The sequence below is a fragment of the uncultured Desulfovibrio sp. genome (assembly GCF_944324505.1).
GTDB lineage: Bacteria > Desulfobacterota > Desulfovibrionia > Desulfovibrionales > Desulfovibrionaceae > Desulfovibrio.
Genome location: NZ_CALUWO010000003.1, coordinates 111,468 through 168,759 on the forward strand (window position 1 = coordinate 111,468; position 57,292 = coordinate 168,759).

Consider the following 57,292-nt stretch of genomic DNA (forward strand, 5'->3'; position numbering starts at 1 on the left):
CAGGGCCGCCCCAGGGCATCGGGCAGGATTTCCACCTGCTGGCAGGATATGCCCCGGCTGAATCCCGTTCCCAGCGCCTTGACGGCAGCCTCCTTGGCGGCAAAGCGGCCGGCCAGATAGGCGGCGGCTCCGGCCGCATCGGGCAGGCGGGCGGCCTCGGCCGGGGTAAGCAGGCGGGCCGCATAGCGCCGGCCGAAGCGCTGAAAACCCCGGGCCACCCGGTCAATGTCCACAATATCCGTTCCGAGGCCCGCGATCATCTTGTCTCCGTAAGCGTGAAGCACGGGGAAGCATTGCCCCCGGTGCATAAAATGGGTATAAGCAACACACGATATTTGACCTTATAGCAACACTGTCGTCAAGCCGCAGGGCAGACGTCTTTTTGTAAGGAGAGCCGATGAGACTGTGTATTGTGGGAACAGGCTATGTGGGCCTGGTGAGTGCGGCCTGTTTCGCCGAAATGGGCAATACGGTTGTCTGCGTAGACGTGAATCCTGCCGTGGTGGAAAAACTCAATGCGGGACAGGTGCATATTTTTGAACCCGGTCTGGAACCCATGGTGCAGCGCAGCCGCGCCGACGGGCGCCTGAGCTTTACCACCAGCCTTGCCGAAGGGCTTGCACAGGCTGAATGCGCCTTTATCTGCGTGGGGACGCCTCCCGGAGAGGACGGTTCGTGCGATCTGCATTATGTGGAACAGGTGGCCACGCAGATAGGCACCCACATGCAGCATGAGCTGGTCATTGTGGACAAGTCCACCGTGCCGGTGGGAACGGCAGACCGGGTGCGCACCCTGGTGGAGACGGCCCTGCGGGAGCGCGGGGTGGACATTCCCTTTGAGGTGGTTTCCAATCCGGAATTTCTCAAGGAAGGGGACGCCATTGCCGACTTCATGAAGCCGGACCGTGTGGTGCTGGGCACGCAGTCGGACAAGGCGGCCACCCTGATGCGCGAGCTGTATGCGCCCTTTGCCCGGACCCGCGACAAGCTCATCATCATGGGCGTGCGCAGCGCCGAAATGACCAAGTATGCCGCCAACTGCATGCTGGCCACCAAGATATCCTTCATCAACGAAATCGCCACCATCTGCGAGCAGGTGGGCGCGGATGTGCGCGATGTGCGCACCGGCATTGGTTCGGATTCGCGCATCGGCTACCAGTTCATCTACCCTGGGGTGGGCTATGGCGGCTCCTGCTTCCCCAAGGATGTGAAGGCCCTGATCCACACGGCGGAAGCTGCCGGCGTGGATCCCCTGCTGCTCAATGCGGTGGAGGCCGTCAATGCCCGCCAGAAGCTGCACATGGCCGAACGCATCAAGCGCTACTTTGCGCCCCAGGGCGGGGTGAAGGGCAAGACCCTGGCCCTCTGGGGGCTGGCCTTCAAGGCCAATACGGACGATATGCGCGAGGCGGCGGCCATCAATATCATCAATGCGCTGACGGCCGACGGCATGCGCATCCGGGCCTTTGACCCTGTGGCAGCGGAAAACGCCCGCCGTATCTTTGCCGGCAATGCCCTGGTGGAAGTGCTGGATGATCAGTATGCCGTATGCGAGGGGGCACAGGCCCTGCTGGTGGTGACGGAATGGAACCAGTTCCGCAATCCCGATTTCCAGCGGGTGCGCTCGCTGCTTACGGCGCCGCTGCTTTTTGATGGACGCAATCTGTACAGCCCGTCCGCCATGGCGGAGCGGGGCTTTGCCTATTTCTGCATCGGCCGCAGGAGCGATCCGGCCTAGGTCGCACGGCGGGCGGCCGTCCAGGTTGCCCGTGCCATGAGAAAAAACAGCAACAGGGCGGTTCTTCCTGCGGGAAAGGCCGCCCTGTCTGTTTTTCAGGGTCGGAGAAGCCCGGCGGCTTCGGCCTGAAAAGATACGCTGCTCAGGGAAAGAGGAGATTGTTGCCGCTACGGGAGGGCTTTCCGTCCAGGAGAGACGTGCCGTCCCGTTGCAGCGGCCCTGCGGGCCGCTTGGGGCCGGCAGGCGTTTGCCGGCATCCTGCACGGGACGAATGCGCAGGCGCTGACATGCGCCTGCTGCCAAAGCGTGCAGAAAAGGTCCCTAGCGGTCCACGGGCCAGAAGGTGGATTTCTTGCGGCCCTCGGCATCACAGGCCCAGCCCACGGCCCAGCCCAGCAGGGACATGGCAAAGCCCACGAAGAAGGGCGGGATGCGGGCGGCCTCGTCCCCCAGCAGCACGGAAAGTACCGGGGTAATGCGGCTGACCAGGGCATCGGGCGATGCCAGGGAATAAACAAAGGCCGAAAAGCCCTCGTGTCCCAGCAGATACCAGGCCAGGCAGGAGACAAAGCCCAGGGCGCAGCTCAGCCAGGCGGCCAGACTGCTGCGCTTGCCAAAGCGGACCAGCGCCACATAGGCCACCAGAACCGTGGCGCCCACGATACTCCAGCTGGTGGTGCAGAGCAGGGCAATGAGCTGCCCCTTGATCTGGGCGCAGCCGCCGCTCAGCAGCACGCAGAAGATGATGCCGGCCAGCCAGGCAGGGCGGGAGGCCTTGCGGCCCGGCAGGTCCTCGGCAATGGCCGATACGGCAATGTGGTAGATGGCCGTGGCCGTTGACAGGGAGGCGGAGGCAATGGCCAGCACGAATATTTGCAGCCCCACTTCCGGCAGCAGCTGCTTGACCAGCAGCGGCATGACTTCGTCGGGCGCAGGATTGCCGGGAAGAATGAGGCGTGCCAGCGAGGCCACAAAATAGGCGCCCCCCACCAGCACGGTCAGCACCAGCATGGCCAGGGGGGTGATGCGGTGTACCTGACGGGCCGAAGTCAGGGCAAAGTGCCGCTGAATCATCTGCGGCTGTGCCCAGACGGCAATGGACGTGACAATGACCAGCGAGATGATGAACCAGCCCTGCTGTCCGGCAGACAGGGCAAGAAAGCCGTTATTGGCCTTTTCCGTGGGGGGCAGGGCTTGCAGGCTGGCCATACCGGCGGTGGGGCCGCCCACCTGATGGAAGACGGCCATGACCAGCATGCAGATGCCCACCAGCATGATGAAGCCCTGCATGGCTTCGGTATAGAGCACGCCGCGCAGGCCGCCCACGTAGACGGCAAAGGCCACCAGCAGGGCCACCAGCCAGATGAGCACCCATACGGGCAGGGGCACGATCTGGGCCAGCAGCAGGGCTGCCCCCTTGATGACGGCCGAGGCATAGACGCCCAGAAAGACGGCAAAGAGCAGGGCCAGAAATTTGCCCAGAGCCGGCGAGCGATGGCCCCTGGCGATGAGCTGGGAGGGGGTGCGCGCATTGAGGTTGCGCTGGCAGAGGCGCGTGGGCCAGGCCAGAAAGCGGTAGACAATCCAAGTGCCAAGCCACACATTGCCGGAGGCCACCAGCAGCATTTGCAGACCATAGGTATAGGCCAGGCCGCCAAAGCCCACCAGCGCCACGGCGGAAATATAGGTGGCCACGTAGGCCAGCGCCTGAATGGCAAAGTTGATCCTGCCGGTGTGCATGGCGTCGTGTCCCTCGCCCTTGCGGGCCAGGTAGACGAACAGGGCAATGTAGCCGCCCCAGATGAGGATATTGATGAGCGTCTGCATCACTTGCCCCCCTGCCGTTTCAGGCGCAGCAGGCCCCACAGGGAGAAGAACAGGGAAAAGAGCAGGGAAGCGATGGCCAGCTGTACGGCAGCATCGGCCTGGAGAAACATATCCAGAAAATCGGGAGAGGGGGGCATGCTGGCTCCTTGAGCACGGGGAAGAGAACGCGGGGCAGTATGGGGCCGAAAAAAACGCCGGCGGCTGCCAGCGTTTTTCCAGCGGTTTGGGGAACGGAACTAGGCGCGGATGGCCCGGGCAACAAAGGCCAGGGTCTGTTCATAAAGGTCCGGCTGCGCATAGGGCGTGAGCACGCGCGTCCGGTTGGCACCCACCATGAGCGAAATGATGACCTGGGATGTGGTGGTGGGGTCGGCGCAGGTAACGCTGCCGTCTGCCAGGCCGCGTTGCAGCAGACCTGCCAGCTCGGAATGCACCTGGGAAAACATGGAATCCATGAGATCCCGGTCCGTCTTGGTCTTCATGTCGCTGTAGGGAGAACATCGCACCAGCACAAGCCAGTTGGAGTTCTTGTCCACGGAAAAATCCAGATAGGCCCGGCAGAAGCACATGACGGCCTCGAAGCCGTTGTGCGCCTCGGCGCTGGCGTTGCGCAACACCGCAAGAAAGCGCTCCAGGACATCCAGGCCGGAAGCCAGAAAGAGCTTTTCCTTGTTGCCATAATGGTGGGTCAGCAGGCCCAGCGCCACACCGGCATGATCGGAAATCTTCTTGAAGGTTGTTTCCACGTAACCGTATTCGCCAAAAAGTTCCTTGGCAGCCTGGAGCAGGGCCTCTTTTTTGTTTTTGCTAGCCATGACGAACGTCTCTGGGTTGAAATTGGGCGCACGAATGCCTGCGCTTTCACTATTTGGAAAAGGTGGACAGCAGCAAATGTCGTTGCCTGCCGCAGCAGCGCATGCCCGGTTGGGGAATGCGGGTTCATACTGACTGTGTATACAATCAATGCCGCGTCGTCAAGAAAGAAGCGGCAGCTTCCCGGGAGCGGTTCCGGGCATGCTGCCGCTGATTTCTATTGTGTGCGAGGGGGGTGTGCGGCCTCAGCTGCGGCGGCGGGAACGCCGGAAGGCGTTCTGGGCATAGTCGCCCAGTTCTTCCAGACGCCGGTCCACCAGTGCGTAGAGGCTGCCCGGGGTGAAGGTGGCGTTTTTCCGGCGCTTTCCTGCCGGCATGCCTGTCAGCAGGGTCAGGGCCTCCTCGATGTGACGCACGGGATAGATGGAGAACTGCCCCTTTTCCACGGCAGCGAGAACCTCGGGGGAAAGCATGAGGTGTACCACATTGTCGGCAGGGATGATGACGCCCTGGGTCCCCGTGAGGCCATGCCGGGCGCAGACCTTGAAAAAGCCCTCGATTTTCCGGGTGACTCCTCCTACGGCCATGATCTGGCCGGAGTGGCTCACGGCGCCGGTAAAGGCCAGGTCCAGACGCACGGGCACATCGGCCAGGGCAGAGAGCAGGGCCGTGAGTTCCGCGCCGGAGGCCGAATCCCCTTCGATGCCGGCATAGCTCTGCTCGAAATAGAGAGAGCCGGAGAGCACCAGCGGCTTTTTGCGGGCAAACATGTCCGTGAGAAAGCTCTTGAGGATCATCATGGCCTTGGTATGGATGGGACCACCCAGCTCGGCCTCGCGCTCCAGGTCGATGATGCCCTCGTGGCCCACGCCCACGGTGCAGGAAATGCGGTGCGGCAGGCCGAATTCAAAATCGCCGTGCATGGTGACGGACAGGCCGTTGACCTGGCCCACGGCAGCGCCGGAGGTGCGGACCTTGATCATTTCCCGGTCGTATTCCTCCATGAAGATTTCTTCCACCAGGTTGGCACGATAGGTGCGTGCGGCATAGGAACGCTCCAGGATGTCGGCCGTGACGCGTGGGGCATTTTCCATCTTGGCCAGAGCAGCGGCCTCTATCATCTGTTCGCGCAGCAGGGGAAACTTGAGCGAAAGGCGGCGCTGGTCCTCGCAGAGATGCGAGCCGAGGTCCACCAGCCAGGCCAGGGCGCTGCGGTCAAAGGGGGGCAGGTCATCCTCGCGGATGATGCGGGCAATGCTGGTCAGGTAAAAGCGGATGCCCGCGGCGGAACGCTCCATCATGTCGGACATCTGGGCCTTGATGCGGAACTGCTTGGCAAAGCGTTCGTCATTGTCCAGCAGGGTTTCGTACAGGATATCGTCACCCACCAGCACCACCTTGAGATTCAGGGGCATGGGCTGGGGGCGGATGCCCTTGGTGCGGATGGCCGAGTCGGGCATGTCGTTGCCGTCTTCCACCCGGGCCAGGCTGGAACGCAGGCTGCGCATGAGACCCTCCCAGGCATTGGGATGCTGCAGAATCTCTTCCACGCGCAGGATGAGAAAACCGCCATTGGCCCGTTGCAGGCTGCCGGATTTGACAAGGGTAAAATCCGTGACCAGAGCACCCATTTCGGATTCGCGTTCGATACAGCCCAGCAGATTGACCAGGGTGGGGTGATCCTCCACAATGATGGGGGCGCCATCTTCGTCGGCATTGTCCACGAAGAGGTTCACATCGTACCGGTAGAGGGTGTCCTCCTGGGGCGGTCCCTGCAGGGGCGCATGGCCGCTGTCGTTTCCCTGCTGGCCGGGGGGCGTGTCTCGCGGGAGGAAGGCATCCGTATTCTTGAGCATGTCCTCGCGCATGGCCTTGAGGTAGTCCTCCAGCCCTTCGCACTGGCAGGTCTTGAGCAGGCGCCGGCAGACCGGCTCCAGCTGGGCATCCAGCACCTGTTCCATGACGGTGCGTTCCAGGCGGCGTTCGTCATCGTGAAAGGACTCCTCCGCCCGGCTCAGTTCGCGCATGAAGCCGGCCATGGTCTGGATCAGGGTTTCGCCACGGCGCTTGAGCCGGGTGCGCACGCTGTTGTCCAGACTTTCGAATTCCTCGTCGCTCAGGCGCCTGCCCTTGACCAGCGGATACAGGGTCAGGCTGCCGCTTTCGTCCATGTCGAGATTGAAGCCCTTGTGCGCGGCCACGGTATTCATTTTGCCGAGCAGGGTGCTGCGGGCCTGCTGGAACTTGTCCATGATCTTGGCCCGCTGGCGCACAAAGGTATTGGCCTCGAAACGGCGCGGCAGCTCGCGGCAGATGGCGTCCACGGCATCGTTGAGGGCCTGCCGCAGCCTGCGTCCCTGCCCGGCGGGCAGGGAAAGCAGGAGCGGGCTGTCCTGATCGGCAAAATTGTTCACATAGACAAAATCTGGGGGCGTGGGGGCCTTGCGGGCCTGTGGCTCCAGATAGTTGAGCAGGGTATAGCTGCGCCCCAGGTTGCTCCCGCCGGCCACATAGATGTTGTAGCCCGGCACGGGAATGGCCAGCGCCAGGTCAAGCGCCTGCATGACGCGGGGCTGAAAGGCGTTGCGGCTGCCCGCACCGTTGCGCGGCTTGGGAATGGCGGTGCTGTCCTCCCACGGAATCTTCTGGGGATCCATGGTGGCGTGCAGGCGAGAGGCAGGAAGGGGCATGATGGGGGGCATGGGGCCTACCTTGTGCAGTAAAGACGGTCAAGAATTTCGCGGGCGCCGTTGTCAAGCAGCTTTTCGGCAAGGGCAAGGCCGGTGGCGCGGGCGCTGTCGGCCAGGCCTTCCAGCTGGGAACGGATGATGCAGCTGCCGTCCACCTCGCCCACCAGTCCGTCCAGCACAAAGCTGTTGGCGCCGGTCATGACGGCATGGGCGCCGATGGGCACCTGGCAGCCGCCGTCCAGCCCGGCCAGCAGGCCGCGCTCCGCCTCGACGCAGATGCGCGTCTCGCGATGCTCCATGCGGGAGAGCAGCTCCAGGGTGGCGCTGTCGTCAGCCCGGCATTCGATGCCCAGCGCCCCCTGTCCCACCGCGGGAACAAAGATGTCGGTGGAGAGGGATTCCATGTAGGTGGTGTGCAGATGCAGGCGGCGCATGCCGGCCGAAGCCAGGACGATGGCGTCGTAATCGCCATTTTCCAGCTTGCGCAGCCGGGTATCCACATTGCCGCGCAGGGATTCGATTTCCAGATCAGGGCGGCGGGCCAGCAGCTGGGCCTGACGGCGCAGGCTGCTGGTGCCCACGCAGGCCCCCGGAGGCAGATCGGCAAAGCAGGCGTAGCGGAAGGACAGGAAGCAGTCCGTGCAGATTTCCCGTTCCGGAACGCAGCCCAGCGTCAGGCCATCGGGCAGGGTCATGGGGACATCCTTGATGCTGTGCACGGCCAGGTCCGCACGGCCGTCCAGCAGGGCTTCCTCGATTTCCTTGACAAAAAGCCCCTTGCCCCCCACCTGCGCCAGCGGCACGTCCAGAATGATGTCGCCCTTGGTCTTGATGATGGTCAGATCGATGGCAAGCTCCGGCTCCAGAGCCATGAGGGTCTGTTTCACGTGTTCGGCCTGCCAGAGGGCCAGGCGGCTGCCGCGGGTGGCGATGGTCAGTTTCTTCATGCTGTTTCCCCTAGTGTCCGCAGCTTGCGCAGTTGCCGCCGGCGCAGCCGGCGCATCCGCCACCGGAACCGGCCCCGGTGCTGCCGCTGCCGGACGAGGAGGCATCGCTGCCGCAGCGGACGCAGCAGGACGACATGAGCTTGTGGGTCAGGCTGGAGCCGCAGTGGGGGCAGGCCGGGGTGCTGTCATCAAAAACCAGTTCTTCAAATTCCTTGCCGCATTTGTCGCAGCAGTATTCGTAGATGGGCATGAGTTCCTCACTTGCTGACGCCTGCGGGCACGGCCCGCAGCGCGTTGGGATTTTCAAAAAGGTAATGGTCCACCAGCCGGCAGAGCAGATGCCCGGCGGCCATGTGGACCTCAAGAACCAGCGGCGCTGCCGCATGGGGAACGGCCAGCAGCACATCGCAGCGGGGCAGCAGGGGATCGTTCCCCTCCTGCCGGGCTGTCATGGCCAGCACGTGCATGCCGCGCAGGCGGGCCGCCTCGGTGGCGTACAGCAGGCCGTCATTGTCGCCGGCCGTGCTGACGAGCAGCAGGATGTCTCCCGGTGTTCCCAGGGCATCCACCTGCCGGGCCAGCGCCTGCCGGCTGTCGCCTTCTCCCGGCAGGCCGGAAAGAAAGGCCGTATCCGCGTCCAGCAGCAGGGCCGGCAGGGCCGGGCGGTTGAGCTGAAAGCGGCCGATCAGCGCATGGGCCATGCGCCGGGCAATGATGCTTCCGTCGCCGCTGCCGCAGAGCAGCAGCCTGTTGCCCGCTGCCAGGCGCACGGCCATCAGATGGGCGGCGCGGCACAGCGGGACCGCCATATCGTGAAAGAAGCGCTCCCGCAGGCGCGCTCCCTCCTCGGCATGGCAGGCAATGAGCCGCAGGCTCTGATCGCTGGCAGTGGTCTCGGGGAGCATGGCCTTTTCTTGTACGGCAAAGACCGTTGCCTGACAAGTCGCAGGGCAGGGGCGCCGCAGGCTTGCAGTCACGATGGCCTTGTCGTAGGATGCAGCCTATGCACGAAGGGTCCTCCAAGCATATTCATCTCGTGGTCAAGGTCAGCAGCAGCGAGGCCGTTGCCCTTTCAGGGGAAATTTCGCAGTGGCTGCGCGACATGGGGCATACGGTTTCTGTCAGCCGTGCGGGAGAGAATTCTCCGGCCTATACGGATGCGGACCTTGCCCTGGTGGTGGTTCTTGGCGGGGACGGCACCATGCTGGGGGTGGCCCGCCGCCTGGTGGGCAGCCGCGTTCCTCTGCTGGGCATCAATTTTGGCCGCGTGGGCTTTCTGGCCGAGCTGCAACCGGATGACTGGAAGGCCGGCCTGGAATCCTGTCTTGCGGGCAGGATGCCCCTGCGTCCTGTTTCGGCCCTGCGCTGGCGTCTGGTGCGCGGCGGGCGCGAGGCCGACCGCGGCCATGCCATCAATGACGTGGTCCTGAGCCGTTCCTCCATGTCCCGTCTGGTCAGCCTGCGCATTGACGTGAATGATGAGCACATGTGCGATCTGCGCAGTGACGGGGTCATTCTGTCCACGGCCATCGGCAGTTCCGGCTACAGTGTTTCGGCCGGCGGACCGCTGCTGTATTCTTCGCTGCGTTCCATGGTCTTTACGCCCATCTGTCCCTTTCTCAACACCATTCCGCCCATGGTCTTTCCCGGTCGGACGCTTTTTTCCCTGGAGGTTCTGCCCAACAGCACGGAAAGTTACCTGACCGTGGACGGACAGGAGGGCATCCTGCTGGCCTACGGCGATACGGTGGAGGTGAGCAGCGTGGATGATGCCGTGCTTTTTGCCGGTGCGGAAGTGCCCTTTTTCGAGCGTCTGCGCACGCGCGGCTTTGTGACCAATTTTGCCACGGGCGGCCGTGCCCTCTAGGTTTCCGGCATGCGCATGCCTTTCTACGAGTGTGCCGCCCAGGTCAGACTGGGGCAGCATGCGGCCTTTGACGCATGGCTGTACAGTCTGCTCATGGACAATAATATTGCCTATCACATGAATCCCCAGCTCATTGCCAGTCCCGAGCAGCTGGGATTCATGGTCTGCCTTGCCGAGAACCAGGTCTATCTGCCCTGTTCCGATGCGCAGTTCCGTTGCCTGCAGGGGCGCGACATCCGCACGCTGCGTGCGCAGTATGCCGCCATCTGGCGACGGACGGCCCGCCTTGTGCGCGAAATCACCCCGCAGGAAGGGCGCAGCCTGCAACTGCGTTTTTGCAGCCGGCGTTTCCGGCAGGCCGTGCATCTGGGCACCATTCTGCCGACGCGCCTGCTCAAGCGCATGGTCAGTTCGGCTCTTTCCACGGATGACCCGTGGGCCGATCCGTGGAAACGGCGCCGGCAGGAAGCCAGCCGACGCCAGCGGGAACTGCTGGAATCCATGGTCATGCGCACGGCGCTGGACCGGCTGGCCGACGGAGGGGACGAACACCCCGCCGCCACGGACAGTCTGCACCAGGCCGGCCGCCGTCTGTCCGGCATTGCACTTGTGCGCCACCTCTGCCTGGCCCTTGCGGGCAGCCGCCTGGCCGCTGCTGAACCGGCTCCCGAAACGCGTGGGGCGGCCTGGCTGGTGGAGCTGTTTTCCCGTGCGGAGCGGGAACTGGCGCAGGCCAGAACCGTGCTGCAACGGGTGGCGGAGCAGGGGGGAACCCTGCTGCTGCTGTGTGACGAGGAGGGCGGGGCCGTTTTTGATCTGGCGCTGGCGCGTCTCTGCCTGCAACTGGGCATGCGCGTCATTTATGCCGCCAAGGCGGGTTTCTGCTTCATGGCGCCCACCCTGGACGACATGGAAGATGACCCCGAGCTGCGCGGCATGATCCATGCGGACGGCATCATCCGCGACAGCCAGCTGAGCAAGAATGCCCTGCTGCGCCAGCTGCGCAGCCACCGTCTGCTGGTGCTGGACGACGGCACCCGGGAGGCCCTTAACCTGCACCGCGTTTCCGTCAGCTTCTCCCGCGCCTGGAAGGAGGCTGACCTGGTGCTGGCCAAGGGAAAGGCCGCGGCGGACATTTTGATCAACGGCAGTTACGAATATACCCGTGACATTCTCTGCTGCTGGCATACGGAGGACGGTCTGCGCTGTGCCTTCCGGCCGCATGCCGCTTCGGTGCACAAGTTCAGCGAGCAGGATATTACGGAAAAGGCCGATGCCATCATTGCCGCCATGCGCGCGGCCCATGGCCAGGGGCAGCGCGTCATGTTCTACAGCTGCATCATCGGCAGCATTCCCGGGCAGACGCAGACAGCCATACGTCTGGTGCGCGCCTTTGTGGACAGGCTGCGCCGCACCATGAGCCATACCCTGATCATCAATCCTGCCGAGCACTTCATGGACGGCATGGACGGGGATGACCTCATGTACATGTGGGAGCGCGTGCAGCGCAGCGGCTACATTGACATCTGGCGTTTTCAGACCGTGGAAGACATAGAGGAAAGCTTTGCCCTGCTGGGCGAGCGTGTGCCCGGTGTCTGGCTGGGCAAGGATGCCACCTATTCCACGGGCTGCACCAAGGAAATGCGCATTGCCCTCGACATGCAGACGCGAAATCGCGAAATGCAGATCATCGGCCCGGAAGCCCGCATGTTCATGCGGCGCGGCGAATACGGGGTGGGCAAATATTTTGACGCCACCATCAAAGGGCGTTACTGAGCTTGTGACATCGGCGCATCCGGCCCGCAGGGGACGATGCGCCCAGAAGGAGAATATACATGGCCGCGTATGAAGCCGTCATCGGTCTTGAAGTGCATGTGCAGCTGGCAACCAGATCCAAGCTGTTCTGTTCCTGCCCCACCACCTTCGGGCAGCCATCCAACAGCAATGTCTGCGAAGTGTGCGCGGGCATGCCCGGCGCCCTGCCGCGGGTCAATCGCCAGGCGGTGCATTATGCCGCCCTGGTGGGCCTGGCAACGAACTGCGCCATCAATCAGCAGTCCGTCTTCGCGCGCAAGAACTATTTTTATCCCGACCTGCCGTCCGGCTACCAGATTTCCCAGTTTGATCTGCCCATCTGCGAGCACGGCCATCTGGACGTGGAGGTGAACGGCACGTCCAAGCGCATCGGCATCACGCGCATTCACATGGAAAATGACGCCGGCAAGAATATTCACGCCCAGGGCGAAAACGTGAGCTATGTGGACCTCAACCGTGCCGGTACGCCGCTGGTGGAAATTGTGTCCGAGCCGGACATGCGCTCTTCCGCCGAAGCCGTGGCCTACCTCAAGGCCCTGTACGGCATCGTGACCTATCTTGGCGTCTGTGACGGGAACATGGAGGAAGGCAGCTTCCGCTGTGACGCCAATGTGTCCATCCGTCCCGTGGGCTGCCCCACCTTCGGCACCCGCACGGAACTCAAGAACCTCAATTCGTTCCGCAACGTGCAGCGCGCCATTGACTATGAAATCGCCCGCCAGCAGGACGCGCTGGCCGATGGCGACGTCATCGTGCAGGAAACCCGCCTCTATGATGCGGTGAAAAACGTGACCGTTTCCATGCGTGGCAAGGAAGAGGCGCACGATTACCGTTATTTCCCGGACCCGGACCTGCTGCCCGTGACCATCAGCGACGAGGACATGGCCCGCTGGCGCGACGAGCTGCCCGAACTGCCCCATGCCCGCATGCGGCGCTTTGTGGACATGACCGGTCTGCCGCAGCCGGAAGCCGAGGTCCTGGTGCAGAGCCGGGCCATGGCGGACTTTTTTGAAGCGGCCGCCGGCCTGGCCGATGCCCGCAAGGTGGCCAATTTCATGCTGGGGGCCTTCCTGCGGGAACTGCATGCCGGCATTTCCCTGGATGACTGCAAGATGACGCCTGCCGGCCTGGCCGAGCTAGTTACCATTGTGGACAAGGGCCTTATCAGCGCCAAGATAGCCAATGACATCTTTGCCGACCTCATGCGCACCGGCGCCATGCCCGAAGCCTATGTGAAGGAAAAGGGCCTGGTGCAGATTTCCGACACCTCTGAACTTGAGGCGGCCGTGGACAAGGTGCTTGCCGACAATCCCGCCGAGGTGGAAGCCTACCGCGGCGGCAAGACCAAGCTCATGAGCTTCTTTGTGGGGCAGATCATGCGCGCCACGCGCGGCAAGGCCAATCCTGCCCTGGTCAATGACATGCTGCGCGCCCGGCTTGGCTAGGCCGGAACCGTTCTGCCGGGAGGAGGGGAGCCGCGCGGTTCCCCTCCGGGAAGGCAGGGCCGGAGCGCGGCGCGGGCTGTGGCGCAAAACAGAGCGGCAGCCTATGCCGCGGCAGGCCTGCCTGATTTTTTTGGAGTTCTGGCAAAAAAGTGCTTGACCCCGTGCAGGCTCAGGCGTACATATCTTTTCACGCAATGCGGGTCATTAGCTCAATTGGTAGAGCAGCTGACTCTTAATCAGTTGGTTCGGGGTTCGAGTCCCTGATGGCCCACCAGAAAAAAAGACGGTTCGCTGTTTCGGCAGCGGACCTTTTTTTATGCCCGCCGGAGGCCGCGGTATCTCGTGCCTCTGTCTGGTTGCATACGGCCGGGTGCCCGCGCACAGGGCGCTGCGGCGCCGGAGGAGGGGCCACGGGCTGCGGCCTGTCCCGCGCCCCGCAGGCGGCGGGCATGGACAGTGCCGGACAAATGGGCTAGATTTGGCACCTATGGCATTTTCTTCGCACAGAGTAGAGACAGTGGATTTTGACGATCCGGCGGTGGCGGCAGCCCTGTTCGGACCGCACAATGTACATCTGGACATGCTGGCAGAAGCCAGCGGCGCGCGCCTCACCACGCGCGGCCTGACGCTTTTTGTGGATTCGCCCGACGCGGCGGTGCGGCAGCTGGTCTGCAATGTGGTGGTGCAGCTCTATGCCATGCTCCGTGAAGGCACGGCCATAAGCCGGCAGGACATTCTGCGCAGCTACACCATGCTGGCTAATGATCCCGGCCTGGACCTGCGCCAGGTGTTCCGCGAGGCGGTCTTTGTCAATACCCCGCGCAAATCGGTGGCGGCGCGCAATGTGGCCCAGAAAACCTATCTGGAAATCCTGCGCCGTTACGAGATGGTCTTTGCCGTGGGGCCTGCCGGCACAGGCAAGACCTATCTGGCCGTGGCCATGGCCCTTTCCCTGTTGCAGCAGCACAAGGTCAAGCGCATTGTGCTGACGCGCCCGGCCGTGGAGGCAGGCGAGCGTCTGGGCTTTCTGCCGGGAGACCTGGTGGAAAAGGTCAATCCCTATCTGCGTCCGCTGTATGATGCCCTGCACGACATGATGCCGCAGCCCAAGGTGGCATCCATGCTGGAAGTGGGCACCATTGAAGTAGCCCCTCTGGCCTTCATGCGCGGACGTACCCTCAATGATGCCTTCATTATTCTGGATGAGGCCCAGAATACGACCCATGAGCAGATGAAGATGTTTCTGACGCGCATGGGCTTCGGTTCGCGTGTGGTCGTGACGGGGGATACCACCCAGATCGACCTGCCTGCCCAGAACGATACCCCCTATGGCCGGTCAGGGCTGGTGCATGCCCTGCGCGTGCTGCAGGGTGTGCCTGGCGTGGCCGTGCATCATTTCAGCAAGGCCGACGTTGTGCGTCACCCGCTGGTGGGAGCCATTGTGAGCGCATATGATGACGCAGAAAAAACCTGTCCGTCCGTCTAGTTTTCTGGCGCTGGTGCGCAGCATCCGGGCGCGCCATCACTGCGGGCGTGGTCTTGTGGTCCTCATTCTGAGCCTGCTGCTGCTGTCGCTGCTGGCAGGCGCCAACTTCGAGGGCACGCGCTTCTTCTATGTGGCCGGTCAGATAGCCGACCATGACGTGGTGGCCGACCGCGACATGCAGGTAGAGGACATTCAGGCCACGCAGGCCAGGCGCAAGCAGGTGCTGCTGTTGCAGCCCCCGGTCTATGACCTGAGCCTGGAACCCCTGACCCATTTTCAGGGGCGCGTGCTGGCCGTGCTCAAGGAGCTTTCCGCACCCCGGCCGGCCGTGCCCGATGCCACCGCTGCGGATCCGGCCGCTGCCGTGCCGCCGGAGGACGGCGCGCTGCCCCCGGCGCAGGAGTCCCCTGCGGACGGCATGGTGCCGCCGTCTCCTGATCCGGCCTTGCAGCATCTGTCCGACGAGCTGACGCCCCGTGTGGCGGCCGAGGTGCTGCCCCAGCTGGCCCGGGCCGATGTGCAGGCCTATCTGCTCAAGAAGCTCATGCCCATCATCACCGAACGGCTGACCGAAGGGCTGGTCAGCGATATCCGCATGGCCCGGGTGGGCCGGGCAGGGGCCATCATCCACAATCTGGACAATGGTACCGAGCTGCTGCGGCCCGATGTGACCTCGCTGCCGGATGTGCAGTCCTTTCTGGCCGAGCTGACGGCGCATATGCAGCGGGACCATGAGCTGGATGCCAGCGCCCGCCGGGCACTGGGCATCTTTCTGGGCAGCACGCTGCCGCCCACGCTGACGCTGAACCGCGAAGCCACCCAGAAGCGCGGCAATGCCGTGGTGGAAAATGTGGAGCCGGTCTTCTATCAGATTCAGAAGGGCGAGCTTATTGTGCGCAAGGGCGCGCGTGTCAGCCGGGAACAGCAGATCAAGACCCAGGCCCTGTATGAAAATGCCACCGAGGGCATGCACTGGAATACGGCGCTGGGCACCTTCCTCTTTGCCCTGGTCTTTTCCGTGGGCTTTTTCATGGCCCCCAGCGGCAAGCCCGGCACGCCCCTGCGCTGCAAGGACATGCTGCTCATTTCGCTGGTGCTGCTGCTGTTCGGCATTGGCGCCAAGGCGCTTTTTGCCCTCAGCCTGGTGGTGAGCGATCTCAATCACCTGGCGGCCTTTGCCGTGGGCTTTCCCGTGGCCGGCGCCGTGGGGCTGGTGGCCATGGTGTTTGCGGCGCGGCGCTACTGCACCATGGGGCTTCTGCTCTGCCTGTTTACCACCCTCATGTTCCAGCAGGGCTATCAGGTCTTTTTGTACCATTTCCTGGGGGGCATGCTGGCCACCTGGCTGGTCACCAGCGCGCAGACCCGGCAGGATGTCATATGGAGCATCGTGCCGCTGACTCTGGGGCAGGCCATCATCTGCCTGGCCATGCTGCTGGCCTCGCATACGGCGCTGGAGCTGTATCCCGCCTTTGCCGTGGCCGTGCTGACCAACAGTGTGGTCTCGCTCATTCTGCTGTTTGCCCTGAGTCCCATTCTGGAAATCACGTTCAGCTACAGCACGCGTTTCCGCCTGATGGAACTCATGAGTCTGGAGCATCCGCTCATGCAGGAACTCATGGTCACCATTCCCGGGACCTATCATCACTCTCTTGTGGTGGCCAATATGGTGGAAGCCGGAGCCAAGGCCATTGGCGCCAACAGCCTGCTGTGCAAGGTTGCCGCCCTGTATCATGATGCGGGCAAGATCGCCTACCCCGAGTATTTCATCGAAAACCAGTTTGGCGGCCCCAACAAGCATGACAAGCTGGCGCCCTCCATGAGCGCCCTTATCCTCATTTCCCATGTCAAGAAGGGGACCGAGCTGGCCGAGCGCTACAACCTGGGGCAGGAGATCATCGACATCATCCGGCAGCATCACGGCACGCGCATCATCCGCTATTTCTATCAGAAGGCCATCAATATGGGCGAAAAGCCCCGCGAGTCCGACTACTGCTATCCCGGACCGCGCCCGCAGACCAAGGAAGCCGCCATTCTCATGCTGGCCGATTCGGTGGAGGCGTCCAGCCGGACACTGAGCGATCCCACGCCGGCCCGCATCAGGACGCATATTGATACCATCATCAAGGGCATCTTCTCCGAAGGGCAGCTTGACGAGTCCGAACTGACCTTCAAGGACCTGCATTTCCTGAGCGAGAACTTCCAGCGCATCCTGACGGGTCTGTTCCACCAGCGCATTGCCTACCCTGATTCGCGGATCAAGGCCGGACAGCCGTCAGGCCGGGCGGAGTCCAGGGGAGAAGGCAAGGCCGAGGGCCGCGCCGCTGCCGGCGACGCTGCCTCGCCGTCCGAAGGCGGGACGGGAAGCGCCCATGCGGCAGGCGGGCCGGCCCGCACGGCAGCCCATGCCGGCGGCATGTACGGTACCGAGAGCATGCCGGCAACGCATCCCCAGCACAAGACCTGCTAGCGGGAAGCGCGCACAACGGCGGGCGTTGCCTGCTGCCAGGGAGGTTTCATGAGCATTGTCATCAGTCGAACGGGCAGTCAGGCCTGGCTGCTGCCCCTGCCCATGCCCCAGGTGCGTGCTCTGCTGGATGCCATGCTGGAAGAGCTTGCCCGGCAGGGCAGAGCGCTGCCGGGGGTGGTCCTGTATCTGGTGGACGACGGCTGCATGGCCAGGGCCAATGCCTGCTATATGGGCTGCTGCGGGCCGACCAATGTGCTGTCCTTTCCCGGAGACGGGCAGCCCGGCCAGCTGCTGCTGGCGCTGCCCACTCTGGAGCGGGAATGCCTGCTGTATGGTCAGGACAGGACGGAGCATCTGCTGCGCCTGCTGGCACACGGCATGGGCCATCTAGCCGGACTGGATCACGGGCCGGAGATGGACAGATTGTGCGCTGCCTGTGCGGCGGCGGCCAGTGCCTTTCTGGAGCGCACAGCGCAGGACTGAGGCCTACGGCCTGCCGGCATGACGGCGGGGGGCGTTAGAGGAAGCCTCGGCGGCCTTGGCAAGGGCCTGGCATTGCAGGTCGCGCAGGTGCTGTTCCGATTCCCGGCCGCGGTTGCGCCAGGCCTCCGGCAGATGTACGGCGCACAGCACATCCCGGTGGTGCAGGGCTGTGGCGCTCACCATCCGGCCGCTGTCCGCATCCACCATTTTCCAGAAGGGCAGGCTGAAGCCGCTGCGCTCCACCCGCCAGAGCACGTCTCTGCGGGTACCGGTCCGCAGTTCGGCGTATCGGCCGGCCCGCATGTGTTCCGCGCAGGCCAGTGCTGCCGCCTTGCCATGCCGTGTGCTCAGGCGCAGCCGCCGGGCCAGCGCCTGCCCCAGAGGCACGCCGCGGTCTTCATGGCCGTAGTGATGCGGCCAGAGATCCGGGGGCGTAGCTGTCTTGCCCAGATCATGGCAAAGGGCCATCCACGCGGCCATGCCGTCGCCGGCACAGCCATCCATGACGCGTATGGTATGGTCCAGGACACTGCCCCTGCCGTGCCAGCGGGCCGGACCGGCCGGAACGCGGGCGGCCCGTTCCAGCTCCTCGAACCACGGCGCAAGGCAGCGGGCAAGCAGCAGTACATGCAGAAAACGGCCGGGCGCAGGGGATTCCAGCGCCTTGAGCAGCTCCCGGCCCACCCGTTCCGCCGGCAGGGCGGCCAGGTCCTGCCGTGTGAGGCGGCGCATCTGTTGCCAGGCTTCGGGGGCAATGCGCCAGCGGGGCCAGCAGGCGGCAAAGCGGGCCAGCCGGAACACCCGGCCGGGGTCGCTGGCAAAGGCCGTGGGCGAGGCCGGCCGCAGGATGCCGGCGCGCAGATCATCCAGTGCCCGGGGATGGGCCAGCAGGCGACCCTTCCGGTCCAGGGCCAGGGCATTGACGGTCAGATCGCGGGCCATGAGGTCTTCCTCCAGGCTGGCGCCGCGCAGGGGCATGAATTCGCAGCCGTTCCAGAGGCAGACATGCAGGCTGCCCACCAGGGTGGCGCCGGGATGACTGGCCAGAAAGTCCTCGCGCCGACCGTCAAAGCAGAAATCCAGTTCGCGGGGGATGCGCCCCAGCAGAATGTCGCGCACCGCACCGCCCACAAGATAGAGGTTCATGAAGCAAGCATGACAGACATGACAGCGTTTGCAAAGGAGTACACGGCGGCCGGGCCCGTCCCCGTTCGCCCGGTGCTGCCACGCATGGACAGCCGGGGCTGTCCTGCGGTATGGCGTCTGGAATGTGTGGACAGCACGCTGGACGCGGCACACCGTCTGGCCCAGTGCGGCCGCCTGGCCGTCTGGGAAAGCGTGCAGGCCGTCCGCCAGCTGGCGGGCAGGGGGCAGATGCGGCGTCAGTGGCAGTCCCCTGCTGGCAATATCTATGCCACCCTGCGGCTGCCCGAGGCGCCACCCTTTACAGGCAGCGAGGCAACCCCGGCCCTGAGCCTGCTGCTGGCACGGGCCTTTGCGGATATGGGCCTTGCCGTCCGGGTAAAATGGCCCAATGATCTGGCAGTGGAGCAGGGGGGGCAGGCCCGCAAGGTGGCGGGCATTCTTATGGAAGAGCGCGGCGGGCGGCTGTATGCCGGCATCGGCATCAATGTGATCTGGCATCCCGATGTGCAGCAGCTGCGGGCGCAGGCGGCCATGCCGGCAGCCAGTCTTGCGGAGGTATGGCCCGGCGGCGCCCCGGCCTGCCCCACGGCGGAAAGCCTGTGGACTGCGCTTGTAAAGTGGCTTTATTCGGCATATACTGACCAGCGTTCCCTTGCGGAACATTGGCTGGAGTCGGCGGAGCGTTTCCTCCTGTGGCAGGGACGACGCGTCCGGCTTCAGGATGGCGACGTCAGCCATGAGGGTTTCCTTGCCGGGCTGCACCCCGATGGCGGCATTCGTTTGCGTCAGGATGACGGGGAAGATATTTTTTACAGCGGGAGTCTCTCTCCCGTACGACAATGAAAGGGCGTAGCAACAAATGGCCAACAAGAGCTTTGCTGAGGTTCAGGAGTTTCTCAAGGGCAAGATAATTCTTGTGGCGAACCGGGGTATCCCGGCCCGCCGTATCTGCCGCTCCATCCGTGAACGATTTGACGCCGTGGCGGCCATGACCGCCACTGACGTGGATAAGACCGCTCCCGCGGCGTCCTCAGCGCAGGAACTCATCCTGCTGGGTTCCGATCCCCGCGCATATCTCGACATCGACCGCATCATCGACAAGGCCAAACAGCGCGGTGTGGTGGGCATTCATCCCGGCTGGGGCTTTGCGTCCGAAGACACGCGCTTCCCGCAGCGCTGCAAGGAGGCCGGCCTGACCTTCATCGGCGCCACGGCAGAGGCCATGAACCTGCTGGGCAACAAGGTGCAGGCCCGCATTGTGGCCCGCAAGCTGGGCATTCCCGTTGTGCCGGGGTCCGATGGCGCGGTGGATATTCCCACGGCCCGGCAGCTCATCCGGGAAATGGGCCTGCCCATCATGCTCAAGGCCGAAGGCGGCGGGGGAGGCCGCGGCATCTTTGCCATCCATAACGAGGAAGAACTGGAAGACGCCTTCTTCAAGGCTTCCACCATGGCGCAGGCCTCGTTCGGCAATCCGCGTCTCTTTGTGGAAAAGTTCCTCAGTGATGTGCGCCACATCGAAATCCAGGTCATTGCCGATATGTACGGCAATGTCTTTGCCTTTGACGAGCGCGACTGCTCGGTGCAGCGCAATCACCAGAAGCTCATTGAAATCACGCCGTCGCCGTGGAAGGGCATCACCCGCAACCTGCGCGAGCGCCTCAAGGACTATTCCCGCCGCCTGGTGCGGGCCGTGGGCTATCATTCGCTGGCCACGGTGGAATTTCTGGTGACGCCGGACGGGGAACCCTATCTTATTGAAGTCAACACCCGCCTGCAGGTGGAGCACGGCATCACCGAAACGCGCTATGGCGTGGACCTGGTGGAAGAGCAGATTGCCGTGGCCTTCGGGGCGGAGCTGCGCTATCGCGAAGAAAATCTGCGTCCCTCCTATTGTGCCATGCAGGTGCGCATCAATATGGAAAATCCGCAGGACAACTTTGCGCCCAATTCCGGTCTGGTAACGCGCTATGTCTCGCCCGGCGGCCCCGGTGTGCGCCTGGATTCCAATATCTGTGCCGGCTATGAATTTCCGGCCAATTACGACTCGGCGGGGGCGCTGCTCATCACCTATGCCCAGGACTGGGAAAAGACCCAGGGCATCATGGAACGCGCCCTGGGCGAATACGTGGTGGGCGGTCTGAAGACCACCATTCCCTTCTTCCGGCAGGTGCTCCGTCATCCCCTGTTCCGCAATGGCAGCGTCAATACCAATTTCATTGCGGAGCATCCCGAACTCATGCAGTACACGGACCTGGCGCCGGAAAGCGAGCGTCTGGCCCGTCTTGTGGCCGAAATTTCGGCCCGCGGCTACAATCCCTTTGTGCAGCTGGGGGAATACCGCTCGGAAAGTACGCCCGTGCTGGGGGCTTTTGAACCTGTGCTGCCCCCCATCAGCACCAGCCTGCGCCGTCAGCCCTCGCCCTATCCGCATGGCGACCGTCTGGCCCTGCTGGACTATATCCGCGATTCGGGCACGGTGCACTTCACGGACACCACGCCGCGCGACCTTACGCAGTCCAATTCCGGCAACCGCTTCCGTCTGGCGGAAGACAGGCTCATCGGTCCCTATCTGGACAATGTGGGCTATTTCTCCATCGAAAACGGCGGGGGAGCGCATTTCCATGTGGCCATGATGGCCAATATGACCTATCCCTTCCGTGAAGCGCGGGAATGGAACAGCTTTGCCCCCAAGACGCACAAGCAGCTGCTGGTGCGCTCCACCAACGTGCTGGGCTATTCGCCGCAGCCGCGCAATCTCATGCGTCTGACCGGCGAAATGATCTGCGATCACTACACGGTGGTGCGCTGCTTTGACTTCCTCAATCATGTGGAGAACATGCGGCCCCTGGCGGAAGTAGTCATGTCCCGCCGGGATGTGGTCTTCCAGCCGGCCCTGTCCCTGTCGCTGGCCAAGGGCTTTGACGTGCCGCATTATCTGGGCGTGACGGAAGCCATCCTGCGCATGATGGGTGACATCATGGGCGTGAATCCCAAGGAAGCCTCCCGTCACATCATCCTCGGCCTCAAGGATATGGCCGGCATCTGCCCGCCCCGCTTCATGACCGCGCTGGTTTCTGCCCTGCGCAAGGCCTGGCCGGAACTGGTCCTGCACTACCATCGCCACTATACCGACGGTCTCTTTGTGCCGGCCTGCGGCGCGGCGGCCAAGGCCGGGGCGCATATTCTGGATGTGGGCCTGGGGTCTGCCGTCCGCTCCTACGGGCAGGGTGACGTGCAGTCCATGATGGCCTATCTGGAAGGGGAGCTGGGCCTCCGCTGCAACCTCAATGTGGATGCTATCCGCGATGCCAACTTTGTGTGCAAGCAGATCATGCCCTACTACGACCGCTACTGCTCGCCGTACTTCAAGGGCATTGACTATGATGTGACCCAGCACTGCATGCCCGGCGGGGCCACGTCTTCCTCGCAGGAAGGCGCCATGAAGCAGGGCTATATCCACCTGCTGCCCTACATGCTCAAATTCCTGGCCGGCACGCGGCAGATCGTGCGCTATCACGACGTGACGCCCGGTTCCCAGATCACCTGGAATACGGCCTTCCTGGCAGTGACAGGCGCCTGGAAGCGGGGCGGCGAGGAGGAAGTGCGCTTCCTGCTTGAGGTGCTCAATGAAGTGACCAGCCGCCCGGAAAGCGAGCTGAGCGAACAGATGCGCCAGGCTCGCCTGAGCCTGTACCGGGACTGCAACGATGCCTTCCGCAAGCTGCTGCTGGGCAAGTTCGGCCGGCTGCCCCTGGGCTTCCCGGCGGACTGGGTCTACGAAAGCGCCTTTGGCAGCGAATGGAAGAGCGCCATTGCCAACCGCACCGAAGCCTCGCCGCTGGAATCCCTGCCGGACGTGAACCTTGCCGCGGAGCGCAAGGCCTGCGCCGACCTCATCAAGCGCGATCCCACGGAAGAGGAATTCGTCATGTACCTCAACCATCCCGGCGATGCCCTCAAGACCATACGCTTCCGCGCCAAGTATGGCGACCCCAACAACCTGCCTCTGCATATCTGGTTCGAGGGTCTCAAGGCGGGCCAGGACCTGAACTTCAACGATACCAGCGGCAAGCCGCACCATCTGGCCCTGCTGAGCATCTCGCGCCCCAATGATGCCGGCGTCTCTGTCTGCCGCTATGTGCTGGACTCCGAAATCATGAGCTGCGAGGTGCAGGTGGCCGAAAAGAGCGGCCAGGCCAAGCGCGGCGTGGTCATGGCGGATCCGTCCAACCGCTATCATGTGGCTGCCCCCAGCAACGGTGACCTGTGGGTCATGTATGTGCACCCCGGCGATATCGTGAAGGAAGGCGAGGAACTGTTCAATGTTTCCATCATGAAGCAGGAAAAGGCCGTGCTGGCCCCCATGAATGCCGTGGTCAAGCGCGTGCTCAAGACGGCGGACTTCAAGGAAAACAAGCAGATGGTCTCTGTGCGGGAAGGCGAGCTTATTGTGGAGCTTGGTCCGGTGCCGCGTGTGTGCCCCAATGAGGCCTGCGGACATCCCATTCCCATGGATGACATCCAGTTCTGCCCCTACTGCGGCGCGCACATCTAGATGAAACGGAAGCGCCTGCCCGAAACTGTGGACAGCTTCGGGCAGGCGCGTTACTCTTTGAAAGGCCTTTCCCCCTCTTTTCCGTTATCCCGGAGGATATCATGACGACCCCCAAGACCCCTGTGACCAAATCAGGCGGCAAAGCTGTCAAGGAAAGCCCTGAGGCTATCCGCAAGAAATTGGTCCTCACCGGCGCCGATATTGTGGCGCTTGGTGAAGAAGCGGAACTGCTTGTAGGCGGCAAGAATTACAATACAGCGCTCATCAGTGAAATCGAGGGAATCCAGGCGCCCTATTTCCGCGCCATTTCTTCGCTGGCCTTCCATCGCCTTCTTGATGAAACCAAGGTGAGCGGCAGGGTTGTCCGCAGTGTGGTGGACAAGGAATACGGCCGAATTGACTGGAACGACCCCGAAATCAATCAGGACCCCGACTTCCTGCAGAAATTCGTGCGCCAGCTCGGGCGCAAGGTGCATGATGCGGCCAAGGGCGAGGAACAGGGGCACACCAAGCTGCGTACCTTCATCAACAATGTGGTGGAGGGCTTTGCCACCTCTCCCGAGGGCATCGACCAGCTGCGCAAGCGTTCCGTCATGGTGCAGACCGCCATTCTTTCCGTGGACCTGCCGGCGGATGTGGATGCGGCCGTGCGCGGCGCCTATCAGGCCATCTGCGGGGACAATAACGATGATATGACCCCCGTGGCCGTGCGTTCGTCCGCCGCGGGCGAAGACTCCCGCAAAAAGGCCTTTGCCGGTCTCCAGGATACCTACCTGAACATGGTGGGCAGCGACAAGGTGGTGGAGGCCTATCACTGGGACTGCTCCTCGGCCTACAATCTGCGCTCCATGACCTATCGCCGCGAGGCCATTCTGGATGCCATTGCCCGCGCCGAGGAAACGGGGGACGAATCCATTGCCGAAGCCGCCAAGAAGGACTGGGCCATCGAAAATACCTCCCTGTCCGTCTGCATGATGCAGATGATCAATCCCGTGGTGTCGGGCACGGCCTTTTCGGCTGATACGTCCACAGGCTGCCGCGGTACGGACCGCAAGGACCTGGTGAGCATCGACACCAGCTACGGTCTGGGCGAGGCCGTGGTGGGCGGCAAGGTTACCCCGGACAAGCTGTATGTCTTTCAGCGTGATGACGGCAGTGACGTGGTCATCCGTCAGATGGGCTGCAAGGACATGAAGATCGTCTATGACGAAAAGGGCGGCACCCGCGAAGTGCCTGTTCCCGAGCTGGAGGCCCTGCGCTGGGCCTTGTCGCTCAGCCAGGCAGAGCGTGTGGCCCGTGGCGTGCGCGCTGTGAGCAAGGCATACGGCGGCATGATCATGGATACGGAATTCTGCATTGACGCCAACGACAAGCTCTGGTTCGTGCAGGCCCGTCCTGAAACCCGCTGGAACGAGGAACTGGAGCGCCATCCCACCACCATCTTCATGCGCCGCCGCGAGGTAGACCCCAAGGCCGCCGAGGCCGCCGAAGTGCTGGTGGAAGGCAATGGCGCCTCGCGCGGGGCCGGGCATGGCACGGTGCGTTTCCTGCGTTCCGCTCTTGAGCTGAACAAGGTGGAAAAGGGCGATGTGCTGGCAGCGGAACGCACGGATCCGGACATGGTGCCCGGCATGCGTGTGGCTTCGGCCATCATGGCGGACGTGGGCGGCGATACCAGCCATGCGGCCATTACCTCCCGTGAACTGGGCATTGCCGCCGTCATCGGTATTCAGCGTCTGGATGTGCTGCGTGCGCTGGACGGGGCCGAAGTGACCGTGGACGGCACGCATGGCCGCGTGTATCGCGGGCTGCTGCCGCTCAAGGAAGTGGGCGGCGAAATGGACGTGGCCAAGCTGCCCGTCACCAGAACCAAGGTGGGTCTGGTGCTGGCTGACGTGGGCCAGTCGCTCTTCCTGTCGCGTCTGCGCAATTTCCCCAAGTTTGAGGTGGGCCTGCTGCGTGCCGAGTTCATGCTGGGCAATATCAGCATCCATCCCAAGGCGCTGGAAGCCTATGACAACGGCGAACTGGAAAGCATCGTGCAGGCCAAGCTGAAGGAACTGGCCAACAATCTTTCCAAGGTGCTGCGCGAGCAGATGGCCGCCGGTCTCATTGTCTTCAATTTCAATCTGCGTGAATACGTGGGAGAAATCACGGGCCTGTCGGCCGAGGCGGCTGCCCTGGCCGAAACCGACACCAGCTCCAATGCGGAAGAAGTGCTGCTGCTGCACCGCAAGATGCGCGAGCTGGATCACAAGATCGACCAGCACCTGGAAATTGCCTCCCGCAGGCTGGAAGTGCTCAAGACTTCCGATGATCTCACGGATCATGTGCGCATCATCATGGGCTATGATGACGAGCTGGCCCTGCTCAATCCGGCTGATCCCGAAGATGCCAAGCGTATGGCGGAAATCGAAGCCAGCGTGGCGGATCGTGTGGCCAAGGTCAAGGACCTGCCCGTGGTGAAGGCCCTGCTGGACAATATCAGCCGCCTGCGCGAGGAAGTGAGCCTGCGGGCCGGCCTCAAGAAGGAAATGGACTCCGTGCGTCAGCTGCCGGAAAAGATCCGCAACCTTATCCGTTCGCGCGGCTACCGGACCGGCAAGGAGCACTATGTGCAGACCCTTGCCCAGAATCTGGCCCTTTTTGCCATGGCCTTCTACGGCAAGACCATCATCTACCGTACCACGGACTTCAAGAGCAACGAATATCGCAATCTCATCGGCGGCATTCTGTTCGAGCATCACGAGTCCAACCCCATGCTGGGCTATCGCGGCGTTTCCCGCAATATCCACGACTGGGAAATCGAGGCCTTCAAGCTGGCGCGCGGTGTCTACGGCGGAACAAATCTGCAGATGATGCTGCCCTTTGTGCGCACGCTGGAAGAAGCCCGCTCCATGCGGACCTATCTGGAGCAGGTCCACAAGCTCAAGAGCGGCGAAGACGGGCTGCGGATCATTCTCATGTCCGAAATTCCTGCCAATGCCATTCTGGCCAAGCAGTTCCTTGCGGAATTTGACGGATTCTCCATCGGTTCCAATGACATGACCCAGATGGTCCTGGCCACGGACCGCGACAATGCCCGCCTGGCGCATATCTATGACGAAGAGGACCCGGCGGTGATCTGGGCCATTCTGGTGACCATCTTCTCCGGCCAGAAGTACGGCAAGAAGGTGGGCTTCTGCGGGCAGGGGGTCTCCAACAGCGTCATTCTGCGCGGTCTGGTGGCCATTGCCGGCATTGTTTCCGCCTCTGTGGTGCCGGATACCTATTTCCAGACCGTGCAGGATATTGCCGCCGTGGAAGCGGAAAACATCCCCACGTCCGGCCTGGGAGCCTGGCTGGGCAAGCAGCATCATCAGCGCCTGGCCCATCTCATGGAAGAAACGGGCTATGGGCATATCCTCAAGAAGTACACGCTGCCGCAGGATATTCAGGAGTGGTACGAGGGCGAACTGCAACGCCGCCACGAGCAGCTGCGTGAACATCTGGATACGCCCAAGGAAGACTTCTACCGGACGGAACTGGAGAGCTTCCGCTCCACCTTCCACAAGCCGGTCATCTACGCCACCTGGGACTGGAACCATACGGTGGAAGATGCTCTGCATCAGGCGGGTTTTGCCAGCTTTGAAGAGCAGGCCGCTGCGCTGGAAGAATATCGCAAGCTGGAATTCTAGGCCGACTTCTTGCTGCGTCGGATCATTGTGTACATAGTGTAAGAGAAAAGGGGAAAGCCAGCATCGGCTTTCCCCTTTTCTTGTTTTCCAGGGCGCGTTCATCAAGGAACGCCCCATACCTTCACGTGATGGGGGAGGCATGTCGACGCCATTGTTCAAGCCTGTTTCGTGTACAGTAGAATGGCTGGTTTCCAATATCGATCACGGAAATCTGGGCCTGCCGGATATTCAGCGGCCTTTTGTGTGGAGCAATGCACAGGTACGCGATTTGTTTGACTCCATGTTTCGCGGCTATCCCGTCGGCTTCCTCCTTTTTTGGGCATCTCCTTCCAGCCCGGGGAGCCGGCAGATCGGCAGCCAGGGGCATGGTACGGATAGTCCGTCGCTTCTGATTATTGATGGTCAGCAACGACTCACATCATTGTATGCGGTGATGAAGGGTTTGCCGGTTACTGACAAGAACTTTTCCGAGCGGCGTATAAAGATTGCCTTTCATCCTGAAAAAGGTAGGTTTGAGGTATCCACTGCGGCCTTGGCGCGCAGCCCGGAATGGATACCTGATATTTCTGAACTATTTTCCCGTGCCGGAAGCAGTCGCAAACATATCAATGCATTTTTGCACCGCCTGCAGGCAAGTCAGGGTGAGACAAGCTCTGAGCGCGAAGAGATCATGGCGGAAAATATCGAACGCCTGCTCAGCATCAGAACCTACAGCTTTTCTGCACTTGAAATTGACAAGGAAACCGACGAGGAACTGGTTTCTGATATTTTCGTGCGGGTCAATAGCGGAGGGCAGAAACTGAATCAATCAGATTTTATTCTGACGCTGATGTCCGTTTTTTGGGATGAAGGCAGAACTGCCCTGGAAAGCTTTTGCCGGGCCGCACGTGTCCCCAGTGCTACAGGCGGTAGTCCGTACAATTATTTTTATGCACCGGAACCCAGTGACATGGTACGGGTCAGTATTGGCCTGGCATTCAAGCGTGCTCGTCTGAAATACGGCTATCAGGTTCTTCGTGGAAAAGACCTGGAAACAGGAGATGTGACTTCGGAACGGCGTCAAGCACAGTTTTCACTGTTTAAGGATGCACAAGGTAAGGTCCTTGCGCTGCAAAACTGGAAGGATTTTCTTCGCTGCCTGTATGCCGCCGGATTCCGTCATGAGAAAATGATCACGTCAGGCGTTGGTTTGCTGTATGCATATACTTTTTTTCTTATAGGAAAGTATGATTATGCGCTTTCTGGCGATGCTCTCCGGCTGGCAATTGCCCGCTGGTTCTTCATGAGCTCACTTACGGCACGCTACTCAAGCTCGCCAGAATCCAAGATGGAGCAGGACCTTGCCAATTTGCGCGGCATTCAAAGCGGACAGGCATTTTTAGCGCATTTGGATCGCATTATTCGCGATACGCTGACGGATGATTTCTGGAATATTACCTTACCCAATGAGCTTGCCTCGGCGGCCGCTCGGAGTCCGTCGCTCTATACATACTATGCCGCCCTGGTCCTTCTGGATGCTCACGTCCTGTTTTCCGATCTGAAAGTCGCGGACATGCTGGATCAGACAATGCGAGGAAACAGGGAAGCCCTTGAGCGTCACCACCTGTTTCCCAAGGCATACTTGCAGCGCATTGGCATAGACAATGACCGCGACAGGAATCAAATTGCCAATTATGCGCTGGTCGAATGGGATCGTAATGTCACTATTGCCGATAAGGCGCCGGCCAGCTACTTTCCCGAGCAGGTGAAGAGGCACCTGCACCGCGCTGAACTTCATGAAGATTTGCGCTTGCATGCCTTGCCTGACGGGTGGGAGAGCATGCCGTACGCCGAATTTCTGGAAAAAAGGCGTGTTCTGATGGCCCACATCATTCGGGAGGGCTTTGCTAGATTGCAGCAATAGCCGCCGCCACGAGGCATGGTGCCTGCCGAATGTTATCTTCCCGACAAAAGCGCACTGGGGAGGGGGGCTTGGGGGAAGGCAAAGCCCTCCACCAGCGCGGAAGGGGCTGCCTTTCCCCAAGCCTTCCCCCGAAATCTGTCGCCGGACAGGCAGCGGCGCGAAAACAAAGCCGCCGCCCGCAAGGTAGGTGTTCCTCAGCGGTTTTTCCGCCAGAGCAGCTATGCCTTGTCTGCCCTGTTCGTGTCCGTCTTCGCCCTGGATGGCCGGCAGGCGCGCACAGCCGCCTCCAGTCCCTTGTCGGCAAAGGCGGTCAGCACCGAGAGGCCCCGCTGAATGGCGTCCTGTATGGCGTCTGCATCGGCGCCGCAGGGACGTCCCAGCACCCAGTTCGTCACGTCGCCACGGACAGGAGGGCGTCCGATGCCGATGCGCAGACGGTAAAAGTCCGGGGTCCCCAGCAGCTGGGTAATGGACTTGAGGCCATTGTGTCCGGCATTGCCACCGCCGAACTTGAAACGCAGGTCACCGGGGGGAATATCCAGCTCGTCATGGGCAACCACCAGACGGGACGGCGCCACCTTGTGCCAGGCCAGCAGCGGCTGGACGCACTGGCCGCTCAGATTCATGAAGGTCTCCGGCATGGCGGCCAGCCATTGACCCCCCAGGGGCGTCCAGCGGATGCGCCAGAGCCGGCAGGAAAATTTGCTGCCGGCAACCTCGCTGACGTCACCGCCATGGGTGCGCGCGGCATGCAGCAGCGCCTCCACCAGCAAAAAACCGCAGTTGTGCCGGGTTCCGGCATATTTTTCGCCGGGATTGCCCAGGCCAACCAGAACACCTGTAAAATCCATACTCAATCCTTTGCGGCGATACCGCGTGACGGGAAATGCTGCCCCTGGCCGTCCGCCTGCTGCGCGGCGGGAAGCGGGGGCAGATGTTCGGCCAGATAGCGGGCGGCATGGCTGGCGCCAGCTGCCTGCATAAGGCAGAGATGGCCGCCGGAGGGCAGCCAGGCCAGAGTCTTGTCCGGGGCGTGCAGACGTTCGAAGGTTGTCTGGAGCAGCGCCGGTGTGAACAGGGCGTCATCCGGGGCGCCGAGCAGATGCACGGGAACGGCTGCCGTGGTCCCGGCATGCAGACTGAAGAGGGAATACAGAAAGCGCAGGGGATAGGTGAAGCGCCGCTCCCGCCGGGACAGCCGGGGCCAGCGCGTGCAGCCGGCCAGAATGCGCCGGGGGGAAAGATAGCAGGGCAGTGGCACGGGCAGGCCGGGAAAGCGCTGTGCCCAGCGGGCAAGACGGCTCATGATGCCCTGCCGGTATGCGGCCAGCGGGGCAAGGCGGGTGAGCGTCACGGCCTCGGCATGTTGTGGATAAACGGCCGAGATGGCAAAGCAGGCGCGGAGATGGGGCAGGGGAGGGATGTGCTGCCCGTCCGGCCAGCTGGCGCCGCCAGCCGCAGCCAGGGCAAGAATACCTCCCTGACTGTGCCCGCAGAGTATGATTTCCGAGTGCTGACCACGGTGCCGCAGGCAGTCCACCGCCGCGTGCACATCTTCCAGCAGGCGGGCACAGTGAAAGGGGCCGCGGTGCCGGGAGGCGCCATGGCCCGTGGCATGCAGGGCAGCCACGGAAAAGCCCTCCCGCATGAGTGCCTGGAGGAACACATGATAGTGCAGCGGAGAGAGCATGCTTCCCGGCAGAAAGAGGACGCAGGCGGCGTTGCTGCGGGGCCAGCAGTCCAGAAAGGCCCGGCCGTGGTCATGCGGATACAGGGAAAGCCGAAGCGGGGAGACGTCCATGGAAGCAGCGGGAGAGCACACGGGCAAAAAGGCCGGTTCCTCCAGCAAGGAACCGGCCATGCAGACAGTTGACGCGACGGGCGACTATTCTTCGCCGGCGTCGTCGGCACCGGCCTTGGACTTGTCGATGATGCTCACCAGCGCAAAGTTCTGGTCATAGACGGCCGACACATTGGCAGGCAGGGGCAGGGTTTCAATGGTGATGGTGTCATTGATGCCCATGTTGCTCACGTCCACCGTGATCTTGGCGGGCATGTCCAGGGGCTTGGCGCTGAGGCGCACCACTTCGCGATAGGCTTCCATGATGCCGCCCAGCTTCACGCCGCGCGCGGTGCCCACAAATTCCACGGGAACATCGATCTTGATTTCCTTGTCCAGATCAACGCCGTAGAAGTCGATGTGGGTAAAGGCCTTCTTGTAGGGGTGCATCTGCACCTGCCAGAAAAGGGCGGGGTAGACGCTCTTGGTGCCGTTGTCGTCAATTTCAAGATTGAACACGGACGTGCGGCCCATTTCGCCATACAGCTTTTCCACAGGCAGGGAAGGGGCCTGGACAGCGATATTCTTGCCATCAGCGGTATAGAACACGCCAGGAACCATATCCTGGGCGCGCACACGACCCGCCGGGCCCTTGCCGCTGCCTTCACGCTTTTGCACGCTCAACGTCTTTTCAATGTTCATTTCCTTACTCCTTCACTGTCTACCGCTGCAAGGCGGAAAACTTGCGTAGTTTTTAACGGGGCAAGGGCCCCCGTAAATTTGCTAGATGAACAGCACACTCACCGAAGAACCGGTGTGGATGTTGTGAATGGTCTTGCCCAGCAGGGCAGCAACGGTGACAACCTCGATCTTGGGACAGGCCGTCAGCTTGTCGCCCAGCGGGATGGTATCGGTCACGATGACGCGCTCCAGGGCGGACGTGCTGTTGATGCGGTCAATGGCCGGGCCGGAAAGCACAGGATGGGTGGCGCAGGCAATGATCTTGGAAGCCCCGTTCTTGAGCAGCACTTCGGCGCCGGCGCACAGGGTGCCGGCAGTATCGATCATGTCATCAACCATGATGGCTACCCGGCCTTCCACATCGCCGATGACGTGCATGGCCTGGGCCTGATTGGGCTTGTCGCGGCGCTTGTCCACGATGGCCAGCGGGGCATTGAGGCGCTTGGCATAGGAACGGGCGCGCTCCACGCCGCCGGCATCGGGCGAAACGATGACGATTTCGTCCTGTTCGCTGTATTTGCGCAGCGGATCCATCATGACCGGCGTGGCGAAGAGATTGTCCACCGGGCAGTCGAAAAATCCCTGAATCTGGCCGGCATGCAGGTCAATGGTTACCACGCGGTCGGCACCGGCCGTGCTGATGAAGTCGGCCACCATTTTGGCGCTGATGGGGGCACGGGGGCTGACCTTGCGATCCTGACGGGCATAGGCATAGTAGGGGATGACCGCCGTGATGCGTCCGGCACTGGCCCGCTTGAGCGCATCAAGCATGAGGCAGAGCTGCATGAAATTGCGGTTTACATTGGGCGGACAGGTGGGCTGAACAACGAAGACGTCGTCACCGCGCACATTGTCGCCGATTTCTATGCGCAGTTCCCCGTCGCTGAAGGTCGTGGCGAGGGTTGGGGTGAGCTGGCAGCCAAGATGGTTGCAAATGGCTTTGGCCAGATCGGGATTGGACGAACCTGTGACAATCTTCAGATCGCTGAACATCATCTGTGTGTGCCTTTGCGCCGTATGGTTGTATGGCTGGGATGGAAGGGTTCGAACCTTCGGATGACGGAGCCAAAACCCGTTGCCTTACCACTTGGCGACATCCCAGCAGGAGTTACGCGATTGCACAAATGTGCGCCTGCCATCGTCTCGACAATGCTCTGGCAGCGACAGGCGCCGTTGCCGACGCGAAAAGCCCCACCATCGCAGAGCCGCTGCCGCTCATGACAGCAGCCCACGCGCCCGCTTGCAGCAGCGCCTGGCGCATTTCCGTGATGACGGGATAGGTCGCCGCCACGGGCGCTTCCAGATCATTGCGCATGGCAAGAGCCTGCTCGCGGGTGAAAACGGCATCACAATGGGCATCCGCTTTCGGCATGGACGAGAGAGACGTTCCAGTATCCCGTATGGCGCCATTTGTCAAGTCCCCGGCGTCCTGCGGTGCCGCGTCCCGGCGCCGGCACCAGGCATCATAGGCGCCATAGGCCCAGGGCGTACTGATGCTTTCGCCGGGGCAGAGCAGCACAAGCACTGTGTCCGGCAGGTCCACCCGCACGGGCGTCAGCCGTTCGCCGATGCCCTGCACGCGGCAGGGGCAGTTCATGAGGAAAAAGGGCACATCCGCCCCCACCTCCAGGGCGGCAAGGTGCAGCTCCTGTTCCGTCAGCGGTGCGGGAGCGGTGTCGTTGAGCCAGCGCAGCAGTACGGCGGCATCACTGCTGCCGCCGCCAAGGCCGGCGCCCGAGGGAATGCCCTTGGTCAGGTGCAGGCGCAAGGCCGGCGGGGGCGTCTGCGCACGGCGGGCAAAGGCCTGATAGGCCTTGGTCAGCGTATTGTGCCCCAGGTCCAGCCCCGGCATGGCGCAGTGCAGCTCCAGCTGCGGGGTGGCAGCCGGCAGGGGGCTGATGTCCAGAACGTCACAGGGGGCTGCCAGCGGCAGAAAGAGCGAGTCCAGTTCATGGTAGCCATTGGGACGTATGCCGGTGATGCGCAGGCCGAGATTGACCTTGCAGCCCGCGGTGAGGCGCTGGGAGACAGGCAGGCTCACAGTGTTTCCACCGTAAAGTGGTCGTTGGTATAGACGCAGATTTCCGACGCGATCTGCATGGCCTCGCGCACAATATCCGGTGCGGTCATGTCGCTGTGGCGCACCAGGGCGCGCGCCGCGGACAGGGCAAAGGGACCGCCGCTGCCGATGGCGGCCACATCGTCATCCGGCTCGATGACATCCCCCGTGCCGGAGAGAAGCAGCAAATGCTGGCTGTCGGCCAGCAGAAGCATGGCCTCCAGCTTGTGCAGGTATTTGTCCTTGCGCCATTCCTTGGTCATTTCCACGGCGGCGCGCAGCAGGTTGCCGCGAAATTCCTTGAGCTTGGCCTCAAACAGTTCAAAAAGGGTAAAGGCATCGGCCGTGGCGCCGGCAAAGCCTGCCAGCACCTTGCCCTCGTTGAGGCGGCGAATCTTGCGGGCCGAGTGCTTCATGACCATGCTCTGGCCCAGGGTGACCTGGCCGTCGCCGGCCATGGCCACAAGGCCGTTTTTCTTAACGGCCAGAATGGTGGTGGAGTGCATTTCCATCAGTCTTCCCACATTTCCTTGCGTTCTTTGTATACGGATTCCATACGCCGCAGCAGGGCCTTGTCCCGTGCGTCGCGCACCTTGGCTCGCGCCTCTTCCACATAGCGCTTTGCCAGCTTGCGCTTGTTGGCATAGATGGCACTGTAGGCCAGATGCACATAGGCCGCACCCGTGCGGCCCGTGCGTCCCAGTGACCGGGCATAGGCCTCGTGCACGTCTGCCTCTTCGGGGACCTGCCGCAGCACGTCACGGTAATAGCTGTCGGCCTGGGTGGCACGCCCGGTCTCGTCCAGCAGGCGGGCATAGAAGAAGCTGGCCATGTAGTCCTGCCGGTCAAGCTGCATGGCCTGCCGCAGCAGGCGTTCCGCCAGGGAGGTGTCCCCCTTGCGATAATGGAATATGCCGGCTTCGCGCAGCACCAGCGAATCCTGCGGCGCCAGGGTCAACGCCTCCTGAAAGCTGCGCGCGGCCTGCGTCACGTTGTTGTTGCGGGCGTACACCATGGCCTTGCCCATGGCCGAAAGGCCGTCCCTGCCCCGTGAAAAGCGCTGCAGGGCCGCCTGGCTGTCCCCGTAGCGTGCCCAGAGCAGGGTCTGCACACGCAGGAAGCGCCGGTTGTCCACCTTGCGGCTGCGCAGGGAGGAGGCCATACCGGTCACCCTGGCCATGATGCCGTTGATGCGGTCGCCGATGTCTGGATGGGTGGAGAGATAGGCCGGGACGCTGGTGCCGCTCATCCAGCTTTTTTGCCGCAGGACCTTGAAGCCTCCGGCCATGCTCTGGGGGGGATAGCCGGCAGCCATGAGGTACTGCAAGCCAATATGGTCTGCCTCGTTCTCGTCGATGCGGCTGTAATTGAGCATGGCGGACTGACCGGCGCCCATGGCGCCCACGGCCAGGGCGCCGCCACCGGAACCGCCGGCGGCGATGCCGGCAATGGCCAGCAGCAGAGAGGCAATGCTGACCACCTGCGCCCGCTCCAGGCGGGAGGCCACGTGACGCTGGGTAACATGGGCCAGCTCGTGCGAGAGCACGCCGGCCAGCTCGCCCTCATTGTTGAGGTTCATGATCAGGCCCGTAAAGACATACACATAGCCACCAGGCACGGCAAAGGCATTGAGCGAGGGGTGCAGAATGACCCCGGCGCGAAAGGTGAAGGGCTGGGGGGGAATGGCCCCCACCAGGCGGGACACCAGGCTTTCCACATAGTGGCTGACCTCCGGGTCCTGCACCAGCGGCAGATTGGCCCGGATCATGGTGTCAAACTTGTGGCCCATCTCCTTTTCGTCCTTCAGGGAAACCCCCCCGAAGAAAAAGGCCAGGGCAGGCCCGGCTGTCAGTTGCAGCACAAGAAGGGCCAGCAGGGCGGCCAGCATGCCGGTGTGGAGGATATTCTTCAGGCAGTGCATGAAGTTTTGCATGGCATCTCCTCTCTGCGGATACCGGCCAGCCCTGCGGATAGACACGCTGGGCGCGGCTAGTCCATGTCCCAGAGCTGTCCCTGGGGCGTATCCCGCACCATGACGCCCAGCGCGGCCAGTTCGTCACGCAGGGCATCGGACCGGGCAAAGTCCTTGTTCTGGCGGGCCGTGGCCCGCTGGGCCATGAGGTCTTCCACCCTGGCAAGGTCCACCTTGTTGCGGCGGGCCTTCTGATCGCGCATGGCCAGCAGAAAGGCTTCGGGTTCCTGACCGAACAGACCGAACAGGCGGCTCCAGTCCTGTGCACGGCGCAGAAAGTCCTCCAGCAGGGCCTTGGCGCCATCGCCGGCGCGCAGGGCCTTGTCTTCCAGCAGGCGATTGACCAGGCGCACCTGGGTGAAGATATGCCCGAAGGCCTGGGCGCTGTTCAGATCGTCATCCAGTGCCTCCGTGACCGTGGGCGCCAGCTCTTCCCATTCCTTGGCCAGGTCGGCGGGCAGGGCGATCTTCTTCCACTTGGCGCGCTCCAGGGCAAGGCGGACTTCGCGCAGGCATTCATAGACGCGATGCAGGGCGCGTTCAGCCTCGTCCATGGCTTCGGCGCTGAAGTCAATGGGGCTGCGATACTGCTTGCCCAGCAGGAAAAAGCGCAGAGTTTCGGGCAGGTAGCCGTCCAGAATATCCCGGATGGTCTTGAAGTTGCCCAGGGACTTGGACATCTTTTCGGCATTGATCTGCACAAAGCCGTTATGCACCCAGAAGCGGGCCAGCTGGCAGTGGCAGGAGGCTTCGGTCTGGGCTATCTCGTTTTCATGATGCGGAAAGATGAGGTCCTGCCCGCCACCATGAATGTCCAGCGGCAGATAGGGCTTGCTCATGGCCGAGCATTCGATGTGCCAGCCGGGGCGGCCCTTGCCCCAGGGGCTGTCCCAGCTGGGTTCGCCGGGTTTGGCGCCTTTCCAGAGGGCAAAGTCCAGCGGGTCTTCCTTTTCCTCGCCGGGAGCCACGCGGGCGCCGGCCTGGAGTTCGTCCAGGCTGCGGCCGGAGAGCTTGCCGTATGGCGGATAGGAACGCACACGGAAGTAGACATCCCCGGACGGGGTGGCATAGGCCTTGCCCTGGTTGATGAGCGTGGTGCAGATGTCCTGCATTTCGGCAATATGCTCCGTGGCGCGCGGTTCATGATCGGCGCGCAGCACGTTGAGGCGGTCCATGTCTTCGTGGAAGGCCCGGATGTAGGTTTCGGCAATTTCCTTCCAGTCGCGGCCTTCCTTGTTGGCGCGATTGATGATCTTGTCGTCCACATCCGTAAAGTTGCGCACAAAGGTGACGTCCAGCCCCTGGGCGCGCAGGTGACGCACCAGCAGGTCAAAGACAATGGCGGAACGGGCATGCCCGATGTGGCAGAGGTCATAGGCGGTGATGCCGCAGACATACATATGGACCTTGCCGGGGCGCAGGGGCGTGAAGGTTTCCTTTTTTCGGGTCAGCGTATTGTAAAGCAGCATGAAACTATCCCTTTGCGGGCTGTATGGTGAGCTGATCAAGGCGGCGCTGGTGGCGGCCGCCTTCAAAATCCGTATCCAGAAATGCCGCCATGATGGCCAGGGCCAGCTCCACGCCGGTGATGCGTGCCCCCAGGCAGAGCACATTGGCGTTATTGTGCCGGCGGGTAAGGCGGGCGTGCAACTCGGTGGTGCAGAGCGCCGCGCGGATACCCGCATGGCGGTTGGCAGCCATGGACATGCCGATGCCCGTACCGCAGATGAGAATGCCGCGTCCGTCGGCTTCCGCCTCCACGGCATGGCACAGGGCGTGGGCAAACTGCGGATAGTCGCAGCTTTCCCGGGTATGGGTGCCGTGGTCCGTCACGCTGAAGCCGCGTTCTTCCAGGGCGTGCTTCAGAATATCCTTGAGGTCAAGGCCCGCGTGGTCACAGGCCAGATGAATGGTGCTCATATCTCCTCCATAAGCCCATTGAAAATTGCGGAATGCGATCTGCTAGTCGGCAGGAGCGCGGTACCGGGACAGCGGCAGCAGGGGGGCGTTTTCCGGCAGGGAAAGGCTCAGCTGGCTCTGGGTGAAGGGGGGTACAGCGGCGTCACGCTGCTTGACAAGCACGATGGCCTTCTGGCCGTTGGCGTGCATCAGGTTCAGCCGGCGTGGCAGGGAGGCGTCATCATAGGCCACTTCCATGGTCCAGCCCCTGCTGCCGTCTTCCCGCCAGCGCCGGGGCAGGCCCCCGGCATCCACTTCCAGCACGCCGCCGGGCCGGCCGGGCAGGGCAAAGGCCAGGCAGCCGTTGCCGGCACTGGTGGCCGTCCCCTCGGCCGTGCCGAAAACAGCGGCATAGCGGCCGTTGAGCAGGGCAGACAGGTCCGTCAGCGCCAGAGGAACGGGGACGCCCACCTTGAGCAGGGGGCGGGTGCTGCCCTGATGGAAATAGGCCCTGTTTTCGTGCGGGGCATATACCAGAAAATGCGTGCCGTCTTCAAGAATATTGGCCACAACGGCCCCCACACCGGCCATGACATCCAGGCGCAGGGCATGGTCATTATTGCCCCAGAGCAGGGCCGTCACCCGGCGGGTGTCCCCGTCTTTGCCAAAGCGCAGGCTCATGTTCAGGCGGTAGGGTGCCTCCGGGTGCCGGGCGCTCTGGGACAGAAGGGCCTGCCAGACGGCGCGGGCCGAGGCCGGGTCGGCTGCCGGGGCCTGCTGCCGGGGGGATTGGGCGGCGCAGGCCGTCAGCAGGCCTGCCATGACCAGAAGCAGACAGAAGATGCGCAGTGTTTTCATAGCGTGGACAGGCGTTGCCGCAATGCTTCCGCATTGGCGGGTTTTTGTTCCAGAGCTTTTTCGTAGGCCTTGCGGGCCTCCTCCGCAAGTCCGGCATGGGCGGCAATGTCGCCATAATGCTCCCAGATGGCGGCATCGATGGGACCATCCTGGCGTACGGCCCGCCGGATCTGTTCCAGCGCTTCCGCATACTGGCCGTTCCGGAAGAGCGCCCAGGCCAGGGAGTCAATGATATAGGCCTGATGGGGGGCCAGGCTGTCCGCCCGGCGCAGCAGTTCGATGGCTCTGTCCAGGTCCCGGTTCTGTTCGGCCAGGGTATAGCCCACATAGTTGAGGGCCTGGGCATGGTCGGGATGGGCGCTGAGGAGGTTCTCCATGGTGCGGAATGCCTCGTCCTTTCTGCCCATTTCATCTTGCAGGCTGCCCAGCAGGAAGGTCAGGGACGCGTCCTGGGGCCAGCGTTTCAGGCTGTCTTCAAGCAGACTCAGGGCTTCCGCCCTGCGGTCCATGCGCACGAGAATGCGCGCCTCCAGCGTCACGAAGTCCGTCATGTCGGGATACTGCCGGCGTCCCTGACGCACGGTATCCAGTGCGGTGGCTTCCTGTCCGGCATCGGCCAGCATCTGGGCGCGTATGAGAACGGCCCGGGCGCTGGTGACCTCGTTTTCCACATTCCGGGGCAGCTTGTCCAGCCAGGCCAGGGCCTGTTTCAGGTCCCGGCGCTGCTGATAGCTCAGTTCTGCCAGAATCAGGAAAATTTCCGGCGGGGCATCCCGGCTGTCAGCCACCTTGCGCAGCAGGCGCTCGGCCTGGAGATAGTGCCCGGCATCCATGAAGAGGCGGGCGGCCGTGATGCGGAAGGACGGGGTGTCCGGCCCCTTGTCCAGATAACGGAGGGCCATGTCCGGCTGCTTGAGCTGCAATGAGGCATGGATCAGACGCAGCACCACGTCCTGGGAAGAAAAGTCCACCTTGAGCAGGCGTTCGTAGACGCTGCGCGCCTCTTTCCATTCGCCGCGCTGTTCGTGGATGAAGGCCAGCTCGGCCAGCGCTTCGGGAAAGTCGGGATTGCTGGCAATGGCCTGTTGCAGATGGCGGATGGCCTCGTCCTTGCGGTCCAGCGCCGAAAGGGAGCGGGCGTGCGTATATTCCAGCAGGGCAGTGCGGGCCTTCGGGGGAACGGCCGCCAGCAGGGCCTCAGCCTCGGCAAAGCGCGAGGCCTTGTTGAGCAGCATGGCCAGTTCCACCTGGGCATCCGTGGCATCGGCATGGCGGGCGATATAGGCCTGCATGAGGCCGATGGCCCTGTCCTGCATGCCGTTTTCGGCCAGGGCCTCCGCCTGAAGCATGTTCAGGGAAAGGTCTTCGGGATAGGCCGCCAGAGCCTGCTCCAGATAGGTCAGCAGATAGCCGGAGCGGCGCCCCAGCAGCCAGATGGCGCCATCAAGCCAGGCACTGGCCGGGATACGGCTTTTGCTGAGCAGCGGCAGGGCCTGCATGAGGCCTTCCTCGTCCTCGCGGCCGAGATTCTGCATGAGCACCAGATAGGCATAGGTATCCGCTGCCTCGGGGGAAAGGGCCATGGACGGGGAGCGTCCCGTGGAGCTGACCTGCTGGCCGCCGGACTGGTTATGCTGATTGGCGCAGCCGCCGCAGCCCAGCAAGGCAAAGGGTGCCATGCTTCCCATGAGCGCGGCACAAAGCAGAAGGGCGTTAGCGCGTTTCATTTACGACCGGATCCATTCGTCAGAAAAGTCCTTGATATCGCCGGCCAGATGCTGGCGAATCTTTTCCAGAAGGCGCGCTTCCAGCTGCCGGACGCGCTCGCGCGTCACGTTATACCGTTCCCCGATCTCGCGCAAGGTGACCGGATCATCGGAAAGAAGGCGGTTCTTCAGGATGTAGAGTTCCTTTTCGTTGAGTTTGGGCAGCAGGGTTTTCAGCTTGTCGTGCAGGATGCCGGCCACCTCGTTGTTGGCCAGGCCGTCCTCGATGCCGGGACCCAGGGCAGGCAGAAAATCCATGCGGGTGGCGCCGCCGGGTTCGTCCCCCACCTGGGCATTGAGGGACAGATCATTGGCAGCCAGGCGCTGGTCCATTTCCGCAATCTGCTCCTCGCTGACCCCCAGCCGTTCGGAAAGCATGGCCGCGTCCGGGTCAAAGCCCTGGGCAATGAGCTTCTGCCGCTCGCGGTTCAGATTGTAGAAGAGCTTGCGCTGCACCTGGGTGGTGCCGATCTTGACCATGCGCCAGTTGTCCATGATGAACTTGAGGATGTAGGCCTTGATCCAGAACGAGGCATAGTAGGAAAACTTGATGCCCTTGTCCGGGTCAAACTTGTTGACGGCCCGCATGAGACCCACATTGCCTTCCTGAACGAGGTCCAGCACATTCTGCATCCAGCGGCGCTGAAAATCCATGGCGATGCGGACCACAAGACGCAGATGGGAGGAAACGAGGCGAAAGGCGGCGTCAGGATCGTTATGATCGCGCACGCGCAGGGCCAGTTCGTGTTCCTCTTCGGGCTTGAGCAGAGGAAAGCGGCTGATTTCGCGCAGATAGAGATGCAGGCTGTCCCGTGATCCGGCCTGCACCGGCAGGTGCAACTCGGAAGGGGCCGGCAGGGCGTCGTCATCATGGACGGCTTCCGTGAGGAAGAGCGGCTCCTCGTCGTCATCGAGGCTGTCGGTATCCAGGTCTTCCTGATCGATGTCGTCAGCATCCTCGCTGATGTCAATGGTCCGGGGCACGTCGGGAGACCCCTTGGAGCCGGCCTTGCGCGACTTGGGAGGACGGGGCGCGGGCATGACTTCCACTTCGGGCTGAAGAGAAGGGGAAGCAGCGGCGGCCGCGCCTGAAAGGGAGGAGAGCTTGGCGTTATCTGCCATGGCAGGAATATGTCCGGAATTGTTGAGGCTGCGGGAGGGGGGAAGTGTCCAGAGGAATATATATAGTTTTGGTTTGTCCTTTTCAACGTTTTTCAGTAATAAAAACCTGTCCGGCCCGGAGGGGCCGGGCCTGTCATTTTTTAGATGAAAAGGACATGCATTCATGCCAGCGAATTCTTTTTTGGCGCGGCTTGAGCAGCGGCGCCCCCTGCTGCTGGACGGTGCCATGGGCACCATGCTCCAGGCCGCGGGCCTTCCCCTGGGCGTCAGCCCGGAAGCCTTCTGCATGCAGCGGCCGGATATCCTGCAGGGTATTCATGGCGCCTATGTGGAAGCCGGGGTGGATATCCTCACTTCCTGCACCTTTGGCGGTAATCCGTTCAAGCTGCCCGCCGATCTGGATGTCTTTGCCTTCAGCAAGCGCATGGTGGAGATCGCCCGCGCTGCCGCTGCCGCTGCCCCGCGGCCCGTCTGGGTGGCCGGCAACGTCGGCCCCACCGGGCATTTTGCCCGCCCTCTGGGCGATGTGGAGCCCGAGGCGCTCATAGCGGCCTTTGCCGCCCAGATCAGAGGCCTGGTGGCCGGCGGCTGCGACCTGATCTTCATTGAAACGCAGTTTGATCTGGCCGAGGCACGGGCCGCCGTGGTGGCGGCCCGTCAGGTCTGCGATCTGCCGGTCATGGTTTCCATGACCTTTGAGGAGGGGGTGAGCCTTACCGGCTCTTCTCCCGTCATCTTTGCCGAAACCATGCAGAACCTTGGCGTGGACGTGGTGGGCACCAATTGCAGCCTTGGTCCCGAGCAGATGGAAGGGGTGGTGCGTGACCTGCTGGAGGTCTGCTCCTGTCCGGTGATGGCAGAACCCAATGCCGGTCTGCCCGAACTGCGAGACGGTGTCACGGTCTTTCCCCTTGGTGCGGAGGAATTTGCCGACAGGACGGCTCGCTTTGCCAGCCTGGGGGCGCGCGTTCTCGGCGGCTGCTGCGGCACCACGCCCCGGCATCTGGCCGCCCTGCGGCAGGCCGCGGACAGCATCGAACTGCGCAGCCCTGCCGCCGTTTCCCGGCCGGGCATGTGCCTGACCAGCCGCTCCTCCCTGGTGCGCTTTGCCCCGGGAGAACCCTTTGTCATCATTGGCGAGCGCATCAATCCCACGGGCAAGAAGGTGCTGACGGCCCAGTTGCAGGCAGGGCAGTTCGACGAGGCCATGCGCCTTGCCGACGAACAGCTTGCCGCCGGCGCCCAGGTGCTGGATGTGAATGTGGGCGCGTCGCTGGTCCAGGAAGAAGAGCTGCTGCCCGAGCTGACACGGCGTCTGGTGGAGCGGGTGATGGCGCCGCTTTCCCTGGATTCTTCCAGTGTGGAGGCCATTGCTAGGGCGCTGCCCTATTGTCCGGGGTCCTGCCTGGTCAATTCCATCAGCGGCGAGGCCCGGCGCATGGAAACCCTGGGGCCGCTCTGCCGGGATTACGGCGCGCCGTTCATTCTGCTGCCCCTCCAGGGGGCCAACCTGCCGGTCACGGCCTCGGAGCGCATCGCCATTCTGGAAACGCTGCTGCGTCAGGCCCAGGACCTGCGCATTCCCCGCCGCCTGCTGCTGGTAGATATTCTGGCCCTGGCGGTTTCGTCCAAGCCGGAAGGAGCACTGGCCTGTCTGGACATGATACGCTGGTGCAACGAGCAGGGCCTGCCCACCACGCTGGGCCTGTCCAACCTGTCCTTTGGTCTGCCGGCACGGGATCTGCTCAATGCCACCTTCCTCTGCATGGGCGCCGGGGCCGGGCTGTCCTCCTGCATTGCCAATCCGTCTGCGGCGCGCCTGCACGAAGCCTTTGATGCGCTCAGCGTGCTTCGCGGGCATGATGCCCATGCGGCATCCTTTGTGGCCCGCTATGCCGGCTGGAAGGCCGCCGCGCCAGCGGTGGCGGCCGCAGTGGCCGAGGCAGGCCGGGCAGCAACGCCCGGAGAGGCCGTTCTGCTGGGGGACCGGGAAAATGTCTGCGCCCTTGTGCAGGCCGAGCTGGACAAGGGAACAGACCCCTTTGCCCTTGTCAATGACGCGCTGATTCCGGCCATCACGGAAGTGGGGGAACGCTACGAACGGCGCGAATACTTTCTGCCCCAGCTCATCCGCGCCGCAGAAACCATGCAGACCGCCTTCAAAAAACTTAAACCGTTACTTGAAAAAAATCGCGGCAACGAGGAACGGCCCGTGGTGGTCATGGCCACGGTGGAAGGGGATATTCACGATATCGGCAAGAATATTGTGGCCCTGCTGCTGGGGAATCACGGCTTCGAAGTGGTGGACGCCGGAAAAGATGTGCCTGCCGAGACGATTGTGGCTTGCGCTTTGGAACACAAGGCGCGTATTATCGGCCTGTCGGCGCTGATGACCACCACCATGGTCCGCATGGAGGACACCATCCGCCTTGTCCGGGAACGGCAGCTGCCCATCCGGGTCATGGTGGGCGGGGCGGCGGTAACGCAGGCCTTTGCCGATGCCATTGGCGCGGATGCCTATTGTGAGGATGCCGTAAGCGCGGTGCGTGCGGCCAAAACCCTGTTGAGTTAGGTACCCATGAAAAAACTTTGTCTTGCGTTCCTTTTTGTCCTGTTGTTCCCGGTGCTGGCCCAGGCCGCGCCCATTCTTGGCGACCTGAACCGCAACGAGCTGACCCAGCTTGTCAAGGCCCACTCCGGCAAGGTGGTCATGCTCAACTTCTTTGCCACCTGGTGCCCGCCCTGCCGTCAGGAAATCCCCGAGCTGGAGCGCATCCACAAGACCTATGGCAGCAGGGGAGTGGTGATCATCGGGCTTTCCGTGGACGATGCGGACACACGCAAGCAGCTGCCGGCCTTTCTGGACAAGCTGGGGGTCAGCTATCCGTCCTATACGGCCAAGCGGGACCTTATCAATGCCTTTGGCATCAGCAGCATTCCCTTCAATGTCTTTTATGACAAGAGCGGCAAGGTGGTTCTGGCTGGCTCCGGCATGGTGGGCTACAAGGACCTTTCGGAAATCTTCGACAAACTTCTGGAAGACTAGGTTATGGCGTACGACTGGCCTGTGCGTAGGGCACACTTGGATGATGTAAAGGAAATGCACGCCCTGCTGCTGGACTGTGCTCAGAAGGGGCTGCTCCTGCCGCGTGCGCTCAGCTATCTTTTTGAGCATGTCCGCAATTTCTGGGTCATTGATGCCCCGGATGGCGGGCTGGCCGCCTGCTGTGCGCTGGCGCCGGTGTGGGATGACCTGGCCGAGATATGCTCCCTGGTGGTGCGCGAGGACTGCCGGCGTCAGGGCCTGGGCCGCAGGGTTGTGGAAGCCTGCCTTTCCGACTGTGATGTGCTGCGCGTCAAGCGGGTCTTTTCCCTGACCTATCAGGTGGAATTCTTCAGCACGCTGGGCTTTTCCACCATTAACAAGGGGGATCTGCCCCAGAAAATCTGGTCCAGCTGTGTCCATTGCCCCAAATATCCTGATCGCTGCGACGAAACGGCGGTGTTCAAACTGCTTGAAGGAACGCGCCCGTGAAAGATTGCCGCTGTGTTTTCAGCGCGGAGCGCATTGCCGCGCGCATTGGAGAAATGGGCAGGGAAATAGCCGCCTTCTATGGCAATGAGCCGCTGCTGGCGGTATGTGTTCTCAAGGGGGCGGTGCACTTTTTCAGCGATCTGACGCGCGCCATTCCGCTGGAACAGCTGGAACTGGACTTTATCCGTCTGTCCAGCTACGGGGCGGGCACGTCCACCAGCCATGAAGTCCGCCTGACCAAGGACCTGGAATGCGATGTGCGCGGCAGGCATGTGCTGGTGGTGGAAGATGTGGTGGATTCCGGCTGTTCGCTGCGGTATCTGCTGGACCTGCTCCAGCAGCGCGGCGCGCGCAGCGTGCAGGTGGCAGCCCTTGTGAACAAGAGTGAGCGGCGCGAAGTGGATGTGCCTGTGCGCTTCAGCGGGTTTGCGCTGGATTCCGGCTTTATTGTCGGCTACGGCATGGATCATGCGGAGCGCTACCGGGCGCTGCCCGCCATCTATGAGCTGCTGAAGGTCTAGGGAGAGAACGGCATGGAAGTTCAGTGCCCCCAGTGCAGGAGCCGCTTTAATCTGCCGGACAATCTTGCCCGGCCTGGCGCCAGGCTGCGCTGTTCCGTCTGCCGGCATGTCTTTCCGCTGGCCGCACGGGACACGGCGGTTCCCGAGGCGGCGCCGAAGGCCGGTTTTGATCCGCGCACCCAGTATTCCGTCTACGGCACGGAACGTTCCGGCACGGGGCGCTTCCGGGGATGCCTGCTGGTGCTGGTGCTGCTTTGCGTGCTGGGTGGCGGTGCCGCCTGGTGGTACTGGGACAGCCTGCCAGCCTTGCCGGCCTTTCTGCAGGGGGAAGAGCAGCAGAAGGACAAGGCGAAAGAGCCGGCCATTGCTGATGAGGTGTCCCTGCTGACCATGCGCAACGTGCGTCAGTTTTTTGTGCAGAATGAAAAGGTGGGCCGGATATGCGTGGTCATGGGCGATGTGCGCAATGAATTTCCCGATGCCCGCGCCCTGATACGGGTGGAGGCCACCCTGTATGACGGGCAGAAAAAGCCCCTGGCCATCAAGACCCAGCTGGCCGGCGCTCAGCTTTCCCTTTTTCAGTTGCAGGTTCTGGGCGAAAAGGAAATGGAATCCTTCCTGCAGAGCGGGCCGGACATCTTCATCCGCAACGGCAGGGTGCCCTCCGGGGGCGAAGTGCCCTTCATGGTGCTGTTCTATGCGCCCCCTGACGAGGTGGCCGAATTTGCCGTGCGCATCGCCGGGGTGGAAGAGCCTGCCCCGCAGGCAGCGCCCGCATCTGCCTCTGACGCACCGGTGGCTCCGCAGCCTGTGGCCGTTCCCCCGGCGGTACCGGATACGGCACAGACGGCGCCGGCGCCATTGCCGGCTCCCGAGCCGGAACGTTAGTGGGACAGATTTATTTATGGCATATTGACGCGAGGCAAGGCGGGAGTGTCGTCATCGGCTCTTCCGCCTTTTGTTGTGCTGTCCGCAGCAGGCACGCAAAAGCTGCCGGGGCATGCGGCTGGACCGTGTGCCGCCGCATGTCACCAGAGGCGACAGGCCCCAGGGAAGCCCGGGGAAGCGCGGGGCTTTGGCAGAGGGAAGATTTTTCGGCCTGATGCCTCCGAGATGCCCATGGCGGCCGGGGCAGGCGACATTGCCGGACAGTAGCCGTCATCGTACCCGGCATGGTGCCGGTCGCAGTGCCGGTCAGCTCGTGCCGGACGGGGCCTGCCGGGGCAGGGCGGGTGCCCCTGATGCGTGATGTCGGGCCCTGCCCGGAATCGTCGGTGCCAGAACCGTCAGTGCCTGAATCGTTGGAGACTGTCCGGGCAGCTGGCGGGAAAAAGCGGAACGACAGGCAAAAAAAACGGCCCGTCCCGCGAGGGCGGGAAGGGCCTGTTGCGGGCAAGCGGCAGGGGAGCGCGGCTAGACGTTGAAAAGAAAGTGCATGACATCGCCGTCCTGCACCACGTAATCCTTGCCTTCCACGCGCAGCACGCCGTCGGCACGGCAGGCCGCCTCGCTTTCATGGCTCATGTAGTCGTCATAAGAGATGACTTCCGCGCGGATAAAGCCCCGTTCAAAGTCCGTGTGGATGACGCCGGCGGCCTGCGGGGCCTTCCAGCCCGCATGGATGGTCCAGGCGCGGACTTCGTCCGGGCCGGCGGTGAAGTAGCTGCACAGTCCCAGCGTATGGTAGCCGGTGCGGATGATGCGCACCAGACCGCTTTCATTGATGCCGTAGGAGGACAGCATTTCGGCCTGTTCCTCGGCGGACAGGCCCTGAAGTTCCTCTTCCAGCTTGGCGCAGATGCGGGCAAAGCCGGCGCCGCGCTCGTCAGCCAGGGCCTGCACACGTTCCGACAGGGCATTGCCGTCGGCCACATTGTCTTCATCCACATTGGCGCAGTAGATGACCGGCTTTGCGGTGAGCAGGCCCAGTTCCTTCCAGGATTGCAGGAAGGTTTCGTTGTCCGGCAGGGCAAAGGTGGCAGCGGGCCGGCCGTCGTTGAGTGCGGCCAGCAGGCCCTGCATGAGGTCTGCGGCGGCCTTGGCATCCTTGCTGCCCTTGGCCATTTTTTGCAGTTTTTCCAGGCGCTTTTCCACACTCTGGATATCGGCCAGCAGCAGTTCCGTTTCGATGGTGTCGATGTCGCGCAGCGGGTCCACACTGCCGTCCACGTGGGTGATGTTTTCGTCCTCAAAGCAGCGCACCACTTCCACAATGGCCGCGCATTCCCGGATATTGGCAAGGAACTGGTTACCCAGACCCTCGCCCTTGCTGGCGCCGCGCACCAGACCGGCAATATCAATGAAGTCCACACTGGCATGAATGGTCTTTTTGGGCTTTGCCTTGGCGGTAAGCGCCTCCACCCGCTCGTCCGGCACGGCCACCGTGGCCTTGTTCGGCTCGATGGTGCAGAAGGGATAGTTGGCGGCCTGGGCGTTCTGGGCCTTGGTCAGGGCATTGAACAGAGTGGACTTGCCCACGTTGGGCAGGCCGACGATACCGATGCTGAGGGCCATGCGTTCTCCTTGGCGCGTATGTGGCGCGGATTTTCTGGTGGGCGCTCCGGGCGGAGGGGCGGTGTGTTCCGGGCGGGGACCGGCCTCTTGTATTCGTCTGCCACAGGCAGGAAACGGGGCGGTGGTGCTTGCGGAACAGCGGCGGAATCGCGGACGCGCCGGGCTGGTTATAGTCAATGCCGGCGCAGCTGGCAAGGGGGACGCTCTCCGGGCAGGGCTTGGCTTGCCGGCGGAAATAGCGTAGAGAGGTAGGCTGTCCGGCATGCGTGCGGAAGCGCCGGCCCGGACCATGGCGCCGGCACGTACCGCTGTGCCGCGCACAAGGGAGGAAGGTGTATGATGCGGCGCAAAAGTCGTGAAATCCGGCTGGGGAGCCTGCGTGTGGGCGGCGATGCGCCCATAATGGTGCAGAGCATGACCAATACGGATACCCGTGACGTGGATGCCACGGTGGCGCAGATAGGGCGCCTTGTGCAGCGCGGCTGCGAGGCGGTGCGGCTGGCCGTTCCCGACGAGGCCGCCGCACGGGCACTGCGCGCCATACGCGAGGCCTCGCCCGTGCCGCTCATTGCGGATATCCATTTTGACTATCGCCTGGCCATTGCCGCCCTGGAAGCGGGCCTGGAAGGGCTGCGCATCAATCCCGGCAATATCGGCCCCCGCGAGCATGTGGACGCTGTGGTGGATGCCGCCAAGGCGCACGGGGCAGTCATCCGGGTGGGCGTCAATTCCGGATCCGTGGAAAAGAGCCTGCTGCAAAAGTACGGCGGCCCCTGTCCGCAGGCCATGGTGGAGAGCGCGCTCAACCATGTGCGCATGCTGGAAGCCCGCGGCTTCTACGATACCAAGATTTCGCTCAAGTCGTCCTCGGTGCTGGATTCGCTGGAAGCCTATCGTCTGCTGGCCGCATCCTGTGACTACCCCCTGCACATCGGCATTACCGAGGCCGGGGGGCTCCTGCGGGGGACGGTCAAGTCAGCGGTGGGGCTGGGCATTCTGCTGCACGAAGGCATCGGCGACACGCTGCGCGTTTCCCTGACGGCGGACCCGGCGGAAGAGGTGACGGTTGCCTACGAGATTCTGCGCGCCCTGGGGCTGCGGCGGCGCGGGCCGGAGATCATTTCCTGCCCCACCTGCGGCCGCACCGAAATCGATCTTTTTGCCCTGGCCCGTGCGGTTGAGGAGCGCCTGGCCGGTTCCACGGCCGACATCAAGGTGGCCGTCATGGGCTGTGTGGTCAATGGTCCCGGAGAGGCCCGCGAGGCGGACCTGGGACTGGCCGGCGGCCGTGACAAGGGCATCATCTTCCGCAAGGGCAATGTCATTCGTACCGTCAGAGGGCAGGACGCCCTGCTGGCGGCTTTCATGGAAGAACTGCAACTCCTGCTCAAGGAAAAGGAATCCGCCTGATGCGTTTCAGCTCCAGCTATATTCCCACCCTCAAGGAAACTCCGGCCGAGGCCGAGGTCGTCAGTCACAAGCTTCTGCTGCGCGCCGGCATGGTGCGCAAGCTCACCTCCGGTGTGTACATCTATCTGCCGCTGGGGCTGCGGGCCATTGACAATGTGGCCCGCGTGGTGCGCGAGGAAATGAATGCCGCCGGCTTTCAGGAGCTGCTCATGCCCATGGTCATTCCCGGAGACCTGTGGAAGGAAACCGGCCGCTGGGATCATTACGGCAAGGAGCTGCTGCGCTTCAAGGACCGCAACGACCGCGACTACTGCCTTGGCCCCACGCATGAGGAAGTGATCACCGATCTGGTGCGCGGCGAGGTGCGTTCCTACCGTCAGCTGCCCGTGCGGCTCTATCAGATCCAGAGCAAGTTCCGTGACGAGATCCGCCCCCGCTTCGGCCTCATGCGCGGTCGCGAATTTGTCATGAAGGACGGCTATTCCTTTGACGTGGATGATGCCGGCGCCGACGCCAGCTATAAACTCATGTACGATACCTACATGCGCATTTTCAGCCGTCTGGGCCTGCGTTTCCGCGCCGTGGAGGCGGACACCGGCTCCATCGGCGGCAATTTCTCGCATGAATTCATGGTGCTGGCCGAAACGGGCGAGGATACCATCGCCGCCTGCACGGCCTGTCAGTATGCCGCCAATGTGGAGCGGGCCGAAGTGGTCTGGAAGGGCACGCCCTGCACCGAAACCTGCGCCCCCTGCGAAACGGTGCCCACCCCCGGCGCCCACAGCGTGGAGGAAGTGAGCGCCCTGCTGGGCATAGCGCCGTCTTCCGTGGTCAAGACCATGCTCTTCACCGTGGACGGACGCCATGTGGCCGTGCTGGTGCGTGGCGACCGTGAAGTCAATGACATCAAGCTCAAGAATCTGCTCAAGGCGCAGGAAGTGCAGCTGGCCACGGCCGCCGTGGTGGAGGAGCTGACCCATGCCCCCGTGGGCTTTGCCGGTCCTGTGGGGCTGGAGGTGCCCGTCTATGCCGATCTGGAACTGCAAGGCGCCACGGATTATGTGGTGGGTGCCAATGCGGCGGATGCCCACCTGCGCCATGTGGACCTGAAGCGCGATGCCCGGATAACGGCCTATGCCGACCTGCGGGCCATTACGGCCGAGGACTGCTGCCCGCGCTGCGGCGCTCCCATCGAGCTGCCCAAGGGCATTGAAGTGGGCCATATCTTCAAGCTGGGCACCAAGTACAGCGATGCCATGCATGCCGTCTTCCTGGATGAAACCGGCAAGGAGCAGGTCATGATCATGGGCTGCTACGGTATCGGGGTGTCCCGTGTGGTGGCGGCGGCCATCGAACAGAACAACGACGAAAACGGCATCATCTTCCCGCCGCAGATTGCTCCCGTGCAGTGCATGGTGCTCAATCTGGATCCCGGCAAGGAAGAGGTCAGCGCCCGGGCCGATGCCCTGCACGATCTGCTGGAAGGGCAGGGCGTGACCGTGCTGCTGGATGACCGCGAGGAACGCCCCGGTGTGAAGTTCAAGGATGCGGACCTCATCGGCGCGCCCATGCAGCTGGTGGTGGGTGGCAAGGGCCTTGCCCGCGGTATTGTGGAATGCAAGGACCGTCGCACCGGCGAAAAGGGCGAGCTGCCCCTGGATACCCTGGACGAATCGCTGGCCGCCTGGATGGACGGCGTGCGCCAGGGCTGGTAGACCCGCATGGCCTAGCATGGCGGCATGGGGCAGGAAGGGGGGAAGCCTTTCCTGCCCGTGCCGGGCTGCCGTCCGGTGAACAGACGGTGGCTGGCACTGATCTGTGCGCGAGGGAGCAGCGGCATGGCAGCGGATACCCAGGTCATACAGACTGTCCGTCAGCTGACGGACAGTCTGCGGCGGCATCTGGAGCGGCAGTTTCCCTTTGTCTGGGTGCGTGGCGAGGTCGGCAATATCAGCCGTCCGGCCTCGGGGCATCTCTACTTCACGCTCAAGGATGCGGATGCCCAGCTGCAATGTGTCTGGTTTCGCGGCAGCCAGCGCCAGCACAGCCGTTTTGACCCGCTGACAGGAGAAGTCTTTGAAACGCCGCCGCCGGCCCCCGAGGTACTGGTGCGGCAGGGGGCGGAAATTGTCTGTGCGGGGCACGTGGGCGTGTACGCCCCCCGCGGGCAGTATCAGCTGGTGGTGGAGCTGGCCCAGCCCTTCGGCCAGGGGGGGCTTGCCCTGGCCTTTGAGGAACGCAAGCGCCAGCTGGCGGCACGCGGCTATTTTGCCCAGGAGCGCAAGCGCCCCCTGCCGTGGAACCCCCGCCGGGTGGCCCTTGTCACCTCGCCTTCCGGGGCGGCCATTCACGATTTCTGGCGCATCGCCTCGCGGCGGGGCAGCGGGGCGCGGATATGTCTGTTTCCCTCGCTGGTGCAGGGGGCGGCTGCCGCGCCGTCTCTGGTGGCGGCGCTGGAAGCGGCCAATGCCCTGGCCGGGCATCCGGACGGGCCGCAGGTCATTGTGCTGGTGCGCGGGGGCGGCTCGCTGGAAGACCTGTGGGCCTTCAATGAACAGATGGTGGCCGACGCCGTGTTTCGTTCCCGTCTGCCGGTACTGGCCGGCATCGGACACGAGGTGGACGTGACGCTGGCCGATATGACGGCCGATGTGCGGGCGGCCACCCCCAGCCATGCGGCCCAGTTGCTCTGGCCGTCGCGGCAGGAGCTGATGCAGCGCCTGGACGATGTGGAACTTTCCCTGCACAGGGCACAGCGGCGATGTGTGGAACGCTGGGAGCTGCTGCATGCCCAGTACGCACGCATGCTGCGCGGCAATGGTCCGGCGCGGCAGCTCCGGCGTCTGGATGACGAGCTTTCCCGGCTTGTACAGGCACTGCGCCGGGGTGGGCAGCAATGGCTGGCCGGGCAGGAACGCGCCCGGGCCACCCTGGCCGGAGGGCTGGCAGCGCACTGGAGCGCTGCCCGTCTCATGGCGCATGAGGTGGCCCTGCGTCATGAAACGCAGCGCCTGCATGCGGCCCTGCCGCGCCTGCTTGCCGGCTGCGAACAGGCGTGGCTCTGGTACAGGCAGCGCCTGGATGCCAACGCTCTGGGCCTTGTGCGCCGGGCGGAAGAGGAGCTGGACCGCCTGACCCTGCGTCTGGCCGCCTGTGATCCCCTGCGTCCCCTGGAACGTGGCTATGCCATGATGCAGGATGAGGCGGGCAGGGTGCTTTCCGATCTTGCCAGCGTGCATGCAGGACAGGATGTGCGCATACGCTTGCGCGATGGCTCGCTGGGGGCTACAGTCCGCTGGATACGCCCCCGCACGGACGGGAAGGAAACATCCTGATCCCTGTCCGGCCGGAGAAAAGGGCACGCTTTTTTCTGCTTTGCCCCCAACGCGAACCGGCAGCTGACAGGCCCGTGCCGCCCGCATGCTCTGGTGGAAGAGGGCCGTGCCCTGCTGTCCGATCTCGCTGTACGAGGGGAAGTCCGCGGGCGCCGACGGGCTGTTGCGAACCGGGAATGGCCTGCACGGGTGTTTGAACGCGGGTGCCGGCGGGAGTGTCCCGCGCGGATGGCGCTGTGCCCCAGGCCGCAGGTGCCGGAACGCGGGGTGGAGCAGGGTCTGGTCACGTAAACCAGGAACCTGCACGGCTCGTCAGCCTGCCCGGAAGGGCATGTTTCCGGCTTTCCCGGGAACATGTCTGGCGGCCGCATCCCGAAAACGGAAACCCTAACAACCTTTGTCCAGTCATGAGAAATTCCCGAATCAAGGTTCCTGCCACCTTTGAAGGGCGCATGGCCCGCCTGCAGGAAATCGTGAGCGCCCTGGAAGACGGGCATCTGCCGCTGGAAAAGGGCATGGCCCTGTACCAGGAAGGTGTGGAATGTTCGCGACTGTGCCGCGAACAGCTGGAAAAGGCCCGCCACCAGCTGAGCATCTGGCAGGACGGCGAGGAAAAGCCCTTTGCTCTTAATGAAGCCGTGTCCGTTGAAGCGGACGAGGAGGAATAATATGACACCGCAGGAAATGAAAACGCTGCTCAAGGAACGCGGCTCAAAGGTTGAGGACTGGCTGGCCGGCTGCTGTGACGGCCGCGAAATGCCGCCGCGCCTTCGGGAGTCCATGCTCTACAGCCTGCAGGCCGGGGGTAAGCGCCTTCGCCCCGTGCTGTGCATGAGCACGGCCGGCATGTGCGGCCTGGCTCCGGAAAGCGTGCTGCCCTTTGCGGCAGCCATTGAAATGGTGCATACCTATTCGCTCATTCACGATGACCTGCCGGCCATGGACGACGATGACCTGCGCCGGGGCAAGCCCTCCAACCACAAGGCCTTTGACGAAGCCACGGCCATTCTGGCCGGGGACGGTCTGCTGACCGATGCCTTCTGGTTCATGAGCGGCATGGACATGCCGGCCGAGCGGGTGCTGGCCGCCCTGCGCGAATTTGCCTTTGCCGCCGGTTCTCCCGGCATGGTGGGCGGTCAGGAATGGGATATGATCTTTACGGGGATGGAATCCATTACCCTGGATCAGCTCCGGCTCATGCATTCCATGAAGACCGGGGCCATTCTGCGGGCGTCCTGCACCTGCGGTGCGCTACTGGCCGGGGTGGATGCCTCCCGCCTCAAGGCCATAGGGCAGTTTGGTGCGGCCCTGGGGGTGGCCTTCCAGATTGCAGACGATATTCTGGACGTGGTTTCCGATACCGCAACGCTGGGCAAGCCTGCGGGCAGTGACGCGGAACAGGGTAAGAATACCTATCCCAAGATGCTGGGCCTTGACCAGAGCCGCCAGCTGGCCCGGCAGTATGCCGATGACGCCAAGGCTGCGTTGCAGGGCTTCCACGGCCGGGAGGCGGAATTCCTGGCCGCGCTTGCTGATTACACGGTCAACCGCACGGCGTAGGTATGGATACCCAGGGCGGAACGCCGCTTCTCGATACCATTGTGGATCCCGCGCAGGTGGCCGGTCTCAAGGATGAAGACCTTGTCAAACTGGCTGCGGAGCTGCGCCGGCGCATCATTGACGTGGTTTCCCGCAACGGGGGGCATCTGGCTCCCTCGCTGGGCGTGGTGGAACTGACGCTGGCCCTGCTGTCCACCTTTGATGCGGCGCAGGACAGGATCATCTGGGATGTGGGACATCAGTCCTATGCCTACAAGCTGCTGACCGGGCGCAATGCGTCCTTTGACTCGCTGCGCAAGCTGGGCGGGCTTGCCGGATTTCCCCGCCGGAAAGAAAGCCCCTATGACCATTTTGGGGTGGGGCATTCCTCCACCTCCATTTCGGCAGCGCTGGGCATGGCCGTGGCCCGCGACTATCTGCAACAGAAGCACCATGTGCTGGCCGTCATTGGCGACGGCTCCCTGACCGGCGGCGAGGCTTTCGAGGGCCTGAACCTGGCCGGCCACATGGGGCGGCGGCTCATTGTGGTGCTCAATGACAATGAAATATCCATTTCGCCCAATGTGGGGGCACTGTCCTGTTTCCTGAGCCGGACCCTGTCCCGGCGCTGGGTGCGGCAGATGCGCAAGGATGTGCTGGCCTTCCTGCGTTCCGTGCCTCTGGTGGGGCACAAGCTGGCCACCTATGCCATGCGCGGAGAGTGGAGCTTCAAGTCCTTCTTTACGCCGGGCATGCTCTTTGAGGCCTTCCGCTTTACCTATATCGGGCCTGTGGACGGGCATGACATCGTCTCCCTGAAGCGCCATCTCCAGATGGCCGCTGCCGTGGAGGACGGCCCCGTGCTGCTGCACGTGCGAACCCGCAAGGGCAAGGGCTACGCGCCGGCGGAAAAGGACCCCACGCATTTTCACGGTGTGGGGCATTTCTCGCCGGAAACGGGCAAGGCGGTGCCGCCTTCCGTGCCGGCGCCCCCGTCCTATACCTCCATCTTCGGCAAGACCCTGGTGGAACTGGCCAAGGAAGATTCGCGTATCATGGCCATCACGGCAGCCATGATTGAAGGCACGGGAACGCAGCTCTTTCAGCAGCAGTTTCCCGAACGCTTCACGGATGTGGGCATCTGCGAGCAGCATGCCGTCACCTTTGCGGCCGGTATGGCCAGCCAGGGGCTGCGGCCGGTGGTGGCCATCTATTCCACCTTCCTGCAGCGCGCCTATGACCAGATTGTGCATGATGTCTGCCTGCAACGCCTGCCCGTCACCTTCTGCATCGACAGGGCCGGCCTGGTGGGAGAAGACGGGGCCACACATCATGGCGTTTTCGATATGGCCTATCTGCGCCATATTCCCGCCATGCGCCTGGTGATTCCGCGGGATGAAAACATGCTGCGCCATTGTCTCAAAACCGCCCTGGCCTGTGACGGGCCGTGCGCCATGCGCATTCCGCGCGGGGCAGGTGTGGGGGTGGAGCTGACGGGCACGCCCCATCTGCTGCCCCAGGGACAGGGCGAGATCCTGCGCGAAGGCCGGGATGTGGCCATCATTGCTGTGGGCAGCTGTGTGCACCCCGCACTGGCTGCCACGGAAGAACTGGCCGGAGAAGGCGTAGAATGCCTTGTTTTTGATGCCATCTGGCTCAAGCCGCTGCCGGAAGAGCAGCTGCGGGAACTGGCACAGCGCTTCTCCACCATTCTGCTGCTGGAAGAGGGCATACGGGCCGGCGGTTTCTCGTCCGCTGTGCTGGAATTCTGGAATGATGCCGGCTGCCTGCATGGGCAGCACATACGCCGCCTGGGTATTGACGATACCTTTGTGGAACACGGCACGCAGAAGCAATTGCGTCAGCTGGTGGGCCTGGATGCCCCCCACATTGCCGCCACCGTGCGGGAGATGCTGCGGAAGACGGCCTGATCCTGCCCCCTTGACCGGTAAAAAAATGACGCCCCGCTGTCTGTGCGGGGCGTTATTTTTTGAGGGAGTGCGGGGCTGGCCGGGGCACGGCGGGGCGCAGGGTGACGGCGCCCTGACGGAGTACGGCTTCCAGGCCGCCGGGAAACTGAAAGCAGGTGCCTCCCCGTCCTTCCTGCCAGGCACGGTCCAGTGCCAGCAGGCGTTCCGCCCTGGGCTGGCCGCCATGCTGGCGGGACAGGTGGCGTATGGCCCGCAGGTAGCAGCGCAGGCGGACAGCCTGGGGCTGGCTGGCCAGGAGGGGGCGGGGCAGGGTGATGGCATCGTCCTGCTGGTGCCAGGGATGCAGGGCAAGGGCAGCCTCCACAGTGGCATCCCAGTAGTCGGCATCGCAGCGGGCAAGCTGCCAGAGCTGGCCAGCTGCCTGTCCGTAGGCCGGGTTTTCCTCTTCCAGGCGCGGCAGAAGCTGGTGGCGGATACGGTTGCGCAGAAAGCGCATGTCTGCATTGGAGGCATCTTCCCGCCAGCTGACGTGCCATTCCTGAAGCAGCTGGCGCAGGCGGCGCCCGGAGAGCATGAGCAGGGGGCGCAGCAGGTGCCGCTGGTCATCCCTGGCGCTCATGCCGCCCAGGGCCGGCCAGCCGGTGCCCCGAATGAGGCGCATGAGCTGATCTTCGCAAAGGTCTTCCCGCTGGTGCCCTGTCAGTATCCACTGGCAGTTTGTGCGGCGGCGTACCTCTTCCAGCAGGGCATAGCGGGCCGTGCGGGCGGCATCCTCCGTGCCGCGCTTCTGCTGGCGGGCCAGTGCGGCAACATCGGCGTGCACACAATGGCAGGGCAGGGCAAGCCGGGTGCACAGGTGCTGCACAAAGCGCACATCATCTGCCGCATCTGCCCGCAGGCCATGGTTGACGGTGCAGGCCGTCAGCTGCCAGCGTCGGCGTGGGGCCAGCAGGGAAAGGAGAATGGCCAGCGCCGTGGAATCGGCGCCGCCGGAAAGGGCCAGCAGCAGATGCTGACCGTCTTGGGGCGCGCCCAGCTGGCGGCAGAAGCGTTCCACCGAAAGGCAGGTGCGGGCCGCGGCAGGGGCAAGGTCTGCAAGCTGGTGCGGCAGCATGCTATTGCGGCAGGCAGTGGCGCTGAATGAGCGCCTCCAGCAGATCCAGAAGCGCGTTGCGTACCGGCGCCGCTGCCGGACCGATGCACTGGCAGTGCAGCCGTCCCTGTGCCCGGACGAGCAGCTCCAGGCGCAGGCTGGTGGGGGCTACCTCCAGGGCCACCACATAGGGGCCGCAGCTGGCGGCATGTGCCCGCTGCAACGGGGTCCAGAGCTGTTCAGGAACAGGCAGCCAGAACAGCCCTTCCAGCCCGGAGGCCAGCCCCTGCTGACGCAGGTGATCGGCCAGACGACGGCAGCCGTCGGCCGGCAGGTCCTCCGCCACATAGGC

Annotated in this window: 46 protein-coding genes and 2 tRNA genes (2 of these 48 only partly in view); 23 read left to right on the top strand and 25 right to left on the bottom strand. The window is 63.1% G+C overall.

The window, feature by feature from the left end; genetic code table 11:
* Nucleotides 1-260, bottom strand: the 5' portion of a protein-coding gene (locus Q0J57_RS04825; RefSeq protein WP_297217635.1) for a holo-[acyl-carrier-protein] synthase. 118 nt of this gene lie to the left of the window's left edge; only the first 260 of its 378 coding nucleotides appear in the window; it begins with the start codon at nt 258-260; its stop codon lies beyond the left edge, outside the window.
* 137 nt (nt 261-397) lie between these two features.
* Here Q0J57_RS04825 and Q0J57_RS04830 point away from each other — a divergent pair, with 137 nt between their 5' ends.
* On the top strand, nt 398-1,738 hold the full coding sequence (locus Q0J57_RS04830) for a UDP-glucose/GDP-mannose dehydrogenase family protein (protein ID WP_297217637.1): 1,341 nt from the start codon (nt 398-400) through the stop codon (nt 1,736-1,738).
* Between the two features lie 321 nt (nt 1,739-2,059).
* Here the strand turns inward: Q0J57_RS04830 and Q0J57_RS04835 are convergent, their stop codons facing one another.
* From Q0J57_RS04835 to Q0J57_RS04865, 7 genes are all read right to left on the bottom strand, one after another.
* Nucleotides 2,060-3,565, bottom strand: a complete 1,506-nt coding sequence (locus tag Q0J57_RS04835; RefSeq protein ID WP_297217639.1) for a sodium:solute symporter family protein — start codon at nt 3,563-3,565, stop codon at nt 2,060-2,062.
* A complete protein-coding gene (locus Q0J57_RS04840; RefSeq protein ID WP_297217641.1) occupies nt 3,565-3,702 on the bottom strand; it encodes a hypothetical protein in 138 nt (45 codons plus the stop codon). The genes Q0J57_RS04835 and Q0J57_RS04840 overlap by 1 nt, the downstream gene beginning before the upstream one ends.
* Nucleotides 3,703-3,801: 99 nt before the next feature.
* Entirely contained in the window at nt 3,802-4,380 is a 579-nt protein-coding gene (locus tag Q0J57_RS04845) for a TetR/AcrR family transcriptional regulator (RefSeq protein WP_297217643.1), read from the bottom strand.
* Between the two features lie 243 nt (nt 4,381-4,623).
* The gene (locus Q0J57_RS04850; RefSeq protein ID WP_297217646.1) at nt 4,624-7,080 is read right to left on the bottom strand and encodes an ATP-binding protein; all 2,457 of its coding nucleotides are present in this window, start codon (nt 7,078-7,080) and stop codon (nt 4,624-4,626) included.
* Between the two features lie 5 nt (nt 7,081-7,085).
* A complete protein-coding gene (hemC, locus tag Q0J57_RS04855; RefSeq protein WP_297217648.1) occupies nt 7,086-8,015 on the bottom strand; it encodes a hydroxymethylbilane synthase in 930 nt (309 codons plus the stop codon).
* Nucleotides 8,016-8,025: 10 nt separating this feature from the next.
* Nucleotides 8,026-8,265, bottom strand: a complete 240-nt coding sequence (locus Q0J57_RS04860; RefSeq protein WP_297217650.1) for a zinc ribbon domain-containing protein — start codon at nt 8,263-8,265, stop codon at nt 8,026-8,028.
* Nucleotides 8,266-8,272: 7 nt separating this feature from the next.
* A complete protein-coding gene (locus Q0J57_RS04865) occupies nt 8,273-8,920 on the bottom strand; it encodes an SIS domain-containing protein (RefSeq protein WP_297217651.1) in 648 nt (215 codons plus the stop codon).
* A 98-nt stretch (nt 8,921-9,018) separates the two neighbouring features.
* Here Q0J57_RS04865 and Q0J57_RS04870 point away from each other — a divergent pair, with 98 nt between their 5' ends.
* From Q0J57_RS04870 to ybeY, 7 genes are all read left to right on the top strand, one after another.
* Nucleotides 9,019-9,882 carry an NAD(+)/NADH kinase gene (locus tag Q0J57_RS04870; RefSeq protein ID WP_297217653.1) on the top strand — a complete coding sequence of 288 codons (864 nt, stop codon included), beginning with the start codon at nt 9,019-9,021 and terminating at the stop codon, nt 9,880-9,882.
* Nucleotides 9,883-9,891: 9 nt separating this feature from the next.
* Nucleotides 9,892-11,658, top strand: a complete 1,767-nt coding sequence (locus Q0J57_RS04875) for a hypothetical protein (RefSeq protein WP_297217655.1) — start codon at nt 9,892-9,894, stop codon at nt 11,656-11,658.
* A 59-nt stretch (nt 11,659-11,717) separates the two neighbouring features.
* Nucleotides 11,718-13,142, top strand: coding sequence for an Asp-tRNA(Asn)/Glu-tRNA(Gln) amidotransferase subunit GatB (gene gatB, locus Q0J57_RS04880; RefSeq protein ID WP_297217657.1), 1,425 nt, complete (start codon nt 11,718-11,720; stop codon nt 13,140-13,142).
* 198 nt (nt 13,143-13,340) lie between these two features.
* Nucleotides 13,341-13,416 (top strand) — tRNA-Lys (locus Q0J57_RS04885).
* Between the two features lie 213 nt (nt 13,417-13,629).
* Nucleotides 13,630-14,628, top strand: coding sequence for a PhoH family protein (locus tag Q0J57_RS04890; protein ID WP_297217660.1), 999 nt, complete (start codon nt 13,630-13,632; stop codon nt 14,626-14,628).
* Complete coding sequence (locus Q0J57_RS04895; RefSeq protein WP_297217661.1) at nt 14,594-17,098, top strand: HDIG domain-containing metalloprotein; 2,505 nt, start codon at nt 14,594-14,596, stop codon at nt 17,096-17,098. The genes Q0J57_RS04890 and Q0J57_RS04895 overlap by 35 nt, the downstream gene beginning before the upstream one ends.
* A 48-nt stretch (nt 17,099-17,146) precedes the next feature.
* The gene (gene ybeY / locus Q0J57_RS04900) at nt 17,147-17,581 is read left to right on the top strand and encodes an rRNA maturation RNase YbeY (protein WP_297217664.1); all 435 of its coding nucleotides are present in this window, start codon (nt 17,147-17,149) and stop codon (nt 17,579-17,581) included.
* Between the two features lie 3 nt (nt 17,582-17,584).
* On the opposite strand, the gene Q0J57_RS04905 is transcribed toward ybeY, so the two are convergent.
* On the bottom strand, nt 17,585-18,727 hold the full coding sequence (locus Q0J57_RS04905) for an HD domain-containing protein (protein ID WP_297217668.1): 1,143 nt from the start codon (nt 18,725-18,727) through the stop codon (nt 17,585-17,587).
* 18 nt (nt 18,728-18,745) lie between these two features.
* Here Q0J57_RS04905 and Q0J57_RS04910 point away from each other — a divergent pair, with 18 nt between their 5' ends.
* From Q0J57_RS04910 to Q0J57_RS04925, 4 genes are all read left to right on the top strand, one after another.
* Nucleotides 18,746-19,570 carry a biotin--acetyl-CoA-carboxylase ligase gene (locus Q0J57_RS04910; RefSeq protein WP_297217671.1) on the top strand — a complete coding sequence of 275 codons (825 nt, stop codon included), beginning with the start codon at nt 18,746-18,748 and terminating at the stop codon, nt 19,568-19,570.
* A 16-nt stretch (nt 19,571-19,586) separates the two neighbouring features.
* Nucleotides 19,587-23,285, top strand: a complete 3,699-nt coding sequence (locus Q0J57_RS04915; protein ID WP_297217674.1) for a pyruvate carboxylase — start codon at nt 19,587-19,589, stop codon at nt 23,283-23,285.
* Between the two features lie 101 nt (nt 23,286-23,386).
* A complete protein-coding gene (locus tag Q0J57_RS04920; RefSeq protein ID WP_297217678.1) occupies nt 23,387-26,962 on the top strand; it encodes a PEP/pyruvate-binding domain-containing protein in 3,576 nt (1,191 codons plus the stop codon).
* A gap of 139 nt (nt 26,963-27,101) precedes the next feature.
* Nucleotides 27,102-28,865, top strand: coding sequence for a DUF262 domain-containing protein (locus Q0J57_RS04925; protein ID WP_297217682.1), 1,764 nt, complete (start codon nt 27,102-27,104; stop codon nt 28,863-28,865).
* 218 nt (nt 28,866-29,083) lie between these two features.
* On the opposite strand, the gene pth is transcribed toward Q0J57_RS04925, so the two are convergent.
* The 13 genes from pth to Q0J57_RS04990 all read right to left on the bottom strand — a co-directional run bounded on the left by pth (nt 29,084) and on the right by Q0J57_RS04990 (nt 41,062).
* Entirely contained in the window at nt 29,084-29,716 is a 633-nt protein-coding gene (gene pth, locus Q0J57_RS04930; RefSeq protein ID WP_297217687.1) for an aminoacyl-tRNA hydrolase, read from the bottom strand.
* 2 nt (nt 29,717-29,718) lie between these two features.
* Nucleotides 29,719-30,666, bottom strand: coding sequence for an alpha/beta fold hydrolase (locus Q0J57_RS04935; protein ID WP_297217690.1), 948 nt, complete (start codon nt 30,664-30,666; stop codon nt 29,719-29,721).
* A gap of 84 nt (nt 30,667-30,750) precedes the next feature.
* Nucleotides 30,751-31,347, bottom strand: a complete 597-nt coding sequence (locus Q0J57_RS04940; RefSeq protein WP_297217692.1) for a 50S ribosomal protein L25/general stress protein Ctc — start codon at nt 31,345-31,347, stop codon at nt 30,751-30,753.
* 81 nt (nt 31,348-31,428) lie between these two features.
* The gene (locus tag Q0J57_RS04945) at nt 31,429-32,379 is read right to left on the bottom strand and encodes a ribose-phosphate pyrophosphokinase (RefSeq protein WP_297218135.1); all 951 of its coding nucleotides are present in this window, start codon (nt 32,377-32,379) and stop codon (nt 31,429-31,431) included.
* 33 nt (nt 32,380-32,412) lie between these two features.
* Nucleotides 32,413-32,487: transfer RNA gene (locus tag Q0J57_RS04950), tRNA-Gln, on the bottom strand.
* A gap of 7 nt (nt 32,488-32,494) precedes the next feature.
* Nucleotides 32,495-33,427 carry a 4-(cytidine 5'-diphospho)-2-C-methyl-D-erythritol kinase gene (ispE, locus tag Q0J57_RS04955; RefSeq protein WP_297217695.1) on the bottom strand — a complete coding sequence of 311 codons (933 nt, stop codon included), beginning with the start codon at nt 33,425-33,427 and terminating at the stop codon, nt 32,495-32,497.
* The gene (gene hslV / locus Q0J57_RS04960; RefSeq protein ID WP_297217697.1) at nt 33,424-33,957 is read right to left on the bottom strand and encodes an ATP-dependent protease subunit HslV; all 534 of its coding nucleotides are present in this window, start codon (nt 33,955-33,957) and stop codon (nt 33,424-33,426) included. The genes ispE and hslV overlap by 4 nt, the downstream gene beginning before the upstream one ends.
* Nucleotides 33,957-35,378 (bottom strand): M48 family metallopeptidase, encoded by a 1,422-nt coding sequence (locus Q0J57_RS04965; protein ID WP_297217701.1) that lies wholly within the window; start codon nt 35,376-35,378, stop codon nt 33,957-33,959. Before Q0J57_RS04965 ends, hslV begins: the two co-directional genes overlap by 1 nt.
* Before the next feature lie 56 nt (nt 35,379-35,434).
* The gene (gene cysS / locus Q0J57_RS04970; protein ID WP_297217703.1) at nt 35,435-36,886 is read right to left on the bottom strand and encodes a cysteine--tRNA ligase; all 1,452 of its coding nucleotides are present in this window, start codon (nt 36,884-36,886) and stop codon (nt 35,435-35,437) included.
* 4 nt (nt 36,887-36,890) lie between these two features.
* On the bottom strand, nt 36,891-37,337 hold the full coding sequence (gene rpiB, locus Q0J57_RS04975; protein WP_297217706.1) for a ribose 5-phosphate isomerase B: 447 nt from the start codon (nt 37,335-37,337) through the stop codon (nt 36,891-36,893).
* A gap of 42 nt (nt 37,338-37,379) precedes the next feature.
* The gene (locus tag Q0J57_RS04980) at nt 37,380-38,174 is read right to left on the bottom strand and encodes a hypothetical protein (protein ID WP_297217709.1); all 795 of its coding nucleotides are present in this window, start codon (nt 38,172-38,174) and stop codon (nt 37,380-37,382) included.
* Nucleotides 38,171-39,901, bottom strand: coding sequence for a tetratricopeptide repeat protein (locus tag Q0J57_RS04985; protein ID WP_297217714.1), 1,731 nt, complete (start codon nt 39,899-39,901; stop codon nt 38,171-38,173). Before Q0J57_RS04985 ends, Q0J57_RS04980 begins: the two co-directional genes overlap by 4 nt.
* Nucleotides 39,902-41,062 (bottom strand): RNA polymerase factor sigma-32, encoded by a 1,161-nt coding sequence (locus tag Q0J57_RS04990; RefSeq protein ID WP_297217717.1) that lies wholly within the window; start codon nt 41,060-41,062, stop codon nt 39,902-39,904.
* A gap of 163 nt (nt 41,063-41,225) precedes the next feature.
* On the opposite strand from Q0J57_RS04990, the gene Q0J57_RS04995 reads away from it, so the two are divergent.
* From Q0J57_RS04995 to Q0J57_RS05015, 5 genes are read left to right on the top strand one after another with little or no spacing between them, the layout of a single operon-like run.
* Nucleotides 41,226-43,634: a homocysteine S-methyltransferase family protein gene (locus tag Q0J57_RS04995; protein ID WP_297217720.1), complete on the top strand. Its 2,409-nt coding sequence runs from the start codon at nt 41,226-41,228 to the stop codon at nt 43,632-43,634.
* A 6-nt stretch (nt 43,635-43,640) separates the two neighbouring features.
* Nucleotides 43,641-44,108 carry a TlpA disulfide reductase family protein gene (locus tag Q0J57_RS05000; RefSeq protein WP_297217723.1) on the top strand — a complete coding sequence of 156 codons (468 nt, stop codon included), beginning with the start codon at nt 43,641-43,643 and terminating at the stop codon, nt 44,106-44,108.
* Nucleotides 44,109-44,111: 3 nt separating this feature from the next.
* On the top strand, nt 44,112-44,597 hold the full coding sequence (locus Q0J57_RS05005; protein WP_297217726.1) for an N-acetyltransferase: 486 nt from the start codon (nt 44,112-44,114) through the stop codon (nt 44,595-44,597).
* Nucleotides 44,594-45,118, top strand: a complete 525-nt coding sequence (hpt, locus tag Q0J57_RS05010) for a hypoxanthine phosphoribosyltransferase (protein ID WP_297217729.1) — start codon at nt 44,594-44,596, stop codon at nt 45,116-45,118. Before Q0J57_RS05005 ends, hpt begins: the two co-directional genes overlap by 4 nt.
* Before the next feature lie 12 nt (nt 45,119-45,130).
* A complete protein-coding gene (locus Q0J57_RS05015; protein ID WP_297217732.1) occupies nt 45,131-46,006 on the top strand; it encodes a DUF3426 domain-containing protein in 876 nt (291 codons plus the stop codon).
* 525 nt (nt 46,007-46,531) lie between these two features.
* On the opposite strand, the gene ychF is transcribed toward Q0J57_RS05015, so the two are convergent.
* Nucleotides 46,532-47,632 (bottom strand): redox-regulated ATPase YchF, encoded by a 1,101-nt coding sequence (gene ychF / locus Q0J57_RS05020; RefSeq protein ID WP_297217734.1) that lies wholly within the window; start codon nt 47,630-47,632, stop codon nt 46,532-46,534.
* A gap of 336 nt (nt 47,633-47,968) precedes the next feature.
* Here ychF and ispG point away from each other — a divergent pair, with 336 nt between their 5' ends.
* The 6 genes from ispG (at nt 47,969) to dxs (ending at nt 55,847) form a co-directional block, all read left to right on the top strand.
* Nucleotides 47,969-49,042: a flavodoxin-dependent (E)-4-hydroxy-3-methylbut-2-enyl-diphosphate synthase gene (ispG, locus tag Q0J57_RS05025; RefSeq protein WP_297217737.1), complete on the top strand. Its 1,074-nt coding sequence runs from the start codon at nt 47,969-47,971 to the stop codon at nt 49,040-49,042.
* A complete protein-coding gene (locus Q0J57_RS05030) occupies nt 49,042-50,757 on the top strand; it encodes a proline--tRNA ligase (protein ID WP_297217739.1) in 1,716 nt (571 codons plus the stop codon). The genes ispG and Q0J57_RS05030 overlap by 1 nt, the downstream gene beginning before the upstream one ends.
* A gap of 123 nt (nt 50,758-50,880) precedes the next feature.
* A complete protein-coding gene (xseA, locus tag Q0J57_RS05035) occupies nt 50,881-52,377 on the top strand; it encodes an exodeoxyribonuclease VII large subunit (protein WP_297217742.1) in 1,497 nt (498 codons plus the stop codon).
* A 407-nt stretch (nt 52,378-52,784) separates the two neighbouring features.
* Nucleotides 52,785-53,045, top strand: a complete 261-nt coding sequence (xseB, locus tag Q0J57_RS05040) for an exodeoxyribonuclease VII small subunit (RefSeq protein ID WP_297217745.1) — start codon at nt 52,785-52,787, stop codon at nt 53,043-53,045.
* 1 nt (nt 53,046) lies between these two features.
* Nucleotides 53,047-53,937 (top strand): polyprenyl synthetase family protein, encoded by an 891-nt coding sequence (locus Q0J57_RS05045; RefSeq protein ID WP_297217748.1) that lies wholly within the window; start codon nt 53,047-53,049, stop codon nt 53,935-53,937.
* 2 nt (nt 53,938-53,939) lie between these two features.
* Nucleotides 53,940-55,847 (top strand): 1-deoxy-D-xylulose-5-phosphate synthase, encoded by a 1,908-nt coding sequence (gene dxs, locus Q0J57_RS05050; RefSeq protein ID WP_297217751.1) that lies wholly within the window; start codon nt 53,940-53,942, stop codon nt 55,845-55,847.
* Between the two features lie 52 nt (nt 55,848-55,899).
* Here dxs and tilS read toward each other — a convergent pair whose 3' ends face one another.
* The gene (gene tilS / locus Q0J57_RS05055) at nt 55,900-56,961 is read right to left on the bottom strand and encodes a tRNA lysidine(34) synthetase TilS (RefSeq protein ID WP_297217754.1); all 1,062 of its coding nucleotides are present in this window, start codon (nt 56,959-56,961) and stop codon (nt 55,900-55,902) included.
* 1 nt (nt 56,962) lies between these two features.
* On the bottom strand, nt 56,963-57,292 hold the 3' portion of the coding sequence (locus Q0J57_RS05060) for a hypothetical protein (protein ID WP_297217757.1). Its footprint extends 6 nt past the window's final position; only the last 330 of its 336 coding nucleotides appear in the window; its start codon lies beyond the right edge, outside the window; it ends in the stop codon at nt 56,963-56,965.

Bases quoted from the DNA above. Each gene is read 5' to 3' on its own strand.
- Q0J57_RS04830 (WP_297217637.1), top strand. From the start codon at position 398: ATGAGACTGTGTATTGTGGGAACAGGCTATGTGGGCCTGGTGAGTGCG.
- Q0J57_RS04835 (WP_297217639.1), bottom strand. From the start codon at position 3,565: ATGCAGACGCTCATCAATATCCTCATCTGGGGCGGCTACATTGCCCTG.
- Q0J57_RS04840 (WP_297217641.1), bottom strand. From the start codon at position 3,702: ATGCCCCCCTCTCCCGATTTTCTGGATATGTTTCTCCAGGCCGATGCT.
- Q0J57_RS04845 (WP_297217643.1), bottom strand. From the start codon at position 4,380: ATGGCTAGCAAAAACAAAAAAGAGGCCCTGCTCCAGGCTGCCAAGGAA.
- Q0J57_RS04850 (WP_297217646.1), bottom strand. From the start codon at position 7,080: ATGCCCCCCATCATGCCCCTTCCTGCCTCTCGCCTGCACGCCACCATG.
- hemC (WP_297217648.1), bottom strand. From the start codon at position 8,015: ATGAAGAAACTGACCATCGCCACCCGCGGCAGCCGCCTGGCCCTCTGG.
- Q0J57_RS04860 (WP_297217650.1), bottom strand. From the start codon at position 8,265: ATGCCCATCTACGAATACTGCTGCGACAAATGCGGCAAGGAATTTGAA.
- Q0J57_RS04865 (WP_297217651.1), bottom strand. From the start codon at position 8,920: ATGCTCCCCGAGACCACTGCCAGCGATCAGAGCCTGCGGCTCATTGCC.
- Q0J57_RS04870 (WP_297217653.1), top strand. From the start codon at position 9,019: ATGCACGAAGGGTCCTCCAAGCATATTCATCTCGTGGTCAAGGTCAGC.
- Q0J57_RS04875 (WP_297217655.1), top strand. From the start codon at position 9,892: ATGCGCATGCCTTTCTACGAGTGTGCCGCCCAGGTCAGACTGGGGCAG.
- gatB (WP_297217657.1), top strand. From the start codon at position 11,718: ATGGCCGCGTATGAAGCCGTCATCGGTCTTGAAGTGCATGTGCAGCTG.
- Q0J57_RS04890 (WP_297217660.1), top strand. From the start codon at position 13,630: ATGGCATTTTCTTCGCACAGAGTAGAGACAGTGGATTTTGACGATCCG.
- Q0J57_RS04895 (WP_297217661.1), top strand. From the start codon at position 14,594: ATGATGACGCAGAAAAAACCTGTCCGTCCGTCTAGTTTTCTGGCGCTG.
- ybeY (WP_297217664.1), top strand. From the start codon at position 17,147: ATGAGCATTGTCATCAGTCGAACGGGCAGTCAGGCCTGGCTGCTGCCC.
- Q0J57_RS04905 (WP_297217668.1), bottom strand. From the start codon at position 18,727: ATGAACCTCTATCTTGTGGGCGGTGCGGTGCGCGACATTCTGCTGGGG.
- Q0J57_RS04910 (WP_297217671.1), top strand. From the start codon at position 18,746: ATGACAGCGTTTGCAAAGGAGTACACGGCGGCCGGGCCCGTCCCCGTT.
- Q0J57_RS04915 (WP_297217674.1), top strand. From the start codon at position 19,587: ATGGCCAACAAGAGCTTTGCTGAGGTTCAGGAGTTTCTCAAGGGCAAG.
- Q0J57_RS04920 (WP_297217678.1), top strand. From the start codon at position 23,387: ATGACGACCCCCAAGACCCCTGTGACCAAATCAGGCGGCAAAGCTGTC.
- Q0J57_RS04925 (WP_297217682.1), top strand. From the start codon at position 27,102: ATGTCGACGCCATTGTTCAAGCCTGTTTCGTGTACAGTAGAATGGCTG.
- pth (WP_297217687.1), bottom strand. From the start codon at position 29,716: ATGGATTTTACAGGTGTTCTGGTTGGCCTGGGCAATCCCGGCGAAAAA.
- Q0J57_RS04935 (WP_297217690.1), bottom strand. From the start codon at position 30,666: ATGGACGTCTCCCCGCTTCGGCTTTCCCTGTATCCGCATGACCACGGC.
- Q0J57_RS04940 (WP_297217692.1), bottom strand. From the start codon at position 31,347: ATGAACATTGAAAAGACGTTGAGCGTGCAAAAGCGTGAAGGCAGCGGC.
- Q0J57_RS04945 (WP_297218135.1), bottom strand. From the start codon at position 32,379: ATGTTCAGCGATCTGAAGATTGTCACAGGTTCGTCCAATCCCGATCTG.
- hslV (WP_297217697.1), bottom strand. From the start codon at position 33,957: ATGGAAATGCACTCCACCACCATTCTGGCCGTTAAGAAAAACGGCCTT.
- Q0J57_RS04965 (WP_297217701.1), bottom strand. From the start codon at position 35,378: ATGCAAAACTTCATGCACTGCCTGAAGAATATCCTCCACACCGGCATG.
- cysS (WP_297217703.1), bottom strand. From the start codon at position 36,886: ATGCTGCTTTACAATACGCTGACCCGAAAAAAGGAAACCTTCACGCCC.
- rpiB (WP_297217706.1), bottom strand. From the start codon at position 37,337: ATGAGCACCATTCATCTGGCCTGTGACCACGCGGGCCTTGACCTCAAG.
- Q0J57_RS04980 (WP_297217709.1), bottom strand. From the start codon at position 38,174: ATGAAAACACTGCGCATCTTCTGTCTGCTTCTGGTCATGGCAGGCCTG.
- Q0J57_RS04985 (WP_297217714.1), bottom strand. From the start codon at position 39,901: ATGAAACGCGCTAACGCCCTTCTGCTTTGTGCCGCGCTCATGGGAAGC.
- Q0J57_RS04990 (WP_297217717.1), bottom strand. From the start codon at position 41,062: ATGGCAGATAACGCCAAGCTCTCCTCCCTTTCAGGCGCGGCCGCCGCT.
- Q0J57_RS04995 (WP_297217720.1), top strand. From the start codon at position 41,226: ATGCCAGCGAATTCTTTTTTGGCGCGGCTTGAGCAGCGGCGCCCCCTG.
- Q0J57_RS05000 (WP_297217723.1), top strand. From the start codon at position 43,641: ATGAAAAAACTTTGTCTTGCGTTCCTTTTTGTCCTGTTGTTCCCGGTG.
- Q0J57_RS05005 (WP_297217726.1), top strand. From the start codon at position 44,112: ATGGCGTACGACTGGCCTGTGCGTAGGGCACACTTGGATGATGTAAAG.
- Q0J57_RS05015 (WP_297217732.1), top strand. From the start codon at position 45,131: ATGGAAGTTCAGTGCCCCCAGTGCAGGAGCCGCTTTAATCTGCCGGAC.
- ychF (WP_297217734.1), bottom strand. From the start codon at position 47,632: ATGGCCCTCAGCATCGGTATCGTCGGCCTGCCCAACGTGGGCAAGTCC.
- ispG (WP_297217737.1), top strand. From the start codon at position 47,969: ATGATGCGGCGCAAAAGTCGTGAAATCCGGCTGGGGAGCCTGCGTGTG.
- Q0J57_RS05030 (WP_297217739.1), top strand. From the start codon at position 49,042: ATGCGTTTCAGCTCCAGCTATATTCCCACCCTCAAGGAAACTCCGGCC.
- xseA (WP_297217742.1), top strand. From the start codon at position 50,881: ATGGCAGCGGATACCCAGGTCATACAGACTGTCCGTCAGCTGACGGAC.
- xseB (WP_297217745.1), top strand. From the start codon at position 52,785: ATGAGAAATTCCCGAATCAAGGTTCCTGCCACCTTTGAAGGGCGCATG.
- Q0J57_RS05045 (WP_297217748.1), top strand. From the start codon at position 53,047: ATGACACCGCAGGAAATGAAAACGCTGCTCAAGGAACGCGGCTCAAAG.
- dxs (WP_297217751.1), top strand. From the start codon at position 53,940: ATGGATACCCAGGGCGGAACGCCGCTTCTCGATACCATTGTGGATCCC.
- tilS (WP_297217754.1), bottom strand. From the start codon at position 56,961: ATGCTGCCGCACCAGCTTGCAGACCTTGCCCCTGCCGCGGCCCGCACC.